At 57.5% G+C, this 57,671-nt stretch carries 38 protein-coding genes, 2 tRNA genes and 2 pseudogenes (2 of these 42 cut by a window edge); 26 read left to right on the top strand and 16 right to left on the bottom strand.

Annotation, left to right across the window (positions count from 1 at the left end; genetic code table 11):
- The 4 genes from M3I53_RS05620 to M3I53_RS05605 all read left to right on the top strand — a co-directional run.
- Nucleotides 1-663 carry the 3' portion of a LysR family transcriptional regulator gene (locus M3I53_RS05620; protein WP_254314983.1) on the top strand. The gene continues 300 nt to the left of window position 1, outside the view, so 663 of the gene's 963 nt are visible here — the last part of the coding sequence; its start codon lies beyond the left edge, outside the window; it ends in the stop codon at nt 661-663.
- A gap of 234 nt (nt 664-897) precedes the next feature.
- Nucleotides 898-1,116, top strand: a complete 219-nt coding sequence (locus M3I53_RS05615; protein ID WP_254314982.1) for a hypothetical protein — start codon at nt 898-900, stop codon at nt 1,114-1,116.
- Between the two features lie 81 nt (nt 1,117-1,197).
- Nucleotides 1,198-1,282, top strand: a tRNA-Leu gene (locus M3I53_RS05610).
- Between the two features lie 277 nt (nt 1,283-1,559).
- Nucleotides 1,560-1,635 (top strand) — tRNA-Ala (locus tag M3I53_RS05605).
- 142 nt (nt 1,636-1,777) lie between these two features.
- Here the strand turns inward: M3I53_RS05605 and M3I53_RS05600 are convergent.
- The 5 genes and pseudogenes from M3I53_RS05600 to M3I53_RS05585 form a co-directional block, all read right to left on the bottom strand.
- Nucleotides 1,778-2,617 carry a hypothetical protein gene (locus M3I53_RS05600; protein WP_254314981.1) on the bottom strand — a complete coding sequence of 280 codons (840 nt, stop codon included), beginning with the start codon at nt 2,615-2,617 and terminating at the stop codon, nt 1,778-1,780.
- A gap of 3 nt (nt 2,618-2,620) precedes the next feature.
- A pseudogene (locus M3I53_RS38570) lies at nt 2,621-3,118 on the bottom strand (TniQ family protein); the annotation flags it as partial.
- Nucleotides 3,115-4,191 carry a TniB family NTP-binding protein gene (locus M3I53_RS05595; protein WP_254314980.1) on the bottom strand — a complete coding sequence of 359 codons (1,077 nt, stop codon included), beginning with the start codon at nt 4,189-4,191 and terminating at the stop codon, nt 3,115-3,117. The gene M3I53_RS05595 and the pseudogene M3I53_RS38570, both read right to left, overlap by 4 nt.
- Nucleotides 4,192-4,209: 18 nt before the next feature.
- A complete protein-coding gene (locus M3I53_RS05590) occupies nt 4,210-6,900 on the bottom strand; it encodes a DDE-type integrase/transposase/recombinase (RefSeq protein ID WP_254314979.1) in 2,691 nt (896 codons plus the stop codon).
- Between the two features lie 1,062 nt (nt 6,901-7,962).
- Nucleotides 7,963-8,457: an HAD domain-containing protein gene (locus tag M3I53_RS05585; RefSeq protein ID WP_254314978.1), complete on the bottom strand. Its 495-nt coding sequence runs from the start codon at nt 8,455-8,457 to the stop codon at nt 7,963-7,965.
- Nucleotides 8,458-8,982: 525 nt separating this feature from the next.
- Between M3I53_RS05585 and M3I53_RS38565 the strand changes: the two genes are divergently transcribed.
- The 9 genes and pseudogenes from M3I53_RS38565 to M3I53_RS05540 all read left to right on the top strand — a co-directional run.
- Nucleotides 8,983-9,504: a DUF6471 domain-containing protein gene (locus tag M3I53_RS38565; RefSeq protein ID WP_375542467.1), complete on the top strand. Its 522-nt coding sequence runs from the start codon at nt 8,983-8,985 to the stop codon at nt 9,502-9,504.
- A 1,036-nt stretch (nt 9,505-10,540) separates the two neighbouring features.
- Entirely contained in the window at nt 10,541-10,777 is a 237-nt protein-coding gene (locus M3I53_RS05580; protein ID WP_254314977.1) for a hypothetical protein, read from the top strand.
- A 390-nt stretch (nt 10,778-11,167) separates the two neighbouring features.
- Entirely contained in the window at nt 11,168-11,764 is a 597-nt protein-coding gene (locus tag M3I53_RS05575) for a BPSL0761 family protein (protein ID WP_254314976.1), read from the top strand.
- A 46-nt stretch (nt 11,765-11,810) separates the two neighbouring features.
- Entirely contained in the window at nt 11,811-12,437 is a 627-nt protein-coding gene (locus M3I53_RS05570; RefSeq protein WP_254314975.1) for a hypothetical protein, read from the top strand.
- A gap of 229 nt (nt 12,438-12,666) precedes the next feature.
- Nucleotides 12,667-13,188, top strand: coding sequence for an HAD domain-containing protein (locus M3I53_RS05565; protein WP_254314974.1), 522 nt, complete (start codon nt 12,667-12,669; stop codon nt 13,186-13,188).
- A 590-nt stretch (nt 13,189-13,778) separates the two neighbouring features.
- The gene (locus M3I53_RS05555) at nt 13,779-14,186 is read left to right on the top strand and encodes a hypothetical protein (RefSeq protein WP_254315120.1); all 408 of its coding nucleotides are present in this window, start codon (nt 13,779-13,781) and stop codon (nt 14,184-14,186) included.
- Nucleotides 14,187-15,579: 1,393 nt separating this feature from the next.
- Nucleotides 15,580-17,916 (top strand): AAA family ATPase, encoded by a 2,337-nt coding sequence (locus M3I53_RS05550; protein ID WP_254314973.1) that lies wholly within the window; start codon nt 15,580-15,582, stop codon nt 17,914-17,916.
- 63 nt (nt 17,917-17,979) lie between these two features.
- On the top strand, nt 17,980-21,903 hold the full coding sequence (locus tag M3I53_RS05545) for an SIR2 family protein (RefSeq protein ID WP_254314972.1): 3,924 nt from the start codon (nt 17,980-17,982) through the stop codon (nt 21,901-21,903).
- Nucleotides 21,900-22,166 (top strand): annotated as a pseudogene (locus M3I53_RS05540) (N-6 DNA methylase); the annotation flags it as partial. The gene M3I53_RS05545 and the pseudogene M3I53_RS05540, both read left to right, overlap by 4 nt.
- Nucleotides 22,167-22,245: 79 nt before the next feature.
- On the opposite strand, the gene M3I53_RS05535 reads toward M3I53_RS05540, so the two are convergent.
- From M3I53_RS05535 to imuA, 3 genes are read right to left on the bottom strand one after another with little or no spacing between them, the layout of a single operon-like run.
- Nucleotides 22,246-25,377, bottom strand: a complete 3,132-nt coding sequence (locus M3I53_RS05535; protein ID WP_254315107.1) for an error-prone DNA polymerase — start codon at nt 25,375-25,377, stop codon at nt 22,246-22,248.
- A gap of 30 nt (nt 25,378-25,407) precedes the next feature.
- Nucleotides 25,408-26,871 (bottom strand): DNA polymerase Y family protein, encoded by a 1,464-nt coding sequence (locus M3I53_RS05530; RefSeq protein ID WP_254315106.1) that lies wholly within the window; start codon nt 26,869-26,871, stop codon nt 25,408-25,410.
- Complete coding sequence (imuA, locus tag M3I53_RS05525) at nt 26,795-27,505, bottom strand: translesion DNA synthesis-associated protein ImuA (protein ID WP_254314970.1); 711 nt, start codon at nt 27,503-27,505, stop codon at nt 26,795-26,797. The genes M3I53_RS05530 and imuA overlap by 77 nt, the downstream gene beginning before the upstream one ends.
- A gap of 564 nt (nt 27,506-28,069) precedes the next feature.
- Between imuA and M3I53_RS05520 the strand changes: the two genes are divergently transcribed.
- Complete coding sequence (locus tag M3I53_RS05520; protein WP_254314969.1) at nt 28,070-28,507, top strand: response regulator; 438 nt, start codon at nt 28,070-28,072, stop codon at nt 28,505-28,507.
- Between the two features lie 96 nt (nt 28,508-28,603).
- Here the strand turns inward: M3I53_RS05520 and M3I53_RS05515 are convergent, their stop codons facing one another.
- Complete coding sequence (locus M3I53_RS05515) at nt 28,604-30,310, bottom strand: ATP-binding protein (protein WP_254314968.1); 1,707 nt, start codon at nt 30,308-30,310, stop codon at nt 28,604-28,606.
- Nucleotides 30,311-30,667: 357 nt separating this feature from the next.
- Between M3I53_RS05515 and M3I53_RS05510 the strand changes: the two genes are divergently transcribed.
- Nucleotides 30,668-31,183 carry a low affinity iron permease family protein gene (locus tag M3I53_RS05510; protein ID WP_254314967.1) on the top strand — a complete coding sequence of 172 codons (516 nt, stop codon included), beginning with the start codon at nt 30,668-30,670 and terminating at the stop codon, nt 31,181-31,183.
- A 130-nt stretch (nt 31,184-31,313) separates the two neighbouring features.
- Here the strand turns inward: M3I53_RS05510 and M3I53_RS05505 are convergent, their stop codons facing one another.
- From M3I53_RS05505 to M3I53_RS05495, 3 genes are all read right to left on the bottom strand, one after another.
- Entirely contained in the window at nt 31,314-32,234 is a 921-nt protein-coding gene (locus M3I53_RS05505; RefSeq protein ID WP_302057556.1) for a YihY/virulence factor BrkB family protein, read from the bottom strand.
- Nucleotides 32,235-32,442: 208 nt separating this feature from the next.
- A complete protein-coding gene (locus M3I53_RS05500; RefSeq protein ID WP_254314966.1) occupies nt 32,443-32,613 on the bottom strand; it encodes a hypothetical protein in 171 nt (56 codons plus the stop codon).
- A gap of 268 nt (nt 32,614-32,881) precedes the next feature.
- Nucleotides 32,882-33,334 (bottom strand): DUF3597 domain-containing protein, encoded by a 453-nt coding sequence (locus M3I53_RS05495; protein WP_254314965.1) that lies wholly within the window; start codon nt 33,332-33,334, stop codon nt 32,882-32,884.
- Nucleotides 33,335-33,525: 191 nt separating this feature from the next.
- On the opposite strand from M3I53_RS05495, the gene M3I53_RS05490 reads away from it, so the two are divergent.
- The 7 genes from M3I53_RS05490 to M3I53_RS05460 all read left to right on the top strand — a co-directional run bounded on the left by M3I53_RS05490 (nt 33,526) and on the right by M3I53_RS05460 (nt 44,462).
- Complete coding sequence (locus tag M3I53_RS05490; protein ID WP_254314964.1) at nt 33,526-34,488, top strand: SOS response-associated peptidase family protein; 963 nt, start codon at nt 33,526-33,528, stop codon at nt 34,486-34,488.
- 334 nt (nt 34,489-34,822) lie between these two features.
- On the top strand, nt 34,823-35,041 hold the full coding sequence (locus M3I53_RS05485; protein WP_254314963.1) for a hypothetical protein: 219 nt from the start codon (nt 34,823-34,825) through the stop codon (nt 35,039-35,041).
- 241 nt (nt 35,042-35,282) lie between these two features.
- Entirely contained in the window at nt 35,283-36,869 is a 1,587-nt protein-coding gene (locus M3I53_RS05480; RefSeq protein WP_254314962.1) for a class I SAM-dependent DNA methyltransferase, read from the top strand.
- The gene (locus M3I53_RS05475) at nt 36,859-38,139 is read left to right on the top strand and encodes a restriction endonuclease subunit S (RefSeq protein ID WP_254314961.1); all 1,281 of its coding nucleotides are present in this window, start codon (nt 36,859-36,861) and stop codon (nt 38,137-38,139) included. The genes M3I53_RS05480 and M3I53_RS05475 overlap by 11 nt, the downstream gene beginning before the upstream one ends.
- The gene (locus M3I53_RS05470) at nt 38,136-41,258 is read left to right on the top strand and encodes a type I restriction endonuclease subunit R (protein WP_254314960.1); all 3,123 of its coding nucleotides are present in this window, start codon (nt 38,136-38,138) and stop codon (nt 41,256-41,258) included. The genes M3I53_RS05475 and M3I53_RS05470 overlap by 4 nt, the downstream gene beginning before the upstream one ends.
- Nucleotides 41,259-41,332: 74 nt before the next feature.
- On the top strand, nt 41,333-43,051 hold the full coding sequence (locus tag M3I53_RS05465; RefSeq protein ID WP_254314959.1) for an ATP-dependent endonuclease: 1,719 nt from the start codon (nt 41,333-41,335) through the stop codon (nt 43,049-43,051).
- On the top strand, nt 43,044-44,462 hold the full coding sequence (locus tag M3I53_RS05460) for a UvrD-helicase domain-containing protein (protein ID WP_254314958.1): 1,419 nt from the start codon (nt 43,044-43,046) through the stop codon (nt 44,460-44,462). Before M3I53_RS05465 ends, M3I53_RS05460 begins: the two co-directional genes overlap by 8 nt.
- A gap of 220 nt (nt 44,463-44,682) precedes the next feature.
- Here the strand turns inward: M3I53_RS05460 and M3I53_RS05455 are convergent, their stop codons facing one another.
- Nucleotides 44,683-45,573, bottom strand: coding sequence for a DUF2971 domain-containing protein (locus M3I53_RS05455; protein ID WP_254314957.1), 891 nt, complete (start codon nt 45,571-45,573; stop codon nt 44,683-44,685).
- Nucleotides 45,574-46,359: 786 nt separating this feature from the next.
- Complete coding sequence (locus M3I53_RS05450; protein WP_254314956.1) at nt 46,360-46,527, bottom strand: hypothetical protein; 168 nt, start codon at nt 46,525-46,527, stop codon at nt 46,360-46,362.
- A gap of 371 nt (nt 46,528-46,898) precedes the next feature.
- Here M3I53_RS05450 and M3I53_RS05445 point away from each other — a divergent pair, with 371 nt between their 5' ends.
- The 3 genes from M3I53_RS05445 (at nt 46,899) to M3I53_RS05435 (ending at nt 54,730) form a co-directional block, all read left to right on the top strand.
- Nucleotides 46,899-48,095, top strand: a complete 1,197-nt coding sequence (locus M3I53_RS05445; protein WP_254314955.1) for a hypothetical protein — start codon at nt 46,899-46,901, stop codon at nt 48,093-48,095.
- A 90-nt stretch (nt 48,096-48,185) separates the two neighbouring features.
- A complete protein-coding gene (locus M3I53_RS05440) occupies nt 48,186-51,503 on the top strand; it encodes a tetratricopeptide repeat protein (RefSeq protein WP_254314954.1) in 3,318 nt (1,105 codons plus the stop codon).
- A 131-nt stretch (nt 51,504-51,634) separates the two neighbouring features.
- Nucleotides 51,635-54,730, top strand: a complete 3,096-nt coding sequence (locus M3I53_RS05435) for a tetratricopeptide repeat protein (RefSeq protein WP_254314953.1) — start codon at nt 51,635-51,637, stop codon at nt 54,728-54,730.
- A gap of 359 nt (nt 54,731-55,089) precedes the next feature.
- Here M3I53_RS05435 and M3I53_RS05430 read toward each other — a convergent pair whose 3' ends face one another.
- Nucleotides 55,090-55,521: a hypothetical protein gene (locus M3I53_RS05430; protein WP_254314952.1), complete on the bottom strand. Its 432-nt coding sequence runs from the start codon at nt 55,519-55,521 to the stop codon at nt 55,090-55,092.
- An 828-nt stretch (nt 55,522-56,349) separates the two neighbouring features.
- Nucleotides 56,350-56,850, bottom strand: a complete 501-nt coding sequence (locus tag M3I53_RS05425; RefSeq protein WP_254314951.1) for an Lrp/AsnC family transcriptional regulator — start codon at nt 56,848-56,850, stop codon at nt 56,350-56,352.
- A 196-nt stretch (nt 56,851-57,046) separates the two neighbouring features.
- On the opposite strand from M3I53_RS05425, the gene M3I53_RS05420 reads away from it, so the two are divergent.
- A protein-coding gene (locus M3I53_RS05420) for a 1-aminocyclopropane-1-carboxylate deaminase (RefSeq protein WP_254314950.1) crosses the window boundary here: on the top strand, nt 57,047-57,671 show its 5' portion. It continues 392 nt past the right edge of the window; 625 of the gene's 1,017 nt are visible here — the first part of the coding sequence; the start codon lies at nt 57,047-57,049; its stop codon lies beyond the right edge, outside the window.

Below are 57,671 nucleotides of genomic sequence, written 5' to 3'. Positions count from 1 at the left end.
TCGGTGGGAGCGGCGAAACAGGTCATGCCCATTTTCATCGCTTATCTGCAGCGCTATCCCGAGATGAAGCTCGATCTCGTTACGGAAGGGCGGCTCATCGACATCGTGGTCGAAGGCTACGACGCCGGTATTCGCCTCGCCGAAACGGTGCCGCAGGACATGATTGCCGTGCCTTTCGGCGACCGTCAGCGTTTTGCAGTGGTTGGTAGTCCGGAATATTTTTCGAAGCACAAGCCGCCGCGCACGCCCGCCGACCTCCAGTCGCACCGCTGCATACGCAGCCGCATGCCGAGCGGGCAAATCTACCAGTGGGAGTTCGAGCGGCGCGGGCAGGCCGTGCGCGTGGCCGTGGAGGGTACGTTGACACTCGACGAGCCCGGTCTCATGCTCGCGGCCGCCCGTGACGGACTCGGCCTTGCGTATCTGACCGAATGGAACGTAAACGCGGACCTCGCGGCGGGCACGCTCGTGCGCGTGCTGGAGGACTGGACGCCGCCGCTCGACGGGCTCTGCCTTTATTACCCCGGGCGGCGGCACGCGCCGGCGGGATTGCGCGCGCTGATCGAGACGATTCGCGAACACGCCGACGCGGTGCGCAAGCGCACGCCCCTTCCCTCTCCCGCGAAAAAGAGCCGGCGCGGGGCGGCCGCCGCAAGTTCGTGAGCGCCGCGATCGACTGGCGTGTAAACGACAAGCTCAAGCTGCCATACGATCTCGAGCACATGGAAACGCAAATTGTCGAGCAGGCCGGCATCGCGCCGCTTGTCGCCGTGAACGGCAGGATCACGCTGCCGACCATGCCCGACCCTTCGAAGCTGCAACAACAGGCCGACCACGGCGAGCGCCACGTCGCAGCTCGTGCGCGCCGACTGCGCGTTCAACGACCACTGGAGCGCGATGCTCTCGCTCGGCCAGTCGATCACGCGGCGCGACCGCTGGGCCTGGGTGTTCCAGAAGTACAACGTCGCGACCGGCGCGGGCACGCTGCAAGGCAGCCAGCAATACGGACAGGTGTTTGAGAACTCTTATACGGCGGCGCAAAACCTCTACGATCCCATCGAAGCGTTGGCGCAGGGCTTCAAAAAATCTTCGCCCGGGGCCTTCAAAAATGCGTGACGAGTCGATACAATGGCGACCCTTCGAGCCCACGAGGGCGAGAATGGACGGGATCTAACGAGTCCCGGGTTGTATTGGATTGCCGACGTGGTGAAATTGGTAGACACGCTATCTTGAGGGGGTAGTGGCGAAAGCTGTGCGAGTTCGAGTCTCGCCGTCGGCACCAAAATTCGAATCGAGTATCGTGCGCGGGAACTGCGCGGTGATACTGGAACGAACTGCATTCGCGCGCTTCTGCTGCGAATGGCGCAATAGAGCCGGCTCACAAGCCGGCTTTTTGCTTTTTCGGGTAATCGTAAGGACTCCAGTATAGTTCGCGGCGGGCGCGAGAGTGCTTGCGAGGTTGCGTGCGCGGCGTATATAATCGCCGCTCTTCGAGCAGGTCTAGTAGCTGACATTGCTCGATTCTGCGTCATCCCACTGGCGTGGAAGCCGTTCTGCATGGGGGTATAGCTCAGCTGGGAGAGCGCTTGCATGGCATGCAAGAGGTCAGCGGTTCGATCCCGCTTACCTCCACCAATAGAACGCGTGGCCTTCGGGCACGTTGCTTCATGTGGAGTTATCCAAAGAATGTCGTAAACGACACGATTTGGTTAGACTGGGCGGCGCTCGCAATCTCTTGTTGGATTTTTTCCGAAAAAGAGTGCGGGCCTGGACTATGCTACTCTGCAATGCCAGCCATACGGTTAGCCCTTCGCTGAAATTCGCATGCTTGGCGAAAACCAAACGTCAGGCCCGTTCGTTCGCGAACGTCGGCTACAACGAGTCGCCGCGATGCATACGGGCCTTTGGTTCTTAGCCTTGTGTGCGAACTTAGAAACTCCGAGAATTTGGCATCTCCGTTCGCCTTAGCCGCGTCCTTCTGATAGTCCTTACCGTTTTCGATAAGCCGCGTAGAATGGTCGGGGGCGATTTTGTGAAGGAACTTGACCGAAACGTCGAGTGTGTCCGCTGCCTCCTGCAAACATCGGACTCTTCCCGAGGTGATTAATTGCTCGAAGTTTGCGATAAGCACGGACGTCGGCGCTGAAGCGCCCTTCCGCTTCTTGTTCACGAGCCGATAATCTAAATTGCGCGGTCGGCCTGTCCAAAAGACGGCCGGCGTATTTCCTAGCAAGACGTCGGAAACGCGGCAGTTGCAGCAGTAGGCCATAAGAACAATCCAGTGGAGGCTCGGATGAACTTCACCAGTCATCCACCCGTGGAACTCTCCCTTACTAATTCCAAGTTCAGCCGCAAAGGTGGCAGCAATTCCGCCGAAAAGGCTTGCGCTTGCGTGGCTCAGAAAAGTTGGAATAGCCGGCGAGCCAAGAAAAGCGTCAGGACGCAATTGGCAATCCTCCAGTAGGTCGACAACTAGCCACGCGAACTTTATTTCTTCCGGATACGCCTCCTCGGCAACGTCCCTTGCCAGATTCGAGCCGTCTACTCGCGATGAACCTGGCAACCAGAACGCTTCTCCGTCACCGATTTTCGGTGTCGGAATCTGTTTCAATCGCATCCCGTGTATCGGGCATGCCTTTACGCAGTCAATTAGCCAGAGCAGCCGGTTGTATTTCGGATTATTTGACCGGTCGTCCTGCGCATAGCACGCTGGACAAAATCTTTCACAACGAGAGAGGAGCTTATATGGCGACAACATGCTTCCGAGCGGCCGCAGCGTATGACGCTCTAGGTCATGCCGCAGAGTGAGAAGATTGAGCGCATTCGACCACCTCGCCGCCAAATCCGTGATTCCGCATATTGCGAGTCCGTAGCAATCCTTGGCTATGTGCCTGCGGCTATCGAAGTGTCGACCCCCAAGCAGTGGTGCAATGGCACGGAAGGCGAAGGTCCAGGGAAGCATCCCGTGGTGTGCGGATAGACGGCGGAAGTAACTTCGCAGGTCTTCAAGAGTATCTCCGCTGCAACCCTCAGGAGACAGTCCGAAGCATGCCGAGCGAGGAGGCGCGTCGTCTGGCCAACCTCCCGGTCGAGACGCCAACCGAAGAGAGGAGTTCATCCTTGCTTCCTCTGCGTATTTCTATTGGTCGCCTCCGCGTCGAGCAACAACTCGTCCCGAGCCTGCTTTTCGGTAATGTAGTTGTGTTTACTGTCTTTCTGGAGGTAAGACTGGACGGCATCCTCTCCGACCAGCGTATCCTTTACAATCTTCCTGTGAGCTCTCTCGGATGGCATCGAGCTAAAAAGAAATTCGTCTCTCCATTGTCGGCCACCGTCAGCATCGCATTTTTTCACGGCTCTTCTCAAGACGTCGACGGCTTGGCCACAGTAACCGAATGTGCCAGTAAACATGTACTCAACTTGACCCGCGATATCAACCTTGCAAGCGAGTGGCAGTGCCTCCGCGACTGATTTCACAAACTTGCAGAATTCTGTGAAATCTTCTCTTGTCGGTTTATATCGCGAGTAGTGAACGACCTCAAATCTGCGTGAGAGCTGGTCGGTTGCCACGGCAATTTCCTCGGAACCGTAAGAGCCCAGTACAAGCAAGTGAAAGCCTGCCCGATTCGCCAAAGACTTCAAAAGATTCCCAAACTCGCGAGGGTCTCCCTTTGCGCGAGTGAAATGGGCAGCCTCATCGAGAATTAGGTATGTCGTTCCTCGCCCTATAAGCGCTTTTTCAAACATAAGTCTACTGTTACGCACAAGGTCACGTGACTTCCCGAGTTCTTGATAGTTGTTGATGCCGTCAAGTATGCTGGGCGCGAGCAAGGCATGACACAAATGTGTGTACTGTAGCGGCCAATTAAGTTCACGAGTACTAGCATCGACTGCATCCACTTCACACATCACTGCAGGAATAAGGCTTGAGTCATTGTCGATTTCTACCGCGTTGGACGAGATATAGTCGGCTAATTGCATTTTACCCAAGGTCGACTTGCCGGCACCGGTGCCGCCTACCACGAGAGTGGTAGAAAGCCCGGCACCCGGCTTCGCTTGGTTGCGTATCACATTGATTACCTTATCCTGGTTCGCGTGAGGGAAACGGAGTGCATCCATGTATGCTTCTTTGTCGGCGGGACTGCCCGCGATGGCTTGTTCACGCGCAGCCGCTTGTTCACGTGTAAGCATGGCATACTCCCGGTAACGTTAGAGGGGGCGATAAACTGGCAATGATTCGTAATCCAAATTGAATTTCTGAACCAACGATTCGCCAGCGTTCGAAGTGTTTGACGCAGGTTGAGGCTTCGATGGTGGCCTATCGACGGTTGTAGGCGCTTGTTCGGTTCCCGTCTGAGCGGACGCTGATTTGTCGTCACCTTTGAGCGTTTCGCCGTCGGTCTCGCGAGGTATGACGTCGGCTATGCCTACCGCGCCGTATATACGGTGAGTCGCAGCCGTAGCGTCTGCGACAGCTGGGAGAACGTGGTCGTTCAGTACGTCGTCGAGCAAGGACTCAAACGATTCCTCAGGCGCTTTCCGCAAGCGAAGCCAAACCTCATAGAATGCATAACGAAGTTCAATGGCGGTCAATCGACGGTATTGCATCAACAGCTTCGATTCACATCGAACCCAACGTCCACGAATGGAGGCCCACGCGACGCTGACGTCCCACATATCGACGAGCACCGGGACGTTCCGTTCTCTACTGCGCAGACGCGAAAACTCGTCGGTCCAGTAATGCAAAGGCCCAATTTGGATGCCCCTCTGCGGGTCAACGGTTCGCGTTCCACCACGCGATACGGGGATGCAGGTTTGAATCATAAACCGGCGGTTAAACGGACACAGCCGCCTAAGGCGGCGGCCAGTCTGGATGAACCCCTTGTTCATGTAATCTTCTGGAGTGTGGTCGTGCGCCGGATGCACGCGCTCCCGGTTGTAACGAACATAGAAGAAATCTTCCAGAAGCCCATGTAATTGTGCGAAGCTCATATGGTCTGCCCGCGCTGGGTCAACTTGCCGGGTGACCGTCCTTACGTGTTTCATTGCTTTTGTGTTGCCGACGAGCTTGTAGATAAGCAACTGGTTCGTTATTCCAAAAAGCCGCTCGATGACTGCACCGAAGCGAGCCTCGTGATAGGGACGGGTCTCGCGCGTTACGTCGTAAAGGTGACAAAGCGATTCGAAGGCAAGGGACTGAAGGTCTTTGCCGCCGTCAACGACGATGAATTCTGGCATACGCCGGTGAAGCCTTATCATCTCGCGTATAGCCATCATGCAGCTCGTTGCGCTCGGGGCGTGAGCGGCCAGATAAAATGCAAGTACGGCGCGCGACGTTGCATCCATGATGATGGTGAGCCACGGCCTAATCCTATATACACGTCCTCCGTATCCGCGAATGTAAATTATGATGTCAAGTTTCGTATGGTCGATGTGGACGCGATGAAATGGCCGACCTCCGTGAACTTTATCTTCGTGGTTTAAATACCAAACGATGGGCTCGGCATTGTATGCTCGACGACTTCCCTCACGAGAGCGAATGTCAAAAAATGCGCGATAGTGTCGGTAGAAAGTGTTCTTGGACGGCGGAAACTCTATACCGCGCTCGGCGCAAAGGGTTTTACAATCTTCGTAGGCGTTGCTTATGAGGGGATTTGTGGGATTGTTGTGCCTGCGAGCAATTTCACGAATCACGTCGAGTTTCGCTTCACTAATTTGTCGCCCGCGCCCAGGGGGACGCCGGCGAATTAGTGCAAGCATCTGCAGTGGTGCCGAATCTCCGGCCTCTCGCATTTTTTTCTTCAGGCGCTGAACCTGTCGAATCCCAACGCCGACCGCGACCTGCGTGCCGCGCGGAGCATGTTCAAGCGCTTCCAGGAGTAGAAAGCGGTCGCGAGCTTGTTTAATGCGTCCGTCTTCATAGTGCTCATGCTGAGCCAAAAGCTCTTCGGTGCTCTTGGGAGTCGACAACATGATGATGTCGCCGGAGTACAACGCGGATTGAAACTGCAATTCCGGCATTTCCGCTGCAAGAGTCACTGATGAATCGCTGTAGTACAGGACTTTCCCTGTGGGCATTCCTGAAATCGTGAAGACTTCGGGCGTACCTCGAAACATAAAGTCGCTGCCTACCTCGACGTCAAATGTGAAAGCCTCTGCAACGGCATGCAGCGGAGGCCGGTTCCACTTGACCAACTCGAGCTGCTCGCGACTAGAGCAGACAGCTACATCATGGGGTTCGGAAAGGTCGTCGAAATCGAGGTCGACGTGAAGCCGCTGCTCGGCGATTGCCTTCCACACATCATCTACCCTGAACTTCCCTTGCGGCGTGGGGGCGATAACAGGCTCATTCCATGGAGTGACGTCATCGAAAGCTTTCTCACAGAGAGCGGCAAGGCTCAATGCGCCGGGCTTTTCGACGAGAGACTTGATTGCATTAAAGGCATATTCAGATAATGGTTCTGAACCTTCGCCTAGAAAGTCTCTGAGGTGTTGAAGGTTTGTAATGAAGACGGGATTGTGCTCGACGGAGGACCGAAGGCAGAAAGTGATGCCCATCTCGGCAAAAAACTGCTCTTTTTCAGGGCAATGCCAGGTGTTATCACTTTCTGACTTGTAATATCGCCATGGATACCGTGTGGCAAGCTCTTGCAAGAGTTTTTCAGTCTTCCATTCGTCTACAAACGGGCCCGCTGCAGTCAATCTCAGAATGTCAGGCGTGTATGGAACATCTTGGATGTACTCGCTCGAGCGACCGTCCGCGAAGGTCCTTCTTATTATCGTTGGAATGCTGACCTGTTCCGGTTGGCAGTAGAGCTCGCGCGTGACGTCGTCAAGGTCGTATCGATAAACAGCCGGAAATTCCACGTTGCGGCTTTCGGTTGCGACGCGCCGCTTCATTTTCCGCGACGTATAGCAGGTGACGGAATTGCCCGCGCCGCCTCTAACCTTTCGCACAGGGGAATGTAGTCTCGAGCTAATAATGTACTTCTTTCCGCTGTCTGGCGTACCCCACTCAGCAAACGCATCGAGTAACTCCGAGTGCGTGTATGGCCGAGCTGGGCCTATCGGAGCACGTTCCGTCAACTCTTTATCACATAGCTGCCACTTTGATAACGGGGGCAGCTTGATTGGTAACTGAATACTCACCTACGCTACCTGTCAGCTACATTTACCGCCGAGAGCTAGGAGTTTTCCGATAGCTCTCGTACCAGTGAGAGTCCTGCTTTGAGGTCTCTAGCACGCAACGAGTCGCCTACTTCCGAACATCAGCGCTACGCGGGTGTGTGGTAGGACTTTCGCCCAATGGCCTCTTTGCCTTCATATTGCTCGGTGCGATTTGACGCGGGCTTGCGAAGACTTATCCGCGAGCCTTTCTAAAGAAGGTAGATTTCCTGACGCAGTAGGCAGCGCACAAACTCACTCTGGGGCATGCAGTAGATTCGTTCGTTCGACGCTGAGCGATATAAAATCGTGTCTTCCGTGACGCGAAGAATTACGAACAAGCCGCTCTTGCCCCTCCACGTGAACCGGGAGCCTTTGTCGACTGTGCACACTATGTGCAGTTCCGTGCATTTGGAACTCGATGCGTCCTGTGGGGGGCGCGAACCAAGACCAGAGACAGGTAGGCGAATTTCCATGTTGCCCTCCGGGTGCAGTGTGAGGGCACCTCCGGGCCATTGACATCGTGCGATTGCTTACGATGTGCCGGGTTCCCGCAGAGTTCCAGGCCGCAGGCTCCCAACGCCGGTCGCCGCAGATGCGCCAAAGCAATTGACAAATTCAACCCAAGGCGATGCCCCATCGCCAGAATAATAGACCATGAAGGTACAAAGGTGAAGAAAAACAGTTCCGCCTGAAGGTGTAAACAGAAATATTAAACTCTTTAGCAACTGTAGATGGTTTATACCCGTCCGCCGCTGATTATAGACGCCAGGGTGTGGTCGGTTCGGTTAGAACCATTTAGGCATACGAATTATTTTCGAGCGATTGTATGGCTGCAAGTCGCCTGACTATGAACTGCTGAGCCGGCGAGCTGGAAAGTCCATTTTCGGCCCTCAGAAGAACAACATGCGGCACAAGCTCGCTGCTGTAGCGCGACTTGTTGTGGTCGAGGATGAGGGGGAATGGTTCATGACGTTGAGCAACGTGGTCTGCTGCCTCGCTCACGCGTGTCGGCATGCGAGTATAAGCGGACGCTCGTTTTAGCGTTGTTCCGATGACTCGATGCGCCAGTGCCCACGGCAGCATGGCTAGACAATCGTCTACTCCAAGGAAGAACGTCCACCATGTGTTCAACACAATTGTCGCCTTGGGATACGGAGTCAGCAGGTCGGAGAGAACGTTAGCGTGCTCGAACGGCTTGTGACCTCGCGTCGCAAGGGCTGGCATGCGACCTTCACTGAAATGGACCTCGTCAGGATGCAACACGCCATCGAAGTTGAGATAGATATTCATATTCGCCTACCCACTTCAGATGCCTGAAGAGTCTTGTTCCACGCGACGGATGTGAGCCGAGGGGCGCAATCGACGAAATGAAAGCGTCCTCGGAAGCCGTCTCTGCTATCGGATAGCGGGTTGGTTTCGGGCGGCGTCGTTGTGGCGCTTTGTGCGGCCTAGTCATCCAACTGACCCGCCGAATTTCGCAACATCTGCCTTTTCGCTTTCGCGAGACGACGGCGCATACGCGCCAAGCAGAGTGGCAATCCGACTTTTCCTCGTGCTGAAAAAGGCTCAGTGCAGTGGCGTCGCCGCGCGGTGCGGAAGCTTGGCCGCCAAAAGTATCGCCATGCGAGTTCGTATATATCTCGGGACTTCCTTCGGTATCGCTGGTCTCTTCTGGGTTACCGTCTTACACTTACGAGTTTTGTCGCGCTTGCGGCCATGGTTTGTGTTTTCGAGTTGTCGAGTTGTCGAAAACTGAGATTTTTATCGCACTTTTAGTATAGGGGGTATGCGTGTTCGTGGCAAGGAATTCCTGCTGTGGGTGACTCATGGCCGAACCTGGCGGCACGCGTTCTTCGCGTAGCGCTAGCGAGGAAAGACGTAACCTACGCGCAGTTGGCGGAGGCTCTAGTCGCTGCGGGCGAGGACGACAGCGAGCGCGCGCTCGTATCGCGTATATCCAGAGGCACGGCACAGTTCAGCTTGCTCCTCCAAATTCTGCATATCACAGACTCAGAGCCACCTCCGTTATGGTCGGCGGCAATCTCTCGAGAAGGGTCTTGGGAGCAGCGTGCGGCCGCCGCGCTTGGTGCGGAACTGGCGGCTCAGCCTTGGATAACCTCGGCGGAGCTAACGCGCCGACTGGCGCTGGTAGGTGTCCGCGCCACACCGAGGACCGTCGCGCGCCACGTTTCGTCCGGAAAATTTACCGTCACTTTTTTCCTACAGTGCCTGACGGTGCTCGGTAGCCCCAGCGCCGACCGCTACATTGACCTCGGCGACCTCCGCCGTGCAGCGTTGCGAACCGCAGATACCATGGGCGACGCCTCGTCCGATTGAGCTTGCATTTTGCATAGGGCCGACTAGACTAAAAGTGAGATAAATATCTCACCTATGGCTCTCGTGCTTGGCTAGAGTTCTGGCTCGGGAGACGCCTCTGCTTGACTGCGACCGAGCCGCCGAGCGGTCCGACTCAACACTTGGACGGCCAAGCAATATTTCATTTTCCTTTCTGTCGTTGGCGCGCATGCCCCACGTTGGGTCGGCCGGTGCTGCGTAGCCCGCCCGTCAGATGTTGTGGTAGAAGTCTTGGCGCTCGGCCCGCGCTGCTCGATGGTCCCCAGAAAATTCTGGTCAGCAACTTGCCGTGTATCGATTTGGTGTGCAAAGCAATCGCCATGAGTGCGCTAGTTCAAACTTTCTCTAGTGACTCTGGTCTCAACGGCCCCAAGGTTGCTCTTCTCGAATGGCGCATCCTGCAAGCAGGCCATGGATGCCATTTCGTCGGCATCGACGTTGCGCACAAAAGATGCCATGCCAGCCCGGCCATACGCAACCTTGACCTGGTCACGATGGTTGGAATTTCCAACGCTGGCTGTACATATCGCCTAGTTGGACTTCCGGGGTCGACCGACGACTGGCTCCAGATGTGGACGGCGTGGTGCGCTTTGTTCCGGCAGCCGTCACCGACTGACGTGACGGCGGAAGTACTTCGCTGGCGGTCACACACCGAATCTCCAACACGACATAATGTCTGCGACTGGGAATCGGCAATGTCATTGTGGCTGACACCTTCCGTGTCTGAGCAGCCGATGGTTCGACTGAGTGCCTGGCATATTCTTGAAACAGATTTGCTCACGCGACATTTTGTCGGACGCAACGAGGCGACTGGGCATACGAGGGTGAGTTCGGAAATTTTCGATTTTGACGCAATCGCTCGACGCGGAGTAACCCGCTCTGGGCGGGTGTACCAACTAGTCGGCGACAGCTCCGTAAATCCAGACGAAACGTATGTTTGGCTACAGTGGTGTGCATTCAACGGTATCCGCTCCTATTCGGACGTTACGGCATTGATGCTTTCAGACGGAGCACGCACATGACGACGCCTTTCGAGCGAGCGTCGGCAATCCTAGATGCGCGGGATTTTCTGCAACAGCTCTCTCGGATGAGCGCACCTAACTGCCCGCAAAGGTCCGACACCGTGCCGAAGCACTACTTCGGCATTACCCTGACTAGGGTGATATCGAATTTATCTGCATCGCCTTACCTCACGCTTTCAAATGCCAGCCCGCAAAAGGACGAGATGGCCCCACCATTGCAGCAACCCTGCTGACGAACTTCGGAGGCAGCGCTTTGGCTAGAACTCTTGCCCGTCAATAGCGACAGGCGCTGCCGTGTCGAATCGACGCGACTGCGCAAGCATTGGAGGCGATGAATGCGGGACAAGACTCATCGTGCAAGTTTGGAGCGGGCGCTCGCCGCCGCAATTGACAAGGGCATACGACGGAGTCTGGAGGCAATGACCGCGCGCACGTACGTAGACCTGAGGACAATGTCGTCGTTCGAATTAGGACTGCTGTTCAAACGGGCGCTGCGAGACGAACTGTACGAACGAAATCGCGAAAAGGAACGACGAGCCGATACCCACAGGGTCACAAGGTGAAAGAAACGACGTGAACAACGTAGACGAGCAGCGGCCAGTTATGTCAAAAGGAGCAGAGCCATGACTATGCCGGATGAACGCACGCGTGCGCTGATAAATGCGCGCGAGCTGCTTTCTGACACCTCGAAAATGACGTCGGTAGTGAATGTCCATTCGCTCCGACGACGAGCGGCCGCCGTGCTACGTCATTATCCAGATGACGGGATGCTATCGCTGATTGCTGCCCAGTCGCCGTGGCTCGAATGGCCGTGGCGAGACCATGGAATTTCAGCGCCACAAGCCGAAGACGATGGTGCGAGTGTGTCCGGCGGGGACGACATGGCAGACTTTGTCGCCAAGCTGGGAGCAGTGCTCGCCTCAAATCCCATGACCGTTGCACAACTGGTGAAGGCGTTGGTATGTGCGGAACCGAATAGCTACGTGCTGTTCATGACGCACTATGCCGACGTAGAAGAGGCGGACGGAGTCCGACAGGTGAGCATGCAGGAGATGGTATGGACGCACGAACGGGGTGCGTATAGAGGAGACCCGTACGACGTGTGGTACCCGCGAGGTCCGGTACCGCGCGAAGACGGCTACCACGATGTCAAGTATCAAGCCGTTCGGGTCGTGGTCCTGTCAGATGGCCCGACGAATCTCCGATTCGTCGGGCAATGACAAACGAAGGTGAAGAACCCTTTCGTCTTGCATCTGGAGGGGAGATATGTCCATCTACTTGAATTTCCCGGGTGAAGGCTCGGAAACAGTGTACTTGGAGCGCTGGTCGATACGCGAGTCCGCCAATGGCGAGCGGCGCTTCGTAGGATATAGCAGGGAAACGCGAGATGGACGAGTGAGCACTCCGGTAGTTGAACTAGATGCCGAGGCACGTAGAGGCCGCACAGCCAGCGGCCGCATTTATCATCTAGTAGGCCCGAGCGGCTGGAGCAGCGACGGCGAATACGTGTTCAGTTGCGTTGCTGAAATCCTCTGCGAGGGCGGCGCATGGCGCGACGTCACTGAAGAGTTGATTCCTGATTGTCGCGTAAGAAACCGTGAGACTGACAACCCGGCGGAACTCACGCTCGATGCAACCGCGCGGCTCCTCTTTGTTTCGCCTTTTCATGTGCGGAGGCTCATCGAAGAGGGCAAGCTGCCGGCTCGCACGGACGAAGAAGGAATTCAACGCATACCCAAAGCGGTTGCGCAGGCGTATCGCGAGAAAATGCGCAACGACCAGCGGGAGGGGATGGAGCGAATGATGGACGCATCGCAGCGCGCAGGGCTTTACGACGCTGAGATTGAGGACCTCGCGGTGCGTCGAAAAACTGACAACGGCAATGGGGAGTAACGAGCGCGGGACCAAGGAGGACGCAGTTTTAGATTTTGTGTCGTGTTGCTCACAACCGTATGTTGTTTTGGCGTATTCCGATTTTGAATTCTCATCGTTGATAGTCCGGCGAGGCATAGACCTCGACAACGAACGAGGCTTTGATGCAAAGGTAGACGACGAGATGATTCGATTGATGGCGGGGGAGACGATGTGGCTCGAGCGACCCCGACGTGCAGGAGAGATATTAATGACGACCCGAAAGGTGCTATTTCTTGATATCGACGGTGTTCTGCATCGTGGAATCGCTCGCAGGTCTGGCAACCTTGTAGTGAGTAGTGCGCCCGGATTCATAGAATTATTTGAGTTCGCGCCGGTGCTAGATGAACTACTCCGACCGTATCCTGATGTCGAAATCGTCTTGTCTTCAGACTGGGCTATCGTTTTGGGGACTCAATATACAGTAGCAGCGCTTCCGTTGTCCACATTGCGAGAACGTGTTGTCGGAGCGACGTACGAAGACTCCATATTTAACGAGTACTTTTGGTTCGTGGTTCCACGAGGTGCCCAGGTCATGGATTACGTGAGCAGAAACTCACCTTTGACGTGGTTGGCTGTCGACGACCGCGAGGACGGATTCGAGTCGCACCGTGACCGACTCGTGCATTGTCAGACGGATGCCGGGCTTGGGGACCCTGTTGTCGTTGAACTATTTCGCCAGCGTTTGCAGCAGTTTTTCTCAGGAGGGTCGACAGATGACATCAACGAGTAATGAGCCGCCATCACATCAGCAGCGAACATTGCCCGTCCGTATCACCGACGGCACCTGGTTCCGCCAAACGTGGGCGATGTCGCCAAGAAAGTCATCGCCTATCTTCGACAGCGCTGGCCATAGTTCGCGCTCACCTACCCAAACTCCTTTGCAATCACAGTTCTGGGCGATGCAAGTGCATACGTCCCTACGAGGGGGAAACAAAAATGCTTAAAGTGACGGTGGAGCTTTGGCCCGGCGGCCGCGAAAGCGGAAAACGCGTGATAGCAACGGCCGACATTTCGCGCGAGCGAGACGGGGCGCTGGCGGACTACGAAGCGGAACTATAGGAGGCATTGATTGGCGACGTTGGTGACACGGCACTGCTTCGCGGCTACCCACGCTGGTCCGCTAGCGTTTTTGATTTGGTCGCGCGATGCCTGGCCGCTGCACTGAATAACGGAAAGGAGGAGTTGCCGCCGCGCCCGTGTTGCCAGAAGTGACCGTTCACGTGCGTGGCGACGGCGTTCGCTATGTCAAACTGAGCGAAATCCCAGAGCCAGCGAAAACTTTTTTCGAGAAGAACCTCGACGGCTCTGGAATACCCGGCAATGGCTGTGCGTACGCGCACGATTGGCAGGACTTTCTCGCGGGACAGCGCTAGTGCAGGGGCAGCGCAAACGCGATTTGATTGCGGCCGACGCGTCAGACGTGCGTCGGCAGATGAGCTGCAATTCCTTCTTCCTCATATCCACGGGCAACAAGGAATCGTTTCCTTCCTCGACGCGGAAATCTCTAAACTTGACGAGCTCAAGCGCGAGGCTCAACGCAACATTATTTTGCTGAACGAGCGCCGCGCTGTCCCTAATTGCCGCCGCCGTCACCGGCAAAATCGAAGTGCGCGATACCGCAATGTATTCAGCGGCGTCGCGGATGCCATCGACCAGGGAGGCGTATGGCGCGACGTGACTGCCGACTTGATTCCCGACTGTCGCGTAGGTAGGCCAGACAACGGATAAGACCTCTCGCTCGACGCCGCCGCGCTAGTACTATTCGTTTCAGGTTCGTACATGAGGCGGCTTATCGATGAAGGAAAGCTCCAAGCTCGTCTAAACGACGATGGATGTCGACGGATACCGACAGTGTCACCATGGACCACGGCGCTATGCGGAAATTCGACTCGAGGTCGACGTCTCGCGCATCGCATCGATGGCCAGTGAGACAATCGATTCCTGGTACATTGAGACTCAAGCAGGCTCTCTTGGGCACACAACGTGGGGGTCCTAACTACGTCAGAGGTGTTCATGGGCGTCAAACATACCGAGGGAGACAAGAGCAACGCTATTTGCCCGCATTGCCATCAGGTGGTCGCGACGACGCTCAGGCGTCGAGATGTCCCGTTCAGCGATGGGAGCGGCCTCGTCCGGGACCTCCTGGTGGCTGTATGCGACAAGTGCGACATGGTGGTCGCAATCCCTGCTCAATCAACGCCAGCCATACAGGAAGCGCGTCGCTGAAGTGCATAAATTGCCAAACGACGTCTTATGCGGCCGCAATGACGATGGCGCGGAACGGGGCAAGGAAGGGCGTTAGCCCGACGCAGCCGTACATTTCAGTCACAGGTCACCGGCAAATCGCAGGTTGGTTGGGCCTGGGGAAAGGACGACAACTGCCTCCCGCGACTACGTGACATCGCTGTAGCCGTCATCGCGCTGCGCAGGTTCGCCTGATGGATTCGTACAGAGTGCCCGGCTCCAGCAGCGCGAGCGCCCTACGCAGGGTCCACAATCCATGAAATCGGTCCCCGGCATTGGAAGCACGTGCCCCCAAGATGTCGTTCTTGGCGATTTTCACCATCTGTTCTCTCTCTTGGGCTCGCAGATGTGCTTGCGATGTCACTCGTGCTTGGACCGTGCGCGCTCGCAGCGGGTGGGCAAGTTTGCGGGCACTGACCTTACCTTTCGGCGAACACCGCCGTTCCAAGGAAGGTGAAAGCTGTGGTGAGTCGAGCGCTCAGCTAGCTCTCGCCGCGAAGCAGTATTGATGCTCCAATTGAGTACAATTATGAATGCCTTGCGTGCCACTTTTACACTAATTATGCGCATTGAATAATGGCTGCGGATTCGTCATTGGTACCGGTGCGGCTATCGCGTAACTGTCGCTGCGCTGAGCGAGCTGTACGTCGTCAGCTGAGCCAGGATACGCCAGGCAGGCAACCGCCGGAGTTATGGCACTAACGGGGAATGCTTTGAACAAGGTTGGGGATATTCCGAAGCCTGAACGGCCCGTTAGAAAGCGGCCAGTAAGGGAGTAAAAAGCATCGGACTGCGCTGAGGCTCTTCGCAGGAACTTGTTCAGGAAAGCATGGGTTTCGCGCGACACGCGGTCCACAGCACGGTTACGGGGAAGATAATGAAGCTCGAACGCTTTTCAAAAATTCGCGAATACCGCATCTTCAAGGACTTTACCTGGCCTAGAGGTCTCGAAGATTTCGGCCGGTTCAATCTTATCTACGGCTGGAACGGTTCTGGGAAGACTACCCTTTCCAGCATTCTTAGAGCCATTCAGACATCGACGTCAATTGGCGAAGGCGACGTCGATTTTGTTCTCGATGGAGCGTTGGTTTCGGGGAAGAAGCTCAGCGGAGCGGCCTTGCCGGCAGTCCGGGTGTTTAACCGAGAGACGGTGGCGCGAAGCGTCTTCGAGAGCAGCGGTGGAAGCTTTAGCCAACTCCCTCCCGTATATGTCTTCGGCGAAGACAGCGCGGAAAAGCAGCGTCAAATGGACGCGTTGAAGTTGGAGCTTCCGAAGCAAACTGACATTGCAGCAAAGGCTTCCGAAGAGGAAGCGCGTGCGCAGAAAGGGGTCAACGATTACGCAACAAACACCGCACGCGCTATCAAGAACCTGCTCGTTGCTCCAGGCGGTGAGTTCAACAATTACAATGCGACCGACTTCAAGGAAAGAATGTCGCGTTTCAGTCAAGCAGCGACTCCTGAGTTGACGCCGAAAGACCGGGAGACGTTGCTAAGTCTAAAGAATTCCTCACCGCTACCGAGTATCGAGCTTCGTTCCGTCAACATTCCCGATGCATTGAACCTTCGAAACGACGTCCGGGAGGCTCTGTCGAGAACGGTCGTATCGAACGTCATTGAAGGTCTCGCTGCTAGTCCAGTGGTTGGTGATTGGGTCCGCAGTGGGTTGGCGATTCACACGCATGGCGAAGACGCCACAACATGCAAGTTTTGCGAGCAGCCGCTGCCCGCAAACCGGCTGCGGCGACTCGAGGCGCATTTCAACGACGAGTTTCAACGATTTACTCGCGACCTTCAAAACTTAGCCGAGCGCATCGAGAACGCTGCCAACCAACTTGTACGGACCAACCTTCCTGACATCAGGGATTTATATCCTGAACTCCGTTCCGACTTTGAGTCCGAGGGAAGAACCTATGAACTCAACCTCGGCAACCTCCGCCACGGCCTGCTAGCGCTCGCCAATACCGTGAAGCAAAAGCAAGCGCGCGTGTTCGAGGCGTTGGACCTAGAGGGTCTTCTCTTAGGGAGCGATGGAATCCCGGCCGAAGACAAATCATTCTTAGACACTTTCATGCGTATTCTGAGCGCAGGAGCACCAGCGCTCAGTGAGTTCGTCGGCAAGCAGACATTTGCGCGCATTGAACAGATTGTGGAGAAGCACAACGCAAAGACCCGCTCTTTCGAGGAGAAGGTTAAGGTTGCTCGCGAGAAATTGCACGACAACGAAATAGCAGTCGCGCTTCCCGAATGGCTCGAAAAGCAAAAGGCGCTGGAATCCGCTACGAATGCCCGTGTTTCGGCCAACGACGCGAAAGCGAAGACCGAGAAGGAGATTCGTGCGCTGGAGGCCGACATCTTGAAACACCAGGAGCCTGCGGATGAACTCAATCGCGAACTGCGCGCTTACCTTGGGCACGATGATATTCAAGTCGCAGTTGAGGCTACTGGTTACAGGTTAGTGCGACGAGGCAGCATTGCTACAAATCTCAGCGACGGCGAGCGAACCGCAATTGCGTTCCTCTACTTTCTGAAATCACTCCAAGACCGGTCTTTCGACTTGAAGGATGGTGTAGTGGTTGTGGACGACCCAATTTCGAGCCTCGACTCTAACGCTATTTATAGTGCGTTCGGCTTTATGAAGCGTCGGCTATGCGACGCTGGTCAGCTATTTGTGCTGACCCACAACTATACCTTCCTGCGACAGGTGCGAAACTGGTTCGGACATTTGAATCGGGGAAAGGCAAAACAGGGGCTTCCTGCGCGCTTTTACATGCTGCGCGCATCCTACGTCGGCGGTCAGCGAAGCTCGGCTATCGAGGCGATGGACCCGTTTCTCCGGAAGTACGAGTCGGAGTACCACTACCTCTTCAAGAGAATCGTGGAAGCGAGTGCGCTTCCGGGAGGTGGGCCGCTGGAAACGTACTACGAACTACCGAACTTGGCGCGGCGCTTACTGGAAGCATTCCTGGTCTTTAAGATTCCGGACGAAGATACGCTACACGCAAGGCTCGAGGCTGTCGATTTCGATGGTCCCAAGAAAACCCGGATTTTGAGGTTTCTTGACACGCACTCCCACAACGAGCAAATTGCCGAGGGTCATGACGACGCCTCAGCGCTCTCAGAAGCGCCAGACGTACTCAAGGACTTGCTCGAGCTCATAGAGAAGTGCGATGCGGGGCACTTTGGAAGAATGCGGCAAGCACTTACTGCCTAATGAACGCAGCGCCCGTTTCGCTCCGGCAGCGTGGCTAAAGATGCAGCGTGGAAGAGAAAGCGAATGAGTGACGATTCGACGATAGAGCAAATCATCGACCAGGTTCCTAATGGTGTACACCTGTATAGAATCCGAGATGCCTTGCAAAGCGGTCATGCGGCAGTGATGGTCGGAGCGGGCTTTAGTCGCAATGCAGAGCACGGAAGTGAATTGCCGACTTGGTCTACGCTGATGGATGCGCTGCTCGCAGACCTGTACCCAGCAGCGGACACGAGACAAATGGCCGCCAACCGATTCGGTGGTGTAAGCGGAATGCTCCGTTTGGCGGAAGAGTATGCGGTAGCGCGAGGCCGAGCGCAACTCGACACGCGACTCCATCAACTACTGCCTGATGCCGGTGTCATCAACCCGGGACCGCTTCATATCAAGCTCCTGTCCCTGCCATGGGCTGACGTCTATACGACGAACTACGACACGCTCTTGGAGCGAGCGCTTGACCACGACCGGAGACAGTTTATTCCAAAAATTAAGCGGCGATACCAAGTGGTAGTTGCTGCCCAAGACGTTCCCTTTTCGAAGAGCAATGGGAGGCCGCGAGTCGTCAAGCTGCACGGCAGTCTGCGCAGCGGCTCTCCTTTGATTTTGACCGAAGAAGATTACCGATGTTACCCGAGCCGGTTCGCGCCATTCATGAATACAGTTCAGCAGGCAATGCTGGAGAACGTATTTTGTCTGATTGGTTTTTCGGGAGATGACCCTAACTTTCTTCAGTGGACAGGGTGGGTCAGAGACCGGCTCGGCGAGCAAACGCCACCGATTTATCTCATCACGTTGGGCCCGATTCCGGATGGGCAGCGGCTGATACTGGAACGTCGCAACGTCTTTCCGATTCCAATTGACAGCATCGGCCAGGCGGAGGCGCGGATAGACTATGCGAACGCATTCAGAAAACTTTTCGAGTTTTGGAGCCCTCCTGCAGCCCCTCGTCGAGCACATTGGCCTTATCACTATCCTCCCTCGCCGGGCGCGCTGGACTCGAAGGTTGAGGACCTTGTTGCTTGGGCGCGGTTCGCGAAGATAAGTCGAGGGCAATATCCTGGCTGGCTTGTCGCTCCGGAGCGCAACAGAGAACGCGTTATGTCCAGGTCTTCACTGGGGACTACAACGCTGGCTTACCGCAAGCAAGTGGAAAGACTTCCCGCTAAGTTTCGACTCGTTCTTCTGTTCGAAGTTGTGTGGATAATCAATACGGCGCTTGAGGAAATCGACCCGCAGAGAGCTAACGACATCGAGCAAGCGCTGGAAGGAGAATTGGCCTCTGGTAGCGATGTCGATGAGATACCGACGGATGTTGCTACCAATTTGGTACCTTCTGAAGCCGAACTGGCCTATATGCGTGGCTTTCTGGCCATAGCAGTCTTGAGGATAGCGAGACAACAGGGTGATGTCGAGAAGTTCAATAGATGGCAACAAAGGCTTACGACACCCCCATTGAGTGAGAAGGATTGCGAGATAGCGTGCCTAGCACTCCACGAAGAGGTCCTGCTTCACGTCGAGCGATTAAATCGCGAAGAGGCGATGAGAGCCCTAAAGAAGCTTGAGACCCTTGCTGAAGGTGCCGATATGTATTGGCCCATCCGGGTGGGAGCAATCTTTGGGGAGCTTGGGGCTATTCGGCGTGGACGGGAGATTGTACGGAACGGCCTTCACCGAATCCGCGAAGCGATACAGGCTCAAGGAGAAACGCTACCTCTCGTATCTCGAGAGCACTGGGCCGAACGCATCTTGGATGCGATGTCCACCGCTGTCGAAACTGCAGAACAGTCTGCGAGCGCGCGAAAGGTGCCGACAATCGCATCGCCCGAGCGAGACACGGAGCAGCGTACTCGAAGTCCAGATGTCACTCTGCACGACTTGATTCTCCGAGAAGAAGTGGACTCGGGGAAGCGTGAACACGAAGTCACAGTTTATCGCGATGAGAATGCACAGGACCAAACAGAGCATCCAAATTTGCAACTGGACCTTATCTTTCGAGAAATTGACAGGACGTCGACCGCCATCGAGAAGCTATTGGTTAGGTTTGACTCGCGTGACATTTCGCAAACCCCCTGGAAGATACCATTGAACGAGGAAGCGAGGGTGGCCGCCAGGGAGTTCGCTCGACTAACCGAAGAGGCTGCCTATGTGCCTGCAGTCGGCTCGGTTTCGCTATCCGCACAGCATCTCACATCGAGTTTTAGGGTGCTGTCTTTCTGGTATCCGATAACGGAATGCCTCCGGCATCTGATACGGGCCAATAGCGGAAGCGTGTACACCTCTCTGGAACCGCTCACGCGAGCGCAAATAGCGCGCTTGAGCCGAGAGCATGCGCTACAGCTCTACGAGTATTCAATCCGTTCGTTGGATGCTTGCATGGCTCGTTCGCCCATGAACTGGGACCGTCGTGACAGAGCGTCAGTTCAATTCTCTTTGGAGCTAGCGTCAAGGGTACTGTTGAGGCTAGACGCTGCACAGGCAGACGGGGCTGTTCAGCGAGCGATAGGATGGCATGAGAACGACGCACTCCGCGACAACACGTCCTTGCATAGAACGTTCGCTGACTTTTTCCGCCGAGCCGTGCAGCTGCTCGACTTGTGTACTCTGAGGAAGCGGAGTCTTGACCTAGTCGTGCTCAATCCTAAGCCGGCTTTACTAAAGCGATTCCGCGATTGGCCAACTGCCATTGCACTTCTACCATACGAAGTAGACGGATTGTCGGCGGAACAGGCGTGCTCGAAAGCGGTCGACGTAGTCTTAGCTCAATCTCTTCAATCGGAACCGAAAGATGAAGTTTCGAAAGCCTTCCACTTGGAGCGGCTGGACTGGCTCTGGCGCAATGGTGCAATGTCGAAAGACCAAAAACTAGGCTTCGCTGAATTCGTGTGGAAGGACATTCCTCGCGGCACTCTACCGAACTATGTCGGCTTCTATCGCGGAGCTGTGCTAGCGTGGCCTTCTGACCTGCGAGAGGATGTCGAGGCGTCGTTCAGGAAATGGCTGGTGGACGAGCCGTTTCCGAACCTCGTTCAAACGACGACAGGCTCGGATGGCAAGCCGCTGCAGTCAATTGGCCGCACGTCGGAATCGCTTCTTGGAAACATCTTGCTGACCGGGAACCGCGTTGTTCGATTTGCGTGGTCGTCGCGCGACGCTTTCGCCGTGCTCTCCAAGCTGAGAAGTTGGTGGGAAACTGAGGGGCGAGCCCTCGCCGACAAATACGCAGGCAGGCCGGACGAGAAATTCGGCGCACAAATAGTCGCCAATCGATTGAGACTTATGGCTCACACCGTGCAACGGATTCTCGCCCCACACTTGTCAAAGGGTCACGCTGACCGGTTGGACGTGTCGGGGTGGTTAGCCGAGCTGTGGTCAGCTGGGCTGAGGTTAGGGATGAATCTCGTCGCCCTCCTGTTCACTGGACTTGCATGGTGGCCAGAGCGAGAGACCGCTGTTATGGAGATGACATCCAACGCCATTCGACGAAGCGAAGATGGGCGGGCGGTCAGTAACGCTCTTAACTCTGCGGGATTTTGGCTGCTGCACCTCTCATCCGCATCAAGTGGTTCTCGGAGCTACGTCTCGTTCTTGGTTGAACTCGTGTCATGGCAAAGGCGGCCACACACGCCGCTTGCGCTCGAAAGCGTCGCGGAACTGCTACGGCTGGGAGCTCGCGCGCACTTTCTTCCGGAGGCGCATCGACTTGCCGCTGAGCTTCTGAACTTAATGTTAGAGCTTTCTGACAGCGAACCGGGCGACGATATCGCGGAATTTGAATGTCGCCCCGGAATGCGACGGGCCGCCGCAGTATGTCTGGAGGCACTTGGGCGACAGTTCGTCGACGTCCGAGACGGCGAAAATTGGCAGCAGGCGATGACTCTTGTTCGCTCAGATGCGCTACTGGATGTCAGAAATTGTTGGCAGGCGCTGGTTTCGGACAGGGTCGAGTGACCCCGTCCACGGTGCGTATTCTGGAGAGCTCGGAGGCACCAATAGTTTATCCATCGCGGCGGAGTTACCGCACGGTCGGCATGCTGTCCGTGGCGGCCGAGGACTTGCTTGAACACAACTCGGCGGCGCGCCTGACCATGTTCGGGCAGGAACTCAACGACGAGTCGTACGCCATCTGTAAAGCCGACATGCTCATCAAAGGCCAAGACGTTGCAAACATCGTCGCGGGAAACACCTTGTCAGACGACGGCCATACCGGTCGCCCAGACTCTCGTCGGAATTCTCAAAGCTGCTGAGAAACCGCGACAAATCGGCGGCCGTAAAAATCGAAAGGGAAGCTGCTCAACAGAAATTTCGACTGATTGTCGCTAAGCCACCAAGCAGGTGCGACAAATCGACAAGTCGTTGGGCGACCAGATGGCGGACCTCGCCCTCGCATTGCCACGTTCCGTATACCGCAAGCAGCGACGCGCCCAGCGCTTCCTGCCGGAATTTCTCCTGCAGGGACGGCCAGATGATGACGTTCACGTTGCCCGTCTCGTCCTCGATGGTCACGAACATCACGCCGTTCGCAGTCCCTGGCCGCTGCCGTACCGTGACCAGCCCGCAACCACGAGCGAGTCTGCCATTGCGGTAAGTCATGAGCGTTGCTGCAGGCATGAGACGCTGTTCGAGCAGCACTGGCCGCAACAGCGAAAGCGGATGCCGCCCGAGTGTAAGGCTCATCGAGTTGTAGTCTGCGACGATATCTTCTCCTTCCGACGGCGCGCCGAGCACCGGAGTCTCATCGTCGACACGCGCATCAGCGAGGATGTCGCGGTCGGGCACCGCAGCCACGGATGTCCAGAGTGCTTCGCGTCGGTTGCCGGCAAGAGAAGACAACGAGTTCGCTGCGGCCAAGACCTGAAGGTCTTTCCTGTCGAGCTGCGCGCGTTTCGCAAGGTCGCTCACAGTTGCGAACTGCCTCACAGCTCTCGCTGCTTCAATGCGCTCTGCAGCGCCGTCCTTCATGCCCTTCAGCAGCGACAGCCCAAGGCGTACCGCCGGCCTCGATGCAGAATCGAGACGCTCAAGGACCGAATCCCAACTGCTGATGGTGACGTCGGCCGGCAGCACCTTCACACCGTGACGCTGCGCGTCCTGAATCAGCTGCGACGCAGAATAGAAACCGAGCGGCATGCTGTTCAGCATCGCAGCAAGGAACGCCTCCGGCTCGTGGCACTTCAGCCAGCTGCTCGCATAGACGAGCAACGCGAAGCTTGCCGCATGACTCTCTGGGAACCCGTATTCGCCGAAACCATGAATTTGCTGGAAAATTGATTCGGCGAAGTCCTTCTCGTAGCCGCGCTCCATCATCCCGTTGACGATACGGTCGTAGTATTTGTCGAGTCCGCCTTTACGTTTCCAGGCCGCCATCGCGCGGCGCAACTGGTCCGCTTCGCCGGGTGTAAAGCCGGCAGCCAGGATGGCGACTTGCATCACCTGCTCCTGGAAGATGGGCACGCCAAGCGTCCGGCCCAGCGCCACCTCCAGTGCTTCGCTTGGATACGTCACGGGTTCCAGTCCCTGACGACGTCGCAGATATGGATGCACAGCGCCGCCCTGAATCGGACCGGGCCGCACGATGGCGACCTCGATGACGAGGTCATAGAACTCTCGCGGTTTCATGCGCGGCAGCATGCTCATCTGGGCGCGCGACTCAATCTGGAATACGCCCACCGTGTCTGCGCGCGAAATCATCTCGTACGTCGTTTCGTCCTCGGCCGGTATGTCCTGCATCTCGAACCGCTCGCCACGCTGCTCCGACACGATGTCGAGCGTGCGCCGAATTGCCGACAGCATGCCGAGCGCGAGAACGTCGATTTTCAGCAGCCCGAGTGCTTCCAGGTCATCCTTGTCCCACTGGATTGCAGACCGGTCAGCCATCGCCGCATTCTCAACCGGCACAAGGCGCGTCAGCTTGCCCCGGCTGATGACGAAGCCACCGGAGTGCTGTGACAGGTGCCGGGGAAAGTTGAGAATCTGGGCAGCCAGCTTCGCCCACAGACCGATGAGCGGATTCGCCGGGTCAAGCCCCGACTCTGCGAAGCGTTGTAGGAGGTCGGACGAATGGTCGAACCAATGATGCGACTTCGCGACCTTGTCCACTATCTGCGGGTCAATGCCGAGCGCCTTGCCGCTTTCGCGCAGCGCGCCGCGCGGGCGGTATGTCGACACTGCCGCTGCGATGGCTGCGCGGTCACGCCCGTACTTACGATAGATGTACTGGATGACCTCTTCGCGGCGCTGGTGTTCGAAGTCCACATCGATGTCGGGCGGCTCGCCGCGCTCTTTCGAAATGAACCGCTCGAACAGCATGTTGCCGCGCGAGGGGTCAACTTCCGTCACGCCGAGGCAGTAGCAGACCGCACTGTTTGCTGCCGACCCACGCCCCTGACACAGGATGTGCTGGCTGCGCGCGAAGCGCACAATGTCATAGACCGTGAGGAAATAGGCCTCATATTCCAGTTCGCGAATCAGCTGCAGCTCGTGCTCGATTTGCTCCTGCACGTTGAGCGGAATGCCATTGGGATAGCGCCGGTGGGCACCGATGTAGGTTTCCTGGCGCAGATACGCTTCGTGTGTGAAGCCCTCTGGCACAAGCTCATCCGGGTATTCGTAACGAAGCTCGTCGAGCGAGAACTGGCATCGTTCGAGAATGTTGAGGGTCTCGTACAGCGCGCGCGTCGGATACAGGTTGCCCAGCCGGAATCGCGAGCGAAGATGCCCTTCGGCATTTGGCGCGAGGTCATACCCGCATTCAGCAACAGTCTTGCGCAGCCGAATCGCCGTCATCGTGTCCTGCAGCGGTTTGCGTGACCGTACGTGCATGACGACATTGCCTGTCGCCACCACTGGCACGCGATACCGGTCTGCCACATGCTCAACGACGCCACGATGAATATCGTCCATCGCTCGCTGGTGCATCGTGAGACCCACCCATGCCCGGTTCGCAAAGACATCGTTCATCCACTCGAGCTGCGCCGCGAGCACATCTTCTTTCGCCGGAAAATCCGGCACTAGGATGGCGAGACAGTTCGGCATGCCTCTGAGATGCGCGTAGCCTTTTTCGGGCTTCGAGATGTCGTGGGGCGTGAGCAGGTATTCGCCTTTAGCCGTGCGCATGCGGCCAAGCGTGATGAGCTCGGAGAGGTTGCCATAGCCTTCGCGGTTCTGTGCCAGCAGAATGAGACCAAAGGCTGGTGTCCTGTCTGCATGCACCAGCTGGAAGTACGAACCGATGATAAGGGGAAGCTTCTCTTTCTTCGCCTCGACATGTGCGCGCACGACGCCGGCGAGCGAACACTCGTCGGTTATCGCGAGGCCCGAGTACCCCAGCTGGGACGCGCGTTGTACAAGCTCCTCTCCATGCGACGCGCCGCGCAGAAACGAGAAATTGGTGAATGCGAAAAGCTCCGCATAGTCCGGAAGCATTGACGATGGGAAGTCCACGAGCTCACCGTCTTATCCGAAGAGGCCGTGGAGAAACCACCGCACTGCTTCCGTCTTGACGACGGGCCGTTCGCGATAAATCCAGTAGCAGCTTTTGTCGGCCGCCTCCGCGACATAGTAGTCGCGTGTGACCGCTTCGCTGTCATGCCATCCCGCCTCGATGCGCTCGCCCGTCGAGACGAGCCTGAGCGGCGAGCCGTAGAACGGCCGATGGTCCTTCATCATGAGCTTGATGGGCGCTTCGAGCAGCCAGGTTGGCCGTGGCAGACCAGGTGGTGGTGCCTGTACCTTTGCATCGTTCTGGACGGGTACCCAGCGGTTCGCCACTTCCGGTCGATGGTCGGACGTCGGTGCTGCGCGCTGGACGTTCTCCGCGCCAAGGCGCGCAACCAGAAGCTCGATGAGGCGGTTGTGGTCTTCGGCTGAACCACCCGGGGCGGGAAACAGCGAGTCACTCGGCGGCTCGGCGGGCTGCACGCTGGAGGCGGTCACGCGAACCGCGAGGACGGCGGCCGGTAGTTCGGTGCGGCCCAGCCGCTCCTTCAGCAGACGAACGAGGTGCTCCTCATGCCATGTCGGTTCGGCGAGCGCGATTTCGAGCATGGTCGGTTCAACGGCTTCGCGTCCACGCTCGTGTTCGAGCGACACGGTGGCGTGGGTCAGCGCGAGCTGCTGCGCGCTGAGCCAGCCGCACATCTGAACGATGAGGCGTTTCGCCGAAAACAGTATGGCTTCGGCGTGCTCGACGCGGTCAGGGAGTTCAGTTCGCGCACTGAATGTGGGCGGCATTTCGAGCCATTGGTACAGCTCGGGCGATAGCCCATAGGCGCGGTCAAGTGCATCGAGCGAATCCACACCGCAACGCTTCTTCAGGCCGGCGCGCGGAAGGCGGCGAATGTCACCCAGCACGCGGCAGCCAAGGCCCTGAAACCAGTCGGCGAACGCGCGAAGTTCCTGCACGAGCGTGAACGGCACCGCATTGAGATTCCGCTCAAGCGACGACATCTTGAGCACGCGGCACCGTCCCCGCTTTGCGAGCAGCCATGCGCCCTGGCCAGTCGGCGCTACGCTCATGCGAACGGTCACGCCGATGGACTTCACGACGTCACGCATCAGCGCGCAGACGCGCCGTATGCCACCGAAGAGCCGCAGGCTGGCCGTCACGTCGACCACGATGGTTTCCTCATCGCAGACCGCGACCTGCGGCGAGAAGCGCAACAGACCGAAGGCGACCTCGCGCTGCATTTCGCGCTCACGCTCGATACTCCGGTCGTACATCAGGGCGTCGGGCGATAACGTGGTGACACCGCCCCGTTTCATGCCAGGCAGCACACCGGCTTCCCGTGCCATCGAATCCGCCACCACTACCTTGTCGCGCTCGAGCACGACGCAGCCGTGCTCAGTCCGAGGTGACCACCTCGGACGGAACACCTCCAGCGAAAGCCGGGGCAGGAAGATGGCGACGAACACGGCCATAGGGGCTGAGAAGAATCGGTGAGGGTTGCAGGGTAATGGAGAGCGCTTCGCTGCGTGTTGGGCCCCGTCGCTTGACGACATCGACGACAAGGCCACCGTCAGCCGGTCTGACTCCCAGCCGAAGCGTGGCGGGTGATGCGTCCTGCGCGCTCGCCAGTGGCCGAATGAGCACAAGCAGCGTTTCTGACGCCTGCGCGGCCAGATGTAATCGCCGCAGTGCCTCGGTCCGGATGTGTTGCTGCCATAAGATAAGCGCGCCGCAGCTCTTTGCCTGAAACACGCGCTCCGCGCACCAGAGCGCGTCGGCCGTCTTCGGTGCCCGCAGTCTCATGAGCCGCTCCACTGGCAGGCCGAGATACGAGAACGCAAGCGAATTGGGGACGTGCGGAGGTTGCAGCAGCGCAATTGGACGCTTGCTCAGTTCCGTAAGTGCCGGATTCAGGAGTCGCATCTCGCCAATCCCAGGCTGCTGGACCAGCAATTCAACCAATGCACCCAGCGGCCAGCCACCGCCCGGCAGTTCGGCCGACAAAGCTGCGTAGCCCGTATCGACCGTCCTCCCATGTGCGCGCGCGAGTTGCGACCCGCGCCAAAGCGCTGGGTGAATCGACTCGATGTGGGGCAAGGGAGCCATGGCAAATACCACTGTATGGATGTACAGGTAAAGGTATCGTATCTCAAAAAATGTCGTTGTGATGTGACCCGTTTTTATTTCGAAGGAGGGGCCTCATCGGGATGCGCGCCCCCACGTGCCGGTGCCAGCATCTGCCGCGTTAATGGTGAAATTGCGTTCGGGATGTCGCGGCGCTCACACGCGGAAGGCGCAGTTGACTAGAGAACAAATAGTCGAGGACAAGAAGCGGAGCCGGCACCACCGCTGGGAATGGACCGAGTCATGCGTCGGAACCGTAACGTGGTGGAGGAATGCAGACGGCTAAACGTGCAGGCGTACCGACCAGTGCAGGCACCGCATGGGCTGCTCAACCCGATTCCTGGCGGGTTATTGCCGATATGTCAGAACCTGCGGTGCGACCGGAACATCGTTGAATTCACGTGCCTCTAAGTCAGACACGACGGGAGGTAGGCGAAGACGCCGAAGGCAACTCAACGACGCTTTCCTGACCGGGCGGAACTGCTTGTTTCCAACAAGCTACGGTATGGTTGTTGCGGTGTGGGAAGGAACCGGGCGGACATTCCCATGCCAACCATTCTTCTGGTCGACAACGACCCTGACATCCTGGCTGCCGTAGGCGTGACCTTGGAGTGCTGGGGATACAGGGTATGTTTTTCAGAAGATGGTAAGACTGCATTGACGAAGGCAGGAAGAACGATGCCGGACCTCATCGTCACAGACTGCACCATGCCGGGGATGGACGGCGTGGACCTGTGTCGACAGCTCAGGCTATATCCAGCGCTGTCAGCCATACCGGTAATTATGGTATCGGGACAAGCCCAAGCTGACCGGGTTCCGCCCCTGTGGAACGCATTTTTCCTCAAACCGATAAACATTGGCGCATTAAAGTCCACGGTAGCGTCGTTGCTTCTATCACGGCCTTTGCGAGAGACGCTTCGTCCCGCGTATCCCGACCGGGCGATATCGCGTTGGCAACCCATCTCTTCCCTGCTGATACCCTGAAGTGAGCTCGGGGCGGCCCTTCAGCTGCTAACTTGGATGTTAACCGTGAAAGCCGGTGACTCCCGATTGTCCAGGTGATGCCGATTCGCGCTGTTCCTAAACCAGGCCGCGCATCTGCCCACCTCTTCGATTCGCTAGCAGATATTGCAGCTTTTCCAACGAAAGCGGCTTTGTCAGATGGTAGTCGAAGCCTGCTGCTAACGCTCTTGATTTATCGGACTCGGCGGCATAGCCGGTCAACGCTACCAGCGTAACGTCATCCAGAGTGGGGTCGGACCGAACAGCGCGCGCAACATCGAAGCCATCAACGTCTGGCAAACCCACGTCAACGATTGCGACCTCCGGCCGGACCTGTGCGACAAGACGAATTGCATCGCGTCCAGTGCCTGCGGTACTCACCTCGTGTCCTTCTAGCTCCAGCAATATGCGTAGCGATATCAGAGCATCCGGGTTGTCGTCGACAAGAAGAATTCGTACGGAGCCGGGAGCCACACTCCTTACCGGTAGCTCGGATTTGTCCTGTGCCGACGCCCCGCGAAGGACCGGCAAGCGAAGAGTGACGACTGTACCCTTGCCTGCGCCCTCACTCTGAAGAGCGATGGTGCCCCCGTGTAGTTCGACCATCCGTTTCGCGACGGCGAGGCCAATGCCGAGCCCTCCCTCAGCTCGGGCATGCCCCCGGGCGCACTGGGCAAAAAGTTCGAAGACGTGCGGTTGGGCCGCCCTGACAATTCCTATTCCGTTATCTTTAACGGTGATGGTGACCGCGCCATCCGGAGCGGACCAGGCATTGTCATCCACCCGGACAGTCATTTCGATTGCGCCGCCCACCGGTGTGTACTTCGCCGCGTTCGACAGGATGTTGCCCAGAACCTGACTCAGTCGAACGTGGTCCGCCCGAACCGGGACCGGCGAATCGAGGCCATTTATTTTTAGAGTGTGCCGCCGGGACTCAAAGTGATGCTTGACCGTTGCGATGGCGTCGAAGGCAATTTCGTTCAGGGACGTGTCGCTATACTTGATTGCAAGCTTCCCGTGCTTCAATCGTGCTGCGTCGAGCAGGTCGTCGACCAAGGTCCGCAAGTGTCTCATTTGCCGGTGCGCGACATTCAACACTTCGACGGCCCGGGCGTTATCAGCGCACAAGCGCATAGCCGCACCAATAGCGCTGTCAATCGGTGCTATCGGATTTCGGAGTTCATGCCCTAGCATGGCGATAAACTCATTGTGCCTTTGGTCGCTCGCAATTCCGCTGTCGCGCGCGTCCAGGACGGTCAGTGCTGACCCGGCGAAGACCGCCAGGTTCGACAGTAGCCGCACATCTTCGCTATCGAACTGGCGTTCGGTCGAGTGAGACATCACCCAAATCGCCCCTAGCTGCGCATCGCCGCAGCCAATGGGAACAACGACTCCTTCGGTGATGTCGATGTTAGCGAACCGGAGGTACGGGAAATGTAGCTGCGGCCGAATGAACAGTTGTGGCTTGCCTTCCTGAAGTGCTATCGCGCATGGACATTCGTTCCAAGGTATTGTCGTGCCCTGAAGGGCCGCGCCCACGCCCGCCACCGCCTGCCATTTGAAGCACCGATTTTCAGCGCTGCCTTCGATGAGGCTAATCCCTGCGCTGCCAGCTTCGCAGGCTGCGAGGGCGGCTTCCGCAATTTCCTGCCACAGATGTCTTATTGGGCCCGCCTGGGCTTTCGCGAGTCGGACAAGCGCCTTGTTTTCGGCTGCATAGTCGGGTTGCCGCACCGGCCTTTTAGCAAGCTCGTCGTTATCTGTGAGCGCGCGATTGCTTTCCATAAGCGATGCACAGCTTCTAAAAATGGGATGTAACAGCGCCCTAGCGGCCGCTGCGAGACAGATGAAGCCGAATGTCTAACAGCGTTCGTGGGGCCCCAATATTGCGACCGAGTCTGAAGTTCCCGCCCAATTTTATGCCCTCTATACAATAGGCCCGCATATGGGAAGAGAATTCCGGGCGGCTAGAGCACGAACACATACACGCCCCCAAGCCAGCGGACATTCTTACACAGCATCAAGGTAGGCACCAGGCGGAACGCTCCGGCCGCATCGAGTTCATACAGCATCACAGCATGACAGCATGCACGGTTCGTTGGCATGTAAGTTGCTAAGCAGACCCCCTTCTGGAGCAGGCTTATGAAACCCATCCACGAATCACCAGCTCCGACCGACGACTTCGATATTGTCCCCCACACCTCAAGTCCTGAATTCACTACCCAGCATCCATTGACTCGCGCATTCGACAAATTTGCCAGTCTGGTGACCCGCTGGGCCGGAACGCCGCTGGCTTTCTGTCTTGCCGTTGCCACAGTTGCTGCATGGGTTATTACCGGACCGCTGTTCCATTATTCGGATGGCTGGCAACTGGTGATTAACACGGGGACGACAATCGTTACATTCCTCATGGTGTTCCTGATTCAGCAGAGCCAGAACAAGGACAGTGTTGCAGTGCATCTCAAGCTTAATGAGCTCCTCGCGTCCCACCGGGCCGCGAACAATCATCTAATAGGAATCGAGGATGCAACGGAGGAGGAATTGCGACGACTGGCGCTCGCTTACCTCCGGCTGGCGACAAAAAATCCGAAAGACGAGGATATCAATCGCGCAGCGGCAAACGCCAAGGCTTGCAGTGAGGAACGAACCGGAGCGTGACCGGCGGGCGCAGCAGTCACGGAGCCGGCAGGCATTCTTCGCGAAATTTGCAGCAGCGTTCGCCGCAACGGTTACGGCGGACTACATGCGCGGAGCGAATTTTGGTTTCCGGGAGCCCGCCGAGACCTATCTATTCCTGGCCGTCACGGGCGACGGCCCGAACGGCCGACCGGTCTCCGGAGGCATCACTAAACGCATCCCTGATGGACGCGGTAATTTCCGAGCCGAACAAAAACACGAGAGCCGAGAAATACAGCCACATCATGAGAACGGCGAGCGAGCCCGCAGCGCCGAACGAGTTGGCCGTGCCGGCGCGAGCGAGATAAAACCCGAAGAGATGCCTGCCAGCCGTGAACAGCACTGATGCAGTCACGCCGCCGACGAGCGCATGACGAAAATGCACTTTTATATCCGGCAACCACTTGATAAGGGCAGCAAAGCCCATCGCGAGAATCACCAGTCCGAAGAGTGATTCGCCAGCCACCGCGACGACTACCAGGACGGAGTCGCCAAAAACTGCGTGACCTGCAAACTGGATGGCCGCGTCCAATACAAGGGACACGACGAGCAGGAATCCCAAACCCATGACCATCCCGAAGGAAACCAGGCGCGCGCGCAGCAGGAGCGTGAGTCCGGCGATACCTTTCGGTGACTCTGCCGCAAACACGACATCCAACGCGGTATTGAGCGATGAAAACGTAGCCGAAGCGCCGACAACCACGAGGACAACAGAGAGGGCGGCGGCGACGCCACTTCCGCTTGCCCTGTGGGCGTGTTCGACGAGAGACTGCATCGCGCTCGCAGCGTCGTTGCCGAGAACGCCTTTGACCTGCTCAAAAAGCCTTCCTTTGGCAGCGTCTGCGCCGAAAAACCAACCAGCGACAGCAAGGACAATGAGAAGCGTGGGAGCAAGAGAAAATGCGGAAAAGAAACCGATGCTCGCGCCCAGCATTGAGCAGCGGTCCTCGGAAAATTTGCTGATGGCAGTCCGCACGATGGCCGTCCATGATGGCTTTTGCGCGGTACCCCGGTTCTTTGCGTCTCGCAACATAAGTAACCTCACAGCCTAGGCCCAGTGTCAAAGAGGAAACGCCCTGCGGATAGGGCGCTCCTGTTGAGGGGCCAGCCAGCAGTGCGCATCGCCCTCCGCCGAATGAGCCTCGAAACGACGATGCCTGCATAGCCCCATAGGCGACGGACCCCCATCGGTTCTCGTGTGGCCTCACGGCGTCGGCACCCGTGTTCATGTCTGTAGGTGATTACTGCGGTTTAGGCTTGTCCTCGTCTGCCTCACCGTCCTCTGACTCAATGCGGGTCGTTCCTCCTGTCGCAGGCGGGTCACTGGCCGGGAAGGTGTCTTCCACTGCCTTGTCGACATCCTCTTCAGATTTCTCGCTTGCAGGATTTTGCTCGTTCGGACGGGTGGCCATGACAGTCTCCGGTGAAGTTAGTGCCTTGATACAAGCAAGGGCTGTTCCGCGACGCGACCACCTCAATTTTCACGTAGGAGTATTCCGAAGATGTGGCTTGCGCAGTTATTCCGGCTCGTGATATCGCCTGATTCATGCCGCGAGCGGAGAACATCAAGCGTCAGGGAGTGCGCCCCGCAACGGCAAGCAAATTATTGGTATTGGTAGGGGCGGCCGCTGCCGCTGCCCCCGGCGGCAGCGCGGTCGGGGGCACAATCCCACCTGCCAGTCAACTCTTGAGGTTCTCGGGCACCTTGCCGCCATTTTCTGAAAGCTTCTGCATGACTTCCCGATGCAGCCATATATTCATTTCGGCGGAATCTTCGGTGTTTCCCGTGTAGTGAAGTTCGGAAGCCAGTTCCTTACGCGCATCGAGGCTGCTGTCGAGCCCCAGTAGCTTGAGTAAGTCGACAATGGATGTTCGCCAGTTCAACTGTTGGCTATCGCCCGTCTGCATCTCGGTCAAGACGGCTTCAACGTCAACCTCCGGCATTGGCGTCGCTGCCGGCTGCGATGTTTGGGCCCCAGCAGTTGATGGAGCCGATGCGGCTCCGGCGGGTGTTGACGCGCTGCCGGTTGCCGGCGACGCCGGTGCTGTCACGGTACCGGGCGAGCCGGATGTCGCATTCGCCGGATGGTCGTGAGGAAAAATCTTGTTCAGGATACTTGAGAATATGCTCATCTGTCGCTCCTTGGTCCGTGCCGCCTACGCAGGCTGCATTTGGTTCAACGCAACGGACGTACCTACGTCCAATTCCCTCGCCAACCGCGCGACAAAGTACGGGTCATGGCCGAAGTCGCAGGGCGGCGTCTTTTAGATTATGGGGACGTTGGGTGTGGCATGCTGATACGTGTATTGAAGGAGAGAACCCCATGTGCTATTCGGCTCAAATCTATGCGGACTATCGAAAATTCGTACGTATGTTCGGTGCTGTCGTGGACATTCAAGAGTTCGCCCATTTGTTCTTCGAGCGCACCGAGGGAGTGAGCAAGGCCAAGGTACCCAAGGCGATGGAGGATGCCTTTGGTCAGCCGGAAACTCCGGCCGAACGCGAAATCAAAACCCTCATTGACCGTTTCAACAGCGACCTGACCGCCACGCTTGAACAGGACCTTTTCAAGCAGCGCAAGCGGCTGGCAGACGCTGAACGGATTCTTCAGTCAAGGGCGACGAGGGCTGCCAGTGAGAGTCAGCGAATCGCCACCGACAAAATCGAAACAGCGCTACGCCGTATTGAAGACGTCAACCGAACCGAATCCAAGCCGCGCGACTCGCGCATCTTCCCGGGGTACTACGCGCCAGTCCTTGTGATGGAGAACGGCGAATACGTGGTCAGGCCGATGCGATACCAGTGCCGGATTGCGGGCAAGCCCGCAGACTACGACGTGAAGTTCCCAGGCACTTATAACGCCCGGCGGGACAATCTGGAGGGCTTCTGGAAGCCGTGCTTCGGCCACACGCATGGCGTGATGCTCGTCGAGGTCTTCTACGAGAACGTGAAGAAGGCGAAGATGGAAGGCACGTTGCGGGAGACGCATAGCAAGGACGAGAACGTCGTCCTCGAATTTCGCCCGAGCAACCGGCAGCTGATGCACGTCGCCTGCCTGTGGTCGCGATGGAGCAAGCCTGGAGAGCCGGACCTGCTGTCGTTCGCGGCTATCACGGACGAGCCCCCCCCGGAAATTGAAGCTGCCGGTCACGACCGTTGCATCATCCCCATCAAGCCGGAAAACATCGAAGCGTGGCTCAATCCGAGCGCGTCGAGTTTGGAAGCGATGTACGCCATCCTCGATGACAAGGACCGGCCTTACTACGAGCACAAGCTCGCAGCTTGAGACAACGTCTAACAGATTCCGTGCCGTGTGAGCAATCTGCCGAGAAGCTTAGCTACGCGGCGCTGTGCTTCCGGACCTACCTTCGGCTTCCCAGCAAGGTCCACGTCACGGAATTCATGTCCGCCGAAGTGATACACCTCGCAACCCATCAATCGCAGACGCCGCTCCTCCATCGCCATCTCGGCGTCCAGTTGGGCGTTCGCGATGTACCGCGTCGGCGCGGTGTGGCCTTGCACTGCACAGTGGTGGCGAGCGGCGACAAAGCGAAGCGATTCATTTCGACCATTGTTCGGCGCATGACTGGTCGATGCGCCCTCATAGGAACACTTAGACGATGCAACAGGCTACCTATAAAGGTTACGTGCTATGGGGTCACGCCATCGAGGAGCAGGAAGGAGTTCTCGCGTCCGAGCGATACGCCGCGAGCGGGACGATTACTCGTGACCGGAAATTCATAGAAGCATCGGGCGTCCTCGGCGTCTACGAGACCGAAGAGGAAGCTCAGGATGTTGGGCTGTCGTGGGCGCGCGCGTGGGTCGACTCGCACGGATAAATGCGCACTCAACGATGTCATCAATTCGAAAGGTTTCCAGACAGGGCGAAGGCCCGATTGAAGCTTTACCCTAAACGTGAGCGTGTCAGCTCCGCCGGACAAAGCTATGGAGGCGTGTGGGAAGCACCGGATGAGATACCAGTAGGCGCGCGTGTACCTTTTCCTCTCAGCCGCCATTGAAGAGCACGGTTGACGACAGGCGCGGGTATCATTCTGACTTTGCCCCATCATTCGGCATCACATGAATCAAGACCTGAACAAGACGCTATGGGCCGCAGCCGACAAGCTGCGCGCTTCTATGGACGCTGCCGAGTACAAGCATATTGTCCTCGGCTTGATTTTCCTCAAGTACATTTCGGACGCGTTTGATGAGCGACGTGCGCAGCTTTCCGCCGCATTCGCCGACGACAACGACGACCTGTATCTCCCCGACGCTGCAGACCATGCCGAGGCGCTGGAGGAGCGCGACTATTACACGATGGGAAATGTCTTCTGGGTGCCTGCGGCAGCACGCTGGGAGACGCTGCGCTCGCAGGCAAAGCAGGCCGACATTGGCGTGCGGATTGATGCCGCGCTCGAAGCCATCGAAGCCGATAACCAGCGCCTGAAAGGCATTCTCGACAAACGTTTCGGCCGCACGCAGCTCGAACCCGGCAAGCTCGGCGAGCTAGTGGACCTGATTTCGAAGATTGGCTTCGGCGAAGGCCACCACGCGAAGGACCTGTTGGGCGAGGTGTACGAATACTTCCTCGGGCAGTTCGCTACCGCCGAAGGTAAGAAAGGCGGACAGTTCTATACGCCCGCCTCGGTAGTACGCGTGTTAGTCGAAGTGTTGGCACCCCACCAAGGGCGCGTCTACGACCCGTGCTGCGGCTCGGGCGGCATGTTCGTGCAGAGCGAAAAGTTCATCGAATCCCATGGCGGGCGTGCGGACGACATCAGCATCTATGGCCAGGAAGCCAACCCGACCACCTGGCGTCTGGTTGCAATGAACCTGGCGATTCGCGGCTTCGCGGCGGACCTGGGCAAAGAGCCCGCCGACACGTTCCACCGCGACCAACATCCGGATTTGCGCGCCGACTATGTGCTTGCGAACCCCCCGTTCAACATCAGCGACTGGGGTGGCGAGCGTCTGGTCGATGACCGACGCTGGGCACATGGCACGCCCCCAGCTGGTAACGCGAACTATGCGTGGCTACAGCACATCCTGCACCACCTGAGCCCGCGCGGACAGGCGGGCGTGGTGCTTGCCAACGGCAGCATGAGCTCTAATCAAAGCAACGAAGGCGAAATTCGCCGTGCAATGGTTGAGGCAGATGTGGTGGACGTGATGGTTGCCCTGCCGCCGCAACTGTTCCTGAACACGCAGATTCCCGCATGTCTCTGGTTTCTAGCCAAAGATAAGAGCGGTGCGCCAATCGCCGGTGCCCAGCCAGGTCGTGACCGACGCGGCGAGGTACTGTTTATCGACGCACGCAAGCTCGGTCGCATGGAGTCGCGTGTTGTGCGCTTATTTGATGATGAGGACATCGGAAAGATTGCCACGACCGTGCATCGATGGCGCGCTGATGGCGAGGATGGCACTGCGGTCCCGTATGCAGACGTGCCGGGTTTCTGTCGTGCTGTGAAGCTGGCAGAAATCGCCGAGCATGGGCATGTACTGACTCCTGCACGCTATGTGGGAGCCGAAGAAACTGAGGAAGATGACGAGACCTTCGGCGAGAAGATGGACCGGCTGACCGCTCAGCTTGCCGAGCAAATGGCGAAGGGAGTTGAGTTGGATGTCGTGATTCGCGAAAAGCTCGGGGGACTTGGGTATGCAGTCTGAATGGCGAGAGCGAAAACTTGGGGAGATTCTGAAATTTGCGAATGGCCGAACGAGTCCAGAACGCGCAGATGACGGAGCATTCGTCGTGTACGGGGCAAACGGCCCCATTGGACTAAGTTCTGAGCATAATTCACCAAGCGATACGATTGTCATCGGTCGCGTTGGTTCGTACTGTGGTGCCGTACATTTCTCGCACAAGCCGTGTTGGGTTACGGATAACGCCATTCGAGCCGAAGTGCTGCCGGGCAATCATCCGTATTACATATTCAGTTTATTGCGGATGCTTGACCTAAATAGATGGCGCTCCGGCTCCGGTCAACCGCTGTTGAATCAAAGCATCCTTTCGGCTATTCAGGTCAACCTTCCATCCTTCGATGTTCAGTATGGAATAGGTATGCTTTTGAAGCAGTTCGATGACCGCATCGAACTGCTCCGTCAAACCAATCTCACGCTCGAATCAATCGCCCAAGCCCTGTTCAAAAGCTGGTTTATCGACTTCGACCCGGTACACGCAAAGGCCGAGGGCCGCGAACCGGAGGGCATAGATGCCGAAACGGCCGCGCTTTTTCCGGATACGTTCGATGAGTCGGTGTTGGGGGAGATTCCGAAAGGATGGACGGGCATTCCCTTCGGCGAGCTTTTGAGCTTTGCTATTGGCGGCGATTGGGGAGCCGAAGGTCCAACCGACACATGTACGCAACCGGCAACCATTATTCGGGGCACTGACATTCCAGATATTGCTGCAGGGCAATTCGATGACGTACCAAGGCGATATGTCAGTCCGAAGAAATCAGAAAAACGCAAACTCCAAGACGGTGATTTGGTGATTGAGGTTTCTGGTGGAAGCAAGACCCAGCCGACAGGTCGCTCGTTATACGTGACGAAGGATGTGTTGAAAAAGTTGGGGGAGACAGCCGTGCCAACGAGTTTCTGCCGACTATTTCGCGCGCCTGACGCTCATACGGCCCTGCTGCTGAGTCAACATCTAACCGCTATCTATCAAGCAGGAAAGATGTGGAATTACCAGGTGCAGAGTACCGGTTTGGCAAATTTCCAAACGCAGCATTTTCTGGATTCGGAGATGGTCGTCGTGCCTCCACCTTCCGTCCGAAAAGCTTTTTTCGATATTGTTCGGCCTTTGGTTGACCGAATCTGCTCAGCGCCAATTGCGGAGCTAGCGGCTCTCCGCGACACGCTTCTCCCTCGCCTAATCTCCGGCAAACTCCGCCTCCCCGAAGCCGAGGCCCAATTGAACGAGGCACTTGCATGAGCGGCATCACCGAGGACGCAGTCGAACAGGCCATGCTTGAATGGCTGGCCGCTCTCGGCTGGCAGACCGCCCATGGCCCCGACATTTCGCCCCCGGACACCAAGACACCGGGCACAGAACGAGACACTTACCGCGACGTGACGCTACGCCACCGCCTGTCTGCCGCCATCGCGAAGCTGAACCCGCACATTCCCGCCATCGCCCGCGACGACGCGCTGCGCCATGTGATGAGTCCGAACGTGCCCGGTCTTGTCAACGCCAATCGTCAGCTTTACCGTTGGCTCGTGGACGGCGTGCCTGTCGAGTTCCAGAAAGACGGCGAAACACGCGGCGACCGCGTGCGCCTGGCTGATTTCACGGATATCTCCGCGAACGACTGGCTAGCCGTCAACCAGCTCGCCATCCAGGGGCCAAAACAGCTTCGCCGCCCCGATGTCGTGCTGTATCTCAACGGCCTACCGATTGTCGTGGTCGAGCTGAAGAACCCCGGCGACGAGAACGCCGACATCTGGGCCGCCTGGAACCAGCTCCAGGCGTACCACCAAGACATTCCCGACCTGTTTAACGCCAACGCGCTTGAAGTCATCTCGGACGGCACCACGGCCCGCATGGGCTCGCTCACGTCGAACAAGGAACGCTTTCTGGCCTGGCGCACCATCGACGGCCATGAAACCGACCCGCTCGGCGCGATGCACGAGCTGGAAACCCTGACGCGCGGCCTGTTCCGGCGCGACTACCTGCTCGAATACCTGCGCCACTTCATCCTGTTCGAGGACGATGGCCAGCTCGTCAAGAAGGTTTCCGCTTATCACCAGTTCCACGCCGTGCGCGCCGTCGTGCACAGCGTGCTGCAAGCCTCAGCCCCAGGAGGCTCACGTAAGGGCGGCGTAGTCTGGCATACGCAAGGCGCGGGGAAGAGCATTGAAATGACTTGCCTGGCTGGTGCGCTGATGGCCCATGAAGGCATGGGGAATCCAACGCTCGTGGTCGTGACCGACCGCAACGACCTCGACAACCAGCTATTCGGGGTATTCGCAGGTGCGAATGAGCTGCTGCGTGAAACCCCAGTGCAGGCAGATACCAGGCCCGAGCTGCGCCGCCTGCTGGCAAACCGCCCATCGGGCGGCATCATCTTCACGACTATCCAGAAGTTCACGCCCGGCGCTGACGAAGACTCGTTCCCCGTGCTGTCCAACCGCCGCAATATCGTCGTGATTTGCGACGAGGCCCACCGCAGCCAGTACGGATTTGACGCCCGGCTACCGAATACGGATGGCAAGGGCGAAGGCTCGGCTGTCCGCTACGGCTACGCGCAGTATCTGCGCGACGCACTGCCCGAGGCTACGTTTGTCGCATTCACCGGCACGCCGGTATCGCTCGATGACCGCGACACGCGCGCAGTGTTCGGCGACTACGTCCACATCTACGACATCGAGCAAGCGGTAAAAGATGGAGCTACGGTGCCCATCTACTACGAAAGCCGCCTCGCCAGCCTGGAGCTGAAAGAGGACGACGCCAGCGCCCTCGATGATGAGGTGGACGAGCTCACAGAGGACGAGGAAAGTGACGAGGCCAAGGTCGCTACGTTGCGCCGTTGGGCCGCGCTGGAGAAAATCGTCGGCGCACCGCCGCGCATTCAGAAAATCGCAGCCGATATCGTCAGCCACTTCGAGAACCGACAATCGGTAATGGACGGCAAGGCAATGATTGTCGCAATGAGTCGCGACATCTGCGTGCACCTCTATAACGCGATTACCCAGCTTCGCCCTGAATGGCATAGCGACGACCCGACGCAAGGTGCCATCAAGATTGTGATGACCGGCTCGGCGTCCGACAAGGCAATGCTTAAGCCGCACATCTACCCGAAAAAGGTCCGCGACGACCTTGAAAAACGCTTCAAGGACCCAGCCGACCCGTTCAAGCTCGTTATCGTCCGCGACATGTGGCTGACCGGGTTCGATGCACCGTGCATGCACACCATGTACATCGACAAGCCGATGCGCGGTCACAACCTGATGCAAGCCATCGCACGCGTGAACCGGGTTTTCAAAGACAAGCCTGGCGGTCTGGTAGTCGACTACATCGGCATCGCAAACGAGCTGAAAGCAGCGCTTGCGACCTACACCCAGGCCCACGGGCGGGGCAGACCGACTATCGACGCGCATGAAGCCCTGGCTGTCCTCGCCGAAAAGATGGACGTGCTGCACTGCATGCTTCACGGCGTCGACTACGCGGCGTTTCGCACCCAGGCATGGCAACTTCTACCCGCCGTGGCGAACCATGTACTCGGGCAGGACGACGGCAAGAAACGCTTCGCCGACACGGTGCTCGCTGCGAGCAAGGCATTCGCATTGTGCTGCACGCTCGAAGAGGCGCTTGTGTATCGCGACGAACTGGCCTTCCTTCAAGCCGTGAAGGCGGCGCTCATCAAGCATGACGGCGCGGACAAGGCATTGACTGACGAGCAAAAAGAGCACGCACTGCGGCAAATCATCAGTCGAGCCGTGGTCAGCGACCAGGTCATCGACATCTTCTCTGCGGCGGGCCTGAAGCGTCCCGACATCAGCGTGCTCTCTGATGGCTTTCTGGCAGACGTGCGGCACATGCAGCAACGAAACCTGGCCGTCGAGCTGCTGGAACGCCTGCTTAAGGACCAAATCAAATCGCGTTTCAAGAGCAACGTCGTGCAGAGCGCGAAGTTCTCGGAGCTGCTGCAACAGAGCCTGACGCGTTACCGCAATCGGGCCGTCGAGACTGCCCAGGTTATTGAGGAACTGATTGCGATGGCTAAGAAGTTCCAAGCCGAGGCCCAACGCGGCGTGGAACTGGGCCTGAGCCCCGACGAGATGGCGTTCTACGATGCACTGGCGACTAACGAAGCCGCTGTGCGCGAACTTGGCGACGAAACCTTGAAGAAAATCGCGGTCGAGCTGGTCGTGAAGCTACGCGGCTCGGTCACGGTCGATTGGGCGAAGCGGGAAACCGTGCGTGCCAAGCTGCGTGTGATGGTCAAAACGCTGCTCAAACGCTATAAGTACCCGCCCGACAGACAGGAGGAAGCGACCGACACCGTACTCCTGCAGGCGGAGTCACTCTCCGCAGAGTGGGCGAGTGCTTGACCCACTGTCTGTAGAGGCGAAATTGGGTGGCATTTGCTGGATAATCTGCATGCTCGCACTATGACGGGGACGCCGTGTACATCAGACAGCTGAGGATTGAGCGGTTTCGCGGGATAAGCTCACTGAAATGGACACCGAACAAAGGGGTTAACTGCCTAATAGGCGCAGGCGACAGCGGCAAGACTACGATTCTTGACGCGATAGACTTAGTATTTGCGGAGCGCCATGTCGCGACATTTGACGACCTCGATTTCTACAAGGGCCTGTCGAAAAAAGGATTGCGGATTATTGCAGTGCTGTCGGACTTACCGCGAGAATTCCTGAGCGACGACCGCTATGGCTTGACCCTTTCAGGCTGGCACGAAAAAAGCGGGAAATGGAGAGAGGAGCCCAATGAAGCTGCCGGCGTCATTCCTGTCTTGACAGTTGCTCTAGAGGTTGATTCGACGCTTGAGCCTAACTGGCACGTTCTCACTTGCCGAGATGGTGTGGTCGACAAGAGCAAGCGGATGCCTTTCGAGGACCGTAAGCGCCTTGCTCCCGCTCGGCTAGGCGTCTATGCAGACCGGCATCTATCTTGGGGACGTGGGGCGGCATTACAACGTGTCGGTTCCCATCCAGAACAGCTTTCAGCGACTCTCAATGAGCTAGCGCGCAAAGCTCGTCAGGCCTTCGAGCAGGAGGGCGCGAAAGACTTCAAGGAACTCATAGACACCGTAGGGCCAGAAATCGCGAAGCTAGGTGTTCAGTTTGACGTTGGCCCTTCCGCTAATCTCGACCCTTCACGCATTGCGATGGGAGCCGGAGGGGTCGCCCTGCATGATGGTGACATCCCAGTCCGGTGCATGGGTACTGGTTCTTCCCGCCTCGCCGTCGCAGCGCTGCAGAGTACTGACTCCGCAGAGCGCATGTTTTTCCTAGTCGACGAACTTGAATACGGGCTGGAGCCACACCGTGCGTCGCTACTCATCAGCCATCTGCGCACGAAGGTGAAGGCATCTGGCCAGGTCTTTCTCACCACCCATTCGCCACTCGTCCTGCGCGAACTTAGATTTGAGGAGGTATCCGTTTGCAGACGGCACCGCATCGACGGAATCCTCGAAGTGCTTTCCTGTAACGGAGCAACCACTGCGGTCAAGGACGCCAGACGATTTGTCCGCGACCGTGGTGAGGCATTTATGGCAAAGACGATTCTTGTTTGCGAAGGGCAAACAGAAGTCGGGCTGTTGAAGGGCGTTTCATCGACGTTTCCTCTTGATTTTCAAAGCTTGGGCGTAGTGTTCGTTGACGGTGGCGGTGACTCTACATTCGAGGTTGCCCAGTACTTTGCCAGACTTGGCTACCGCACAGCGGTTTTCACGGACAGCGACAAGTCCCCGCCTCCTGCAGTGTCAGACGCATTGGGGAAACATGGCGTCTTGCATTTCGAGTGGGGCGATGGACGGTGCACCGAAGTCGAATTGTTCGGTGGGTTGCCGCAGATGCAACGTGAGGAATTGCTTCGACTGGTCCTATCAGACGCTGGCTACCATACTGCGGCAGGGCTTGGACAGCTTGCAAGTGCGCTGAAAGCTTCCTTTGCAGACGTCGACGCAGTTGTCCCTTCATTGAAAGATAACGAATTGGCGAAAAAGATTGGTCTGCAGGCCAATCGACATCGGTGGATAAAGGACCACTATGACCTTTGCTTCCTAATCGGCGAGGAAATTCTCCCGAGGGCACTCGCGGACGGGGCCGGCTCATGCGTAGCAACGCTCCAAAGCGTCATGGCCTGGTTGAGCCGCAATGCTTGAACCTAGCGTCAGGGCAATGGTCGAATCACGCATCGGCTCTATTGAAGCGCCGGCGGGAACGGGTAAGACCGAGCAAATTGCCAGAATCGCGGGCCAATTGCCAGGGCGATGGTTGGTACTGACCCATACGATTGCGGGGCGAGACGCTATCCGTCGCCGAATGACGAATCTTGGCGTCGCCGCAAGCAAAGCGCAGGTCGATACTCTTGCTGCGTGGTCGCATCGTTGGGCAACGGCATATCCGAAAGCGTCGCACCTTCCGGTTGCCACACTGCGAGCAAAGAACAACTGGACACAAGTCCAGACAGCGGCAGCCATGCTCGTCGAATCTGGCGCTGTAGCCAGCGTACTGAAAGCCTCATATGAAGGTGTCTTAATCGATGAGTATCAAGACTGCTCGGAGTCGCACCATCGGCTTGCGTGTGCACTGAGCAAAACGCTTCGATGTTACGTCTTCGGCGACCCGTATCAGGCGATATTCGGCTTTTCGAAAGAGGATGCGCTTGTTGACTGGCAGGCGACTGCTTTATCGGTGTTCCCTTTGCATGGGAAGTTGAGCGAGCCCCGCAGGTGGATTGCTGCCAAGAATGAACCGCTCGGGCGTTGGCTACTCGATGTTCGCGAGTCCGTGGCGAACGGAGTAATTGATTTGCGCGACGCGCCCGTGGCGGTTGAGTGGGTCGAATTCGGCCCCGACGAACAGCCAGGCGAGCTTGCCAAGCGATGTCGGAAGCACGGGCAACGTGATGGGGAGGTACTTGTAGTAATCGATTCGAGTACTCGGGTGACACGACGTGCCGACATTGCAAAACGTATTGGCGGAACGACCATCGAACCCGTGGCAGGACCATGCGAAACGGAGTTCTACACGGCCTTGGCCTCAAAGCACGGCATCGAGCGCATTCAAGCACTGCTCGACCTCGCGGGTACCGCTTACACAGGCGTGAACGTAGCTCAGAAGCTGAAACGTGTGGATAGCATCCTGGAGCGACCCAATAAGCTGAAAAACGCGCCCTCTGAAGCAGAATTAGCAATCAGCGCTGTTGCGCGAGACGACACAGTAGCGACGGTGCTTGATGCGCTGGATTCAATTGGAGTGGAAGCAGGCGTCCGCGTAGTACGGCCTGAATTGGTTAGCTCGGTGAAGTCAACCCTTCGCTTGATGAGCGCCGAACCTTCGCTAAGCATCGTGGATGCATGCTGGCAAATTGCCAACCGGAAGCGTCAGAGAGGACGGACCATTCGCAATCGGTCAGTCGGAAGCACTCTGTTGGTGAAGGGCCTGGAGTTCGACCATGCTGTTATTACGCCGCACGCATGCACGACACGTTTTGACTGGTATGTCGCGCTGACGCGTGCAACGCGCAGCGTTCGGGTTCTGTCTCCCGGGCCGGTCGTCAACGTTGACTAAACACAACTTAAGACATCGTGTTCCAAAGTCAGGTGCAGTGCAAGAACTGGCTTATGCCCAGTCCTTCTGGGTACCGGGCGGCCGCCGGCATTGACCGCCTCGCCGCAACAAAAACGGACTGTGCCGAGGCTAAGAGTATTCATATCGTCGATGTGCACGACCGGGTCGTCAATTAGCATTATTGGCGGAGCGGTGACAGCCGAAAGATATTCAAGCAGCATTATTTCGCGGCGAACTCGTCAATGACGAACTTTGCGGACATACGCATGCCCCTTTCGACAAATTCGTCCACGTCGAGAAGATAACGTGCCAGTTTGAATCCATCACCCTCGGACCACATGCCGTAAAATTTAATCTTGTCACGCGCGTCAGCGAGCATCTTGACAACGGCGGTGGCGACTGCTCGGTCAATACGAAATCCGAGATGAATGGCTGAGATGCGAAACGGCGCGTCGTCTACGCCAGACTTCGGCGCGATAGCCCGCCACTCGTTTTCGTATCTCCATTGTGGTGCTTTCGCGAAGAAAAACTGTCGCGCGATTTTCTGCTCGGCTTCACCGGACTTACCGAGGTGCCATGCTATAAGGTCGCTCACAAGCAGGTAACGTGTCGAGCTGTAAGCGACCGGCTCGAGCCGGTCGCATCGATGGTCGTTGGTATCGAATTCGATACACATGCCTCTATGTTCATCGGCATAGTGGCTCCACATTAGTGGGTTATCCCAATGCGCGGCCAGAGATAGCACGCCGCGACCACCAAAGTGTGTGCTTATATGGTCGTCAATGTCGGATACAAGGTGGCCTACGTAGGCCGCAGTCCCCGCCGCGCCGTCATCGTGGCGTCCATACTCGGTCGCCATGTACCGGTGATTGCCCAATTCCTTTATTGCTTGCCCCTTACCCACGGTCTTCATTCTAAGATGTTTCCAGAGTCGCTCGACTTCCACCCGTTCAACGTCAACACGGACGGTCGGACTGCAATCAAATGGGTCGTTGAATTGATGTGGGTTCGCGAAATAGACTTCGGCTTCGCCGAGCATCCGCAATGTGTTGACGCCGAAAGATTTATATTTGTAAAGCCTGCGCGGCAAGCGGGAAACGGCGGTCGCCATGATGAGCGTCTCCGGGCATCGTTTCTCGAATATTAGCGCGGCGAGCAGCGCAGGTGGCGCACGACGTCTTTCGCGCCAACCGGAAGAAGTGGCTCTTCGAGTCCAGACTCGCGATGGCATAGCGCCTTGCCACCTTCTGCCCGGCTTGTTCGCTATCTAGTGACGTCCCAAAAGAACTCAAATGAATCCATGGTCTGCACGAGCGGAGGGACCACGCACAGGCGCACACGCTGGAATCGAAGATAAAAAACGTGTCGCGAATTCGATTGCGACGCAGGTAACAAAGAAAATTTCGGAATGCTGCTCCAAGGTATAGGCCACCACCTTCGCCGGTATAAACGCGGGTTCCACATTCCTACATGGAACGTGGAACCATTGCATGGCCGGAGAACTCATGAGCCTGAGCGCTACCTCCAACATTACGAAAAGACTTCGAGAAATGCTTGCAATCCTGTTGAGCGATGCCGGGACGAATATCGGCGTCGCTGAGCGCGACTTTCAAGTTTCGGACGACATCTTCGCAAGGCTGCAGCGGGCGGACCGTCTAGATTGCGCTCAGAGATTACTGGACGAAACAGTTCTAGCGGTTATCGGGGTACGGCCAGACGGTCGCAAGCGTCGGCGATTCGGAGAGAGGCGCGAACAGTCGCTGCGGCCATGCTGAGGCGTTGGAATCACTGGCAAGGAAGTGGTCGGAGGACTATCCGGACGGGGCGGTGGAGTGGTTGGTGGCAGGCTAAGTCGGTACACCTAGCTCAGGCGGCATACCTTCCATGCCGCACGCCGTCAGTTCGTGGGATATTCAGCGTCAAGTTCTGCGAAAAACGCATCGACATCGCGGAAGTTACCGGCGCGAATGTCAGCTTGGTCCAATTCGAGAATCATGGCCAGCGCTGCAATTTGCTGAATGTCGTCCGGCGTGCCTGTACTGTCTGCGGCCACTTTATTCTCCATACGAAAGTGTTTTCAAAAAAACGGGACTGGCCAATTTCCCCATGGAACTGGCTGTTCACCACGCTGGGCTCCACCAGTATGCCGCGAAGAGTTCAGTCTCCACAAGCGCTCTAACATTAAGGCCCCTGCGCGCCCTTCATGTCCGTCGGCGAGCGGAATCAGAGTAAGTGGGTACTCGCTTCTCTGGGCTATAGCTGACGGACGAAGAAGCTTGGCTAGGTAGTTGGCATGTCGGGTAACTACAACCGATTTCGATGGGAAGGTACTGCAGGTGGACGTGCCGACGGGATGCCTTCTCTCTCTTGACATTCGCCGTCCCTCCTATATACCTGATTCAATTGACCGCGAACCCGTGCAAGATGGGGAGGGCTATGCCATTTGTCTTCGTCCACGGCGTAAGCAACCGGGCCAGTGCCCCGGAGTACAGTGAGAATGAACTTGCCAGAAACGCCTCTTTCCGAGGCCTAGTATTCCCCGGAGTGGGTCTCGACGAGCGAACAGCAATATTCAACCCCTATTGGGGAGGCGACGGAGTCAAGTTCCGTTGGGGAAATGCCTCGCTGCCCGAACGGGACAGCTTGACTGAAACGTTCGGGACGTCGGCGTTTGCACCTGAGACGCGAGCCGCTGCCGAAGTGTTCGGCAGCAGCGGCGTCGGCACATCGGGCATCGCTGACATTGCAAGGTGGTCGTTGAGTGAAGCCATCGAGGTTGTCTGGGTCGCTGCATTGTCTGCAGTAGATTCCGAAGAACAGGCTGCTGCGCTGGTGGAAAGCTACGAGAAAGCAAGGTCGTATGCGTGTGCTAACCCGAAACCTGCATGGTTGGTCAATGCAAGTGACGGCAATTTCATTGACCAATTGTTGTTCAACGCGAGTCAGGCAATTGCCGACGCTCGTCCATCAACGGCGTCCGAACCGCAGTGGGAATCCTTTGGTGCAACTGAAATGCTGAACCGTCTAAGGGATGGTGCGCGTGGACTTACATCACTGGCAAGTTCGAAGGTCGCCACCGTCATGACCTCACTTGCGCGAAAGAAGGTACACATGGGCGTATCGCTGTTTATCGGCGATGTCTTTCAGTATCTTACGCGTCGTGGAAGCAAGGACTCACCCGGACCCATAGTTCACAAAGTCCTCCATGACTTCCGTGCTGCGCGAAGCCTCATCAATGCGGATGACCCGAAACTTGTAATCGTTGGTCACAGTCTCGGTGGCGTTATCAGTTACGACATTCTTACCCATTTTGACCCGACAATTGAGGTTGCTGAATTCGTAACGGTGGGGTCGCAAGTTGCGTTGTTTGAAGAAATGACGCTGTGTAAGGAAAGTCAAACAGGCATCCCAGCTAATCCCCCGTCCGACCGGCTAAAAAAGCCAGAAAACGTAGGTCGTTGGCTAAACATTTTCGACTTTAACGACATCTTCGGTTTTCGCGCCGAAGGGGTTTTCGATGGCGTGCGAGATTTCGCGTTCGAGACGGAGAAGGGATTGTTGAAAGCACACGGCGGCTATTTTCACAGGCCAGGTTTCTATTACCGGCTGGGAGAGAGACTAGCCGAATCGTAAAAGGGGTTTGTGGTTACTGTTTAGCCGGTGGCGTGCCGCCGACGTTGGCCCATCGCAAGAGTCGCTTGCGGGGCATGCTGGAGTGCTCGAATGACCACGGTCTTCGGCTCGGGAAATCAAGGTAACGCCGACTCGCCCGGGACTCATGTGTTAATTGTCGGGGCGGGCGAGTATCCATGCCTGCTCGGAGGGGACCCTGCCAGATTGATGGACAAACCTATGGGGCTCGGGCAGCTGAGTTCGCCGCCCCTGTCGGCCGTCGCGTTGGCGAACTGGTTTGTCGGACGACAAGTTGTGGGGGCGCAGCTGGACGAAGGAATTGGTTTTCACAATCCTCATGCGCCACTGGCGTCGGTCGAGATGCTGGTGTCGCCGTGCTTGGAGTATCAGTGTCCGGACGGAACGAGATTGACAGTGGATGCTGCCACCCGCGACCACATCGTAAAAGGCTACCGAACTTGGCGTGCCCGGGCCAAGAGCAATCCGGGAAACATCGCGGTGTTCTATTTCTGTGGACATGGCGCGGCGGGTTCCAACGACTACATTCTTCCTTCGGACTTTGGGGCGAGTAATCCGGACAATCCGTGGGCCGATGCCATTGACATTACTGACACCGCCCGCGCGGCTCGACGTGAAATAAGCGGGGCGTTGTATTTTTTCATCGATGCATGTCGACAGCCTTCTTGGGATTCGCTGGCACCGGGCGCGGGTACACCTGCTCTGCAGCGTGTCGAGTTTGACCGGCGAGTGGTGTGCTTCACCCGCATGTTGCTGTGGGCAACAGGCGAAGGGACGCCTGCGTTCGGGGCGAAGGCGCAGGTCTCGCGCTTCTCTGCGGCGCTCATTGAGGCGCTATCAGGATTCTATGGCGAGGAACTGGCCGGAACGGGCAACTGGGCAGTGACTAGCGAGGCGTTGGCGACGTCGGTGCGTAACATCCTCCAAGCCGGTAACGCGTCGCTCGACGAATCGCTGCACCAACATGCTGAGCAGCAGCTCATCGGGTCGCAGGTGTTGCACTGCGAGACGCGGCAACCGAAGAATGTCGGACGGGTGGTGTCGACGTGGAGTGCGAATCCGCTGGATAGAGAGCTGGCGCAGTTGGGCGGACAGGCGCTGGAAGCAGGCGCGCAGGAAGCCTTGGCTGAGCAACTGGAACAGCGCAATCTCCAGGTTGATGAGCTAAGACGTGAAATCGAGGAGTGGACCCGGCGCTATCTGGAGTTGGAGCAGCGTCTTTCGGATGAGTCCGACAGCGAACTGTCTCAGAAAGCTCGGGGCTACTTGTTGGCGGGCAAGCTCGAAGAAGCGGGAGCGTTCCTCGACAAACTCATTGAAGCATCCGAAGCGAGGATTCTCGCGGAGCAAGAAAGACTCGCTTCTCATTACCTAAGCCGCGCACAAGTTTATTCTCTACAGTTCAAGCCGACGGAGGCCTTGACCTACTATCGCGAAGCGTTTGACCGTTTCCCTAATAACACGCAGTACTCGATTCCCTACGCGAATGAACTATTGAGACAAAAGAAGTATCAAAGTGCCGAACCTATCTACACATCAGCCTTAGCGCATTTGAGACGTAGTGCCATAGAGGCCCCGGAACTCCGTCGCGATGTGGTCATCATCCTCAACAACTTCGGGTTGCTCTATAGCGACACCCAGCGCCTGACGGAAGCCGAGACCGCCTATCAAGAAGCGCAAGGTATGTCGCGGGAGATGGCCGAAACCAACCCTGCTGCCTACCTACCCGACGTCGCCAACACGCTCATCAACCTCGGAAACCTCTATCGGAGCACTCAGCGCCTGAGCGAAGCTGAAACCGCCTATCAAGAAGCGCAAGCCATCTCGCGGAAGATGGCCGAAACCAACCCAGCGGCCTACTTACCCGATGTCGCCAGCGCGCTAAACAACCTCGGAAATCTCTACCGCAGCACTCAGCGACTGACTGCGGCCGAGACCGCTCAAAAGGAAGCGCTCGGCATCCGAAGGACCCTGGCGGAGACTAACCCCGCTGCATACTTTCCCGATGTCGCGGGGACGCTCAACAACCTCGGGTTGCTCTACAAACACACGCAGCGCTTGACCGAGGCCGAAGTGGCTTATCAGGAGGCACATGCCATCTACCGGAAGCTTTGCGAAGACAATCCTTCCGCCTTTCTGCCCGACGTTGCAATGACGCTGAACAACCTAGGGATGCTTTACGGTGATACGCAGCGGCCGTCCGAAGCCGAATCGGCACACCAAGAGGCTGGTGCCATCTACTGGGCGCTGAGCGAAGCCAACCCTGCCACCTACTTGCCAAGTACAGCGACCACGCTCCACAACCTGGCAAACCTTTATCGGGATACCCAACGCCTGAGCGAAGCCGAGGCGGCTTACCAGCAGGCGCTCGGAATCTACCGGAGATTCGCTGAGGCCAATGCTACGGCGTATCTACCCGACGTCGCGATGACCCTGAACAGCCTCGGATGGCTCTACTGGGACATGCAGCGCTTGACCGAAGCTGAGGCCGCATACCGCAGGGCCCTCGCCATCCGCAGGAAGCTGGCCAGAGCCAACCCTAACGCCTACCTGCCCGATGTCGCGATGACGCTCAACAATCTCGCAATGCTCTTCGCCCATACGCAGCGGCTGAGCCGGGCTGAGACCGCGTACCGGAATGCTCACAAGCTCTACCGGACGCTAAGCGATGCCAATCCTGCCGCCTACCTACCCAATTTGTCGGCCACGCTTAATAACCTCGGAAATCTCTTTTGGAGCGCGGAGCGTCCGGCCGAAGCCGAAGCCGCCCACAAAGAAGCGCTAGCCATCCGAAGGAAGCTAGCCGATGCAAACCCTCTCGCCTACCTGCCCGATGTCGCGGCAACCCTCTACAATCTCGGAACCTTTTTTCTGAGCAGCGAGCGTTTGAACGAGTCCGAGGGCGCGTTGCACGAGGCGTTCGAAATTGGCACGAAGCTGGCTGACGCCAACCCTGCCGCTCATCAGCCCCTCGTAGCGGCTGCACTCTGTAACCTCGGAGTCATCTACAGGACGACCCATAGGCCTATCGAAGCAGAGAGAACCTGGCAGCAGGCGCTCGATATTCAAAGAAGGCTGGCCGAAGTCAACGTAGCCGCCTACCTACCCGATGTCGCGGGCACGCTTTTCAATCTCGGGGGACTTTACTGCGAGGCGCAACGTCTAACTGAAGCCGAAAGCGCCTACCACGAGGCACTTAATATCCGGAGGAAGCTCGCCGAGGCCAACCCTACGGCCTTCCTGTCCAAGGTCGCGGCAACGCTCGATAAGCTGGGTATTCTTTACCAGGCTACCCAGCGGGTGCCTGAAGCCGAAGCAACCTCCCAGGAGGCGGAAGCTATTAGACGCAAGCTAGCCATCGTAGCAGGCCGACGTACTCAAGGAGCGTAGGCTATCGCGGCCGGCAAAAGCGACCGCTCCAATTGTTAAGCCTTGTGCTGTGCGATGCTGTAACCGCCATTGAAGTTGTATGCAGCAAATCGGGTTTATAGATGCGATGCAGGGCTTGTCGGAGTGCTTGAATGACCACGGTCTTTCATTCGGGAAATCAAGGCGACGCGGACTCACCAGGAACTCATGTGTTCATCGTCGGCGTGGGTGAATACCCGTGCCTACTTGGAGGCGACCCTTCCCGCCTGCTGGACAAGCCGATGGGACTCGGGCAGTTGAGTTCCCCCGCCCTGTCTGCGTTAGCGTTGGCCAACTGGTTTATCGGGCCCCGAGCTCTCGGGTCGCCGGTTGATGGGCACGTTGGTTTCAGCAACCCTCGCGCGCCACTGGCGTCGGTCGAAATGTTGGTGTCACCGGGCTTGACCTATCAGTGCACGGACGGCACGACTGCGGCCGTGGATTCGGCTACCCGCGAAAATATCGATGCACGTTACGGTGCGTGGCTGGAACGTGCGAAGAGTCATCCAGGTAATATCGCTGTGCTCTATTTTTGCGGTCATGGCGTAGCCGGTTCCAGCGACTACATTCTGCCGTCCGATTTCGGTAGCCACAAGAAGAACCCTTGGTCCGATGCCATCGATATTACGGAGACCGCCCGCGCGGCACGGCGCGAGGTCGTCGGGTCACTGTACTTTTTCATCGACGCGTGTCGCTTGGCTTCGAGGGACTCACTGATGCCCGGTGCCAGTCCGCCGGCACTGCAGTATGTCGATTTTGACAGAAAAGTGCTGTGCTTCACCCGCATGTTGCTGTGGGCAACAGGTGAAGGCGAACCGGCCTTCGGTGCTAGGGGGCAGGCGTCACGCTTCACTTCGGCACTCATTGAGGCGCTGTCAGGGTTCTATGGCGAGGAGGTTGACAGCGGGAGTTGGGCGGTAACCGGCGAGGCACTGGCGAAGTCGGTCCGGACCATACTTGACGCGAACAATGCGTCGCTGGATGGCTCGATGCATCAGCACGTTGAGTCTCAGCTCATCGGTTCCCAAGTACTGCATTACGAAGCCCAGCCACCGAAAACTGTCGGGCGAATGGTGTCGACGTGGGCCGTGGACCCACTGGCCAGGGAAATGGCACAACTGGGCGGAGAGGTGCTGGGACAAGGCGCACAGGAAGCGCTGGCTGAAAAGCTGGAGCAGCGTAACCTTCAGATTGACGAGTTAAGACGGGAAATCGAGGAGTGGACCCGGCGCTACCTGGAGCTGGAGCAGCGTCTTGCGGATGAACCCGACAGCGAACTGGCGCAGCAGGCAAGGAGCTATCTAGCAGCAGGCAAGCTGGAGGAGGTGGGTGCGCTCCTTGATGCGCTGATTAGAGCGGCCGAATGTCGCCTTGAAGAAGAGCGCGAGCGACTTGCCTCCCGTTACTTGAGTCGAGCCGAGATTTATGAGTTGCTATTCAAGCCGTCTGAGGCGCTGCCTTTTTTCCGTAGGGCATACGAGATTTCTTCCGAGGAATCAAGGTACGCCCGCCGCTATGCGCGTGCGCTGCACCAACAGAAAGACCATCAACGTGCCGAAACTATCTACACGTCAGCTCTGTTCGTATTGAGAAAGCATGCCGTGGACAATCCCGCGACGTATAGGCCCGCCGTGGCGGGCACACTCAACAACCTCGGGGTGCTCTATAACGATACGCAGCGTCTAGCAGAAGCGGAGACCGCTTATCGGGAAGCACTTGATATCTACAGGATGCTGGCCAAGGCCAATCCGGTCGCGTACTGGCATGAACTCGCCTTTACGCTCAACAACCTCGGGGTGCTTTACACTCAAACCAAGCGATTGGCCGAAGCGGAGGTCGCTTATCGTGAAGCGCTTGATATGTCTCGAATGCTGGCCGAGGCCAGTCCGGCGGCATACCTGCCAGAGGTGGCCATGACGCTCCACAACCTTGGGGAGTTGTACCACGCCACACAGCGACTGAACGATGCCGGGACTGCGTACCACGAAGCGCTTAACGTCGTCCGAAAACTGGCCGAGGCCAATCCAGCGGCGTACCTGCACCATGTAGCGGGCACGCTCAACAACCTCGCGGTACTCTACAGCGACATGCAGCATCTGGCCGAAGCGGAGGTCGCTTACCGGGAAGCGCTTGACATCCGCCAGGCACTGGCCGAGGTCAGTCCGGCGACATACCGGCCGGATGTAGCGGTAACGCTCATCTGCCTCGGGCGGCTTTACAGTCAAACCCGGCGTCCGACTGAAGCTGAAACGGCTTATCGGGCAGCGCTCGACACTTATGTGACGCTCGCTGCGGACATTTCCGCAGCGTACCAGCGCGATGTGGCGATGGCGTTCTTCCACCTCGGCGTGCTCTACAGTCAAACCCAGAGACGGACCGAAGCGGAGACCGCTTACCGGGAAGCACTGGATATCTACCGGATGCTGGCCGGAGAGAATCCGGCGGCATACAGGTCCTACGTAGCGGCGACGCTCGACAACCTAAGTAACCTCTACATCGATACGCAGCGTCTGGCTGAAGCGGAGACCGCTTACCGGGAAGCACTTGACATCTACCGGGTCCTGGCGGGGGCGAATCCGGAGGCATACGGGTCCAATGTAGCGGTGACGCTCGACAAACTAGGTAACCTCTACAGCAATACGCAGCGTCTGGCTGAAGCGGAGCCCTGGTACCGGGAAGCGCTCGACATCCGCCGAACGCTGGCCGGAGCCAATCCGCCGACATACCAGCCGGATGTAGCGGTAACGCTCAACAACCTAGGTAACCTCTACAGCAACACGCAGCGTTTGGCTGAAGCGGAGACCGCTTACCGGGAAGCGCTTGATATCCGCCGAGCACTGGCGGCAGCCAATCCGGCGGCGTACAACTCCTATGTTGCGATGACGCTCAATAACCTTGCAGCGCTCTACTGCAAAATCCAACGCGGGACTGAAGCCGAGACGGTTTTCCAGCAGGCGCTGGACATCTTTAGGTCCCTGGAAGATGCCAATCCGGCGGCATACCTGCGCTATGAAGCGGGTACGCTCAACAACCTCGGAGTTCTCTACAGCGATATGCAGCGTCCGGCTGAAGCGGAAACCGCTTACCGCGAAGCGCTCGAAATTTACCGGAGGTTGGCCGAGTCCAGTCCAACCGCCTACGAGCCTTACGTCACTCAGACCGTCCAGAATCTCGCAGCCCTTCAAGAGGACAACGAGCGTCCAACCTAATAGGGCCTGCGGGAGTTCGCGACATGACTACGGTTTGCATATCTAAGCATAGCCACGGAGACCCGGGTTCGGCCAGCACACATGTGTTCACCGGTAGACGAACGGGACATCTACACGAAAACTGGCGCATCTGGCAGGAATCGACTGCGACCTCCGGCATCGCGAACCGGCGCTCTCCTCCTCCACACGAGAAGGCGTCCTTGAGTTCTTGGGAATCGGTGGGACAGCGTAAGCGTAGGTTGCCAGGCGAAAACGAACCCATTGGGCCTACTACCAAGAACGCGTGCAATCAGGTGGCCTCACCAGATACGAGGTAGATGACTGCGAGGAAAGCATCGAGGCCGAAGGCGGAAAACACGCTACGTTTGAATGCAGTCGAAGGGGAATACTACCAATTGCTGAACGTGTGGCAGGCTTGCCTTAATATCGTTAGCTTGGTCCTGCAGATATCGAACCAAAGCGGAGAAAGTTTGGCGTTTGCCGACGTCGGGAATGTCCCATGTTTTTTTGTCGAGTCTGAATATCACCAAAATTCCGTGGCTGCTATTGAAGCCCCTCAGATACTGGCCCACCAACTGGTCCCGGATGGTGGTTGTTAGTGAGGCGGCAGAATAGCTGCGCTTCGCGTCGACGGGCTTAATCTCGATGCAGACGTTCCAACTGCGCGCGCTGACTTGTATGTCGGTCGCGTTGTCCGCATCGACATTCTCCTCTCGATGGACGCTGAATCGCCCATTCGGCGTGTCGCGGAGCCGGGCTGCCAGCCAGAGCTGCAGTAATTTCTCTTTCATCCCCTTGTGTAGCAGGCCTCTGTCACTAAATGGCCCTTCCTCCACGCCCGTCCGAAGCTCCTCCAGCCTCGCGATGACTTGCTCGAATAGTTGCCCTTCGCTTTGAGGCTCAATGTTCAGTGAGGACCTATTGACAGGAGATTATGTACTTCAAAATTCACGGCCTGCGTTGCTTGGCGTGAAGCGTGTTCGTGGACGCGCCCGTTGAGCCAGGCCTTTGTAGCTGCGTCAGTTTCTATTGACGCGAGCTTTACCAACGCGCGGTGCGCCGTGTGGCGGGGAATCCCTACAAGGATGCCGGGGATTGTTTCGAGGAGCCTCGTCATTGATGGCGCGAACATATTTGCGTTCGCCCGGTCAGAAGCAATATCCTCACGGGAGCATCGGTTGCGGGTACGGTATTTCCATCAGAAGCCACGGCTACTCTGGCTCAGCCGATACCGCGCTCCACAGGGACAGCGCCCGAGTTGACTGGACCAGTCGGAGTGCCATGACTACGGTCTATATAGCGAATAGGCCGCCAACCTCTGATTCCGCCCGCCTGCACGTGTTCATCATCGGCACGTCCAAAGTCGTTTCCATGTTGTAAAAACTAGGTCGCTATCGCGCTTACCCATATCGCGTACATGGGTTTGCGACACGATTTGGTGGTTCTGGGGCGACGCAAGCCGCCGCTAGAGGCCGCTATCCGGTCTTGAAACGTCATTATTTGATGCTACCGGACGACATTCTTTGGATAACGCCACACTTCATCATCCTGATTCATTTCCCGCGCCGCATCGAGATTCACGCATCCATTTTCAATGGATCGCATTCGCGCGCGCAGCGTTACAGCGGCAACGCATGCGTCGACAGGATCTCCTTGAGCACCATGAAGCTGCGGACCTGCCGCACGCCCGGCAAGTAAAGTAACTGCTCCGCATGCAGCTGGTTGAAGCTTTCGTTGTCGCGCGTGCGCACCAGCATGAAGTAATCGAATTCGCCAGTCACGACGTGGCATTCCATGCAGCCTGAAACCTTTTGGGCTGCTTTCTCGAATGCGGCGAACGCCTCGGGCGTCGAGCGGTCGAGCACGAAGCCGATCACGACCAGCATGCCTGCGCCGAGCGCCTTCGGATCGAGCAGCGCAACGATTGCGCGTATCAGTCCCAACTCCTTGAGCCGTTCCACACGCCGCAGGCAGGCGGGCGCGCTGAGCTTCACTTTGGCCGCGAGGCTGACGTTTGAAATCGATGCGTCCTGCTGCAAATGCCTGAGGATCGCGCGATCGATGCGATCCAATGCAGGCGGCTCATGCGGCGTAGCGGGAGAGCGTCTGGTTAATTTCATTGCGTCCTCGAACCGTTTCACAAATTAAAAGTGTTTCCAACTCGAAGTGAATGCTCTAAACGTAGGTCGTCGATAATTTTTTAGCAAGCTCATTTCGCGGCAGTACGCCTAACATTTCTGCATCGGGTTGCACCGTTCCAGGCGCGCACCGACCGTTGACCACGTCCCGCATGAGCCGACCTCACGGAGATATTCGATGAACCTCCAGCGTTTCCCCCGTTATCCACTCACGTTCGGACCCACGCCCATCCAGCCGCTCAAGCGCCTGAGCCAGCATCTCGGCGGCAAGGTCGAGCTATACGCGAAGCGCGAGGACTGCAACAGCGGACTCGCGTTCGGCGGCAACAAGACGCGCAAGCTCGAGTACCTGATTCCCGACGCGCTCGCGCAAGGTTGCGACACGCTAGTCTCGATTGGCGGCATCCAGTCGAACCAGACGCGTCAGGTTGCAGCCGTCGCTGCGCATCTCGGCATGAAGTGCGTGCTGGTTCAGGAAAACTGGGTCAACTATTCCGATGCCGTCTACGACCGCGTGGGCAACATCCAGATGTCGCGCATGATGGGCGCGGATGTGCGGCTCGTACCCGACGGCTTCGACATCGGCATTCGACCGAGTTGGGAGGAGGCGCTCGAGAGTGTGCGCGCGGCGGGCGGCAAACCGTACGCGATACCGGCGGGCTGCTCGGAGCATCCGCTCGGCGGCCTCGGTTTCGTGGGCTTTGCCGAGGAGGTGCGGGCGCAGGAGGCGCAACTGGGCTTCCAGTTCGACTACGTCGTCGTGTGCTCGGTCACAGGCAGCACGCAGGCGGGCATGGTGGTCG

It is taken from the genome of Paraburkholderia sp. CNPSo 3272 (assembly GCF_024206495.1).
Classification (GTDB): Bacteria; Pseudomonadota; Gammaproteobacteria; order Burkholderiales; family Burkholderiaceae; genus Paraburkholderia.
This window is presented reverse-complemented; position numbering and strand designations above follow the sequence as displayed.

Coding starts and splice junctions, on each gene's coding strand:
- M3I53_RS05615 (WP_254314982.1), top strand. CDS start 898: ATGCTCTCGCTCGGCCAGTCGATCACGCGGCGCGACCGCTGGGCCTGG.
- M3I53_RS05600 (WP_254314981.1), bottom strand. CDS start 2,617: ATGCGATTGAAACAGATTCCGACACCGAAAATCGGTGACGGAGAAGCG.
- M3I53_RS05595 (WP_254314980.1), bottom strand. CDS start 4,191: ATGCTTACACGTGAACAAGCGGCTGCGCGTGAACAAGCCATCGCGGGC.
- M3I53_RS05590 (WP_254314979.1), bottom strand. CDS start 6,900: ATGAAGCGGCGCGTCGCAACCGAAAGCCGCAACGTGGAATTTCCGGCT.
- M3I53_RS05585 (WP_254314978.1), bottom strand. CDS start 8,457: ATGAATATCTATCTCAACTTCGATGGCGTGTTGCATCCTGACGAGGTC.
- M3I53_RS05580 (WP_254314977.1), top strand. CDS start 10,541: ATGACGACGCCTTTCGAGCGAGCGTCGGCAATCCTAGATGCGCGGGAT.
- M3I53_RS05575 (WP_254314976.1), top strand. CDS start 11,168: ATGACTATGCCGGATGAACGCACGCGTGCGCTGATAAATGCGCGCGAG.
- M3I53_RS05570 (WP_254314975.1), top strand. CDS start 11,811: ATGTCCATCTACTTGAATTTCCCGGGTGAAGGCTCGGAAACAGTGTAC.
- M3I53_RS05565 (WP_254314974.1), top strand. CDS start 12,667: ATGACGACCCGAAAGGTGCTATTTCTTGATATCGACGGTGTTCTGCAT.
- M3I53_RS05555 (WP_254315120.1), top strand. CDS start 13,779: ATGGCTGTGCGTACGCGCACGATTGGCAGGACTTTCTCGCGGGACAGC.
- M3I53_RS05550 (WP_254314973.1), top strand. CDS start 15,580: ATGAAGCTCGAACGCTTTTCAAAAATTCGCGAATACCGCATCTTCAAG.
- M3I53_RS05545 (WP_254314972.1), top strand. CDS start 17,980: ATGAGTGACGATTCGACGATAGAGCAAATCATCGACCAGGTTCCTAAT.
- M3I53_RS05535 (WP_254315107.1), bottom strand. CDS start 25,377: ATGCTTCCGGACTATGCGGAGCTTTTCGCATTCACCAATTTCTCGTTT.
- M3I53_RS05530 (WP_254315106.1), bottom strand. CDS start 26,871: ATGGCCGTGTTCGTCGCCATCTTCCTGCCCCGGCTTTCGCTGGAGGTG.
- imuA (WP_254314970.1), bottom strand. CDS start 27,505: ATGGCTCCCTTGCCCCACATCGAGTCGATTCACCCAGCGCTTTGGCGC.
- M3I53_RS05520 (WP_254314969.1), top strand. CDS start 28,070: ATGCCAACCATTCTTCTGGTCGACAACGACCCTGACATCCTGGCTGCC.
- M3I53_RS05515 (WP_254314968.1), bottom strand. CDS start 30,310: ATGGAAAGCAATCGCGCGCTCACAGATAACGACGAGCTTGCTAAAAGG.
- M3I53_RS05510 (WP_254314967.1), top strand. CDS start 30,668: ATGAAACCCATCCACGAATCACCAGCTCCGACCGACGACTTCGATATT.
- M3I53_RS05505 (WP_302057556.1), bottom strand. CDS start 32,234: ATGTTGCGAGACGCAAAGAACCGGGGTACCGCGCAAAAGCCATCATGG.
- M3I53_RS05500 (WP_254314966.1), bottom strand. CDS start 32,613: ATGGCCACCCGTCCGAACGAGCAAAATCCTGCAAGCGAGAAATCTGAA.
- M3I53_RS05495 (WP_254314965.1), bottom strand. CDS start 33,334: ATGAGCATATTCTCAAGTATCCTGAACAAGATTTTTCCTCACGACCAT.
- M3I53_RS05490 (WP_254314964.1), top strand. CDS start 33,526: ATGTGCTATTCGGCTCAAATCTATGCGGACTATCGAAAATTCGTACGT.
- M3I53_RS05485 (WP_254314963.1), top strand. CDS start 34,823: ATGCAACAGGCTACCTATAAAGGTTACGTGCTATGGGGTCACGCCATC.
- M3I53_RS05480 (WP_254314962.1), top strand. CDS start 35,283: ATGAATCAAGACCTGAACAAGACGCTATGGGCCGCAGCCGACAAGCTG.
- M3I53_RS05475 (WP_254314961.1), top strand. CDS start 36,859: ATGCAGTCTGAATGGCGAGAGCGAAAACTTGGGGAGATTCTGAAATTT.
- M3I53_RS05470 (WP_254314960.1), top strand. CDS start 38,136: ATGAGCGGCATCACCGAGGACGCAGTCGAACAGGCCATGCTTGAATGG.
- M3I53_RS05460 (WP_254314958.1), top strand. CDS start 43,044: ATGCTTGAACCTAGCGTCAGGGCAATGGTCGAATCACGCATCGGCTCT.
- M3I53_RS05455 (WP_254314957.1), bottom strand. CDS start 45,573: ATGGCGACCGCCGTTTCCCGCTTGCCGCGCAGGCTTTACAAATATAAA.
- M3I53_RS05450 (WP_254314956.1), bottom strand. CDS start 46,527: ATGGAGAATAAAGTGGCCGCAGACAGTACAGGCACGCCGGACGACATT.
- M3I53_RS05445 (WP_254314955.1), top strand. CDS start 46,899: ATGCCATTTGTCTTCGTCCACGGCGTAAGCAACCGGGCCAGTGCCCCG.
- M3I53_RS05440 (WP_254314954.1), top strand. CDS start 48,186: ATGACCACGGTCTTCGGCTCGGGAAATCAAGGTAACGCCGACTCGCCC.
- M3I53_RS05435 (WP_254314953.1), top strand. CDS start 51,635: ATGACCACGGTCTTTCATTCGGGAAATCAAGGCGACGCGGACTCACCA.
- M3I53_RS05430 (WP_254314952.1), bottom strand. CDS start 55,521: ATGAAAGAGAAATTACTGCAGCTCTGGCTGGCAGCCCGGCTCCGCGAC.
- M3I53_RS05425 (WP_254314951.1), bottom strand. CDS start 56,850: ATGAAATTAACCAGACGCTCTCCCGCTACGCCGCATGAGCCGCCTGCA.